At 39.1% G+C, this 42,927-nt stretch carries 34 protein-coding genes, 2 pseudogenes and 1 other annotated feature (1 of these 37 cut by a window edge); of the genes and pseudogenes, 4 read left to right on the top strand and 32 right to left on the bottom strand.

What is annotated here, in order from left to right; genetic code table 11:
- The 18 genes and pseudogenes from MOZ64_RS07205 to MOZ64_RS07120 form a co-directional block, all read right to left on the bottom strand.
- Positions 1 to 3,148, bottom strand: a pseudogene (locus MOZ64_RS07205) (accessory Sec-dependent LPXTG-anchored adhesin); the annotation flags it as partial.
- A 358-nt stretch (positions 3,149 to 3,506) separates the two neighbouring features.
- Positions 3,507 to 5,507, bottom strand: a complete 2,001-nt coding sequence (locus tag MOZ64_RS07200) for an EAL domain-containing protein (RefSeq protein ID WP_320325909.1) — start codon at positions 5,505 to 5,507, stop codon at positions 3,507 to 3,509.
- Between the two features lie 2 nt (positions 5,508 to 5,509).
- The gene (locus MOZ64_RS07195; protein WP_320325908.1) at positions 5,510 to 6,967 is read right to left on the bottom strand and encodes a diguanylate cyclase domain-containing protein; all 1,458 of its coding nucleotides are present in this window, start codon (positions 6,965 to 6,967) and stop codon (positions 5,510 to 5,512) included.
- A 103-nt stretch (positions 6,968 to 7,070) separates the two neighbouring features.
- Entirely contained in the window at positions 7,071 to 11,648 is a 4,578-nt protein-coding gene (locus MOZ64_RS07190) for a bifunctional diguanylate cyclase/phosphodiesterase (protein WP_320325907.1), read from the bottom strand.
- 46 nt (positions 11,649 to 11,694) lie between these two features.
- Positions 11,695 to 14,565 carry an EAL domain-containing protein gene (locus MOZ64_RS07185; protein WP_320325906.1) on the bottom strand — a complete coding sequence of 957 codons (2,871 nt, stop codon included), beginning with the start codon at positions 14,563 to 14,565 and terminating at the stop codon, positions 11,695 to 11,697.
- Positions 14,566 to 14,575: 10 nt separating this feature from the next.
- A complete protein-coding gene (locus MOZ64_RS07180; protein WP_320325905.1) occupies positions 14,576 to 19,612 on the bottom strand; it encodes a diguanylate cyclase domain-containing protein in 5,037 nt (1,678 codons plus the stop codon).
- A gap of 100 nt (positions 19,613 to 19,712) precedes the next feature.
- The gene (gtfB, locus tag MOZ64_RS07175; protein WP_320325904.1) at positions 19,713 to 21,077 is read right to left on the bottom strand and encodes an accessory Sec system glycosylation chaperone GtfB; all 1,365 of its coding nucleotides are present in this window, start codon (positions 21,075 to 21,077) and stop codon (positions 19,713 to 19,715) included.
- Entirely contained in the window at positions 21,056 to 22,543 is a 1,488-nt protein-coding gene (gene gtfA / locus MOZ64_RS07170; protein WP_320325903.1) for an accessory Sec system glycosyltransferase GtfA, read from the bottom strand. The genes gtfB and gtfA overlap by 22 nt, the downstream gene beginning before the upstream one ends.
- Positions 22,540 to 23,295, bottom strand: coding sequence for a GntR family transcriptional regulator (locus tag MOZ64_RS07165; protein WP_320325902.1), 756 nt, complete (start codon positions 23,293 to 23,295; stop codon positions 22,540 to 22,542). The genes gtfA and MOZ64_RS07165 overlap by 4 nt, the downstream gene beginning before the upstream one ends.
- A gap of 14 nt (positions 23,296 to 23,309) precedes the next feature.
- Complete coding sequence (locus tag MOZ64_RS07160) at positions 23,310 to 23,945, bottom strand: metallophosphoesterase (RefSeq protein WP_320325901.1); 636 nt, start codon at positions 23,943 to 23,945, stop codon at positions 23,310 to 23,312.
- Positions 23,946 to 23,976: 31 nt separating this feature from the next.
- Positions 23,977 to 24,492, bottom strand: a complete 516-nt coding sequence (locus MOZ64_RS07155; RefSeq protein ID WP_320325900.1) for a DUF1307 domain-containing protein — start codon at positions 24,490 to 24,492, stop codon at positions 23,977 to 23,979.
- 45 nt (positions 24,493 to 24,537) lie between these two features.
- Positions 24,538 to 25,626, bottom strand: a complete 1,089-nt coding sequence (locus tag MOZ64_RS07150; protein WP_320325899.1) for an aminotransferase class I/II-fold pyridoxal phosphate-dependent enzyme — start codon at positions 25,624 to 25,626, stop codon at positions 24,538 to 24,540.
- The gene (locus MOZ64_RS07145; RefSeq protein WP_320325898.1) at positions 25,623 to 26,354 is read right to left on the bottom strand and encodes an amino acid ABC transporter ATP-binding protein; all 732 of its coding nucleotides are present in this window, start codon (positions 26,352 to 26,354) and stop codon (positions 25,623 to 25,625) included. The genes MOZ64_RS07150 and MOZ64_RS07145 overlap by 4 nt, the downstream gene beginning before the upstream one ends.
- Positions 26,347 to 27,030 (bottom strand): amino acid ABC transporter permease, encoded by a 684-nt coding sequence (locus tag MOZ64_RS07140; protein ID WP_320325897.1) that lies wholly within the window; start codon positions 27,028 to 27,030, stop codon positions 26,347 to 26,349. The genes MOZ64_RS07145 and MOZ64_RS07140 overlap by 8 nt, the downstream gene beginning before the upstream one ends.
- Positions 27,031 to 27,054: 24 nt before the next feature.
- Positions 27,055 to 27,825 carry a substrate-binding periplasmic protein gene (locus MOZ64_RS07135; RefSeq protein WP_320325896.1) on the bottom strand — a complete coding sequence of 257 codons (771 nt, stop codon included), beginning with the start codon at positions 27,823 to 27,825 and terminating at the stop codon, positions 27,055 to 27,057.
- Between the two features lie 41 nt (positions 27,826 to 27,866).
- Positions 27,867 to 28,076, bottom strand: a binding site (T-box leader).
- Between the two features lie 42 nt (positions 28,077 to 28,118).
- On the bottom strand, positions 28,119 to 29,474 hold the full coding sequence (locus tag MOZ64_RS07130) for a PFL family protein (RefSeq protein WP_320325895.1): 1,356 nt from the start codon (positions 29,472 to 29,474) through the stop codon (positions 28,119 to 28,121).
- A gap of 10 nt (positions 29,475 to 29,484) precedes the next feature.
- Positions 29,485 to 29,754 (bottom strand): ACT domain-containing protein, encoded by a 270-nt coding sequence (locus MOZ64_RS07125; RefSeq protein ID WP_320325894.1) that lies wholly within the window; start codon positions 29,752 to 29,754, stop codon positions 29,485 to 29,487.
- A gap of 9 nt (positions 29,755 to 29,763) precedes the next feature.
- The gene (locus MOZ64_RS07120) at positions 29,764 to 30,240 is read right to left on the bottom strand and encodes a hypothetical protein (protein WP_320325893.1); all 477 of its coding nucleotides are present in this window, start codon (positions 30,238 to 30,240) and stop codon (positions 29,764 to 29,766) included.
- 110 nt (positions 30,241 to 30,350) lie between these two features.
- On the opposite strand from MOZ64_RS07120, the gene MOZ64_RS07115 reads away from it, so the two are divergent.
- Positions 30,351 to 30,782: a MarR family winged helix-turn-helix transcriptional regulator gene (locus MOZ64_RS07115; protein ID WP_320325892.1), complete on the top strand. Its 432-nt coding sequence runs from the start codon at positions 30,351 to 30,353 to the stop codon at positions 30,780 to 30,782.
- Between the two features lie 3 nt (positions 30,783 to 30,785).
- The gene (locus MOZ64_RS07110) at positions 30,786 to 32,114 is read left to right on the top strand and encodes an MATE family efflux transporter (protein ID WP_320325891.1); all 1,329 of its coding nucleotides are present in this window, start codon (positions 30,786 to 30,788) and stop codon (positions 32,112 to 32,114) included.
- Here the strand turns inward: MOZ64_RS07110 and MOZ64_RS07105 are convergent.
- From MOZ64_RS07105 to MOZ64_RS07040, 14 genes and pseudogenes are all read right to left on the bottom strand, one after another.
- Positions 32,089 to 32,976: a DUF368 domain-containing protein gene (locus MOZ64_RS07105; protein ID WP_320325890.1), complete on the bottom strand. Its 888-nt coding sequence runs from the start codon at positions 32,974 to 32,976 to the stop codon at positions 32,089 to 32,091. The two genes, MOZ64_RS07110 and MOZ64_RS07105, sit on opposite strands and share 26 nt — an antisense overlap.
- A 78-nt stretch (positions 32,977 to 33,054) precedes the next feature.
- Positions 33,055 to 33,756, bottom strand: coding sequence for a winged helix-turn-helix domain-containing protein (locus tag MOZ64_RS07100; RefSeq protein ID WP_320325889.1), 702 nt, complete (start codon positions 33,754 to 33,756; stop codon positions 33,055 to 33,057).
- A complete protein-coding gene (locus MOZ64_RS07095) occupies positions 33,728 to 34,912 on the bottom strand; it encodes an ATP-binding protein (RefSeq protein ID WP_320325888.1) in 1,185 nt (394 codons plus the stop codon). The genes MOZ64_RS07100 and MOZ64_RS07095 overlap by 29 nt, the downstream gene beginning before the upstream one ends.
- Positions 34,899 to 35,411 (bottom strand): phosphatase PAP2 family protein, encoded by a 513-nt coding sequence (locus tag MOZ64_RS07090; RefSeq protein ID WP_320325887.1) that lies wholly within the window; start codon positions 35,409 to 35,411, stop codon positions 34,899 to 34,901. The genes MOZ64_RS07095 and MOZ64_RS07090 overlap by 14 nt, the downstream gene beginning before the upstream one ends.
- 132 nt (positions 35,412 to 35,543) lie before the next feature.
- Entirely contained in the window at positions 35,544 to 35,966 is a 423-nt protein-coding gene (locus MOZ64_RS07085; protein WP_320325886.1) for an EamA family transporter, read from the bottom strand.
- A 1-nt stretch (position 35,967) separates the two neighbouring features.
- Positions 35,968 to 36,387 carry a GNAT family N-acetyltransferase gene (locus tag MOZ64_RS07080; protein WP_320325885.1) on the bottom strand — a complete coding sequence of 140 codons (420 nt, stop codon included), beginning with the start codon at positions 36,385 to 36,387 and terminating at the stop codon, positions 35,968 to 35,970.
- A 201-nt stretch (positions 36,388 to 36,588) separates the two neighbouring features.
- Positions 36,589 to 37,443: a MerR family transcriptional regulator gene (locus MOZ64_RS07075; protein WP_320325884.1), complete on the bottom strand. Its 855-nt coding sequence runs from the start codon at positions 37,441 to 37,443 to the stop codon at positions 36,589 to 36,591.
- A 71-nt stretch (positions 37,444 to 37,514) separates the two neighbouring features.
- Complete coding sequence (locus MOZ64_RS07070; RefSeq protein WP_320325883.1) at positions 37,515 to 38,183, bottom strand: helix-turn-helix domain-containing protein; 669 nt, start codon at positions 38,181 to 38,183, stop codon at positions 37,515 to 37,517.
- A 258-nt stretch (positions 38,184 to 38,441) separates the two neighbouring features.
- Positions 38,442 to 39,218 (bottom strand): HD domain-containing protein, encoded by a 777-nt coding sequence (locus tag MOZ64_RS07065; protein ID WP_320325882.1) that lies wholly within the window; start codon positions 39,216 to 39,218, stop codon positions 38,442 to 38,444.
- A gap of 73 nt (positions 39,219 to 39,291) precedes the next feature.
- Positions 39,292 to 39,501 (bottom strand): hypothetical protein, encoded by a 210-nt coding sequence (locus MOZ64_RS07060; protein ID WP_320325881.1) that lies wholly within the window; start codon positions 39,499 to 39,501, stop codon positions 39,292 to 39,294.
- Positions 39,498 to 39,665, bottom strand: coding sequence for a hypothetical protein (locus tag MOZ64_RS07055; protein ID WP_320325880.1), 168 nt, complete (start codon positions 39,663 to 39,665; stop codon positions 39,498 to 39,500). Before MOZ64_RS07055 ends, MOZ64_RS07060 begins: the two co-directional genes overlap by 4 nt.
- Positions 39,634 to 40,214: pseudogene (locus MOZ64_RS07050) on the bottom strand (virulence RhuM family protein). Before MOZ64_RS07050 ends, MOZ64_RS07055 begins: the two are co-directional and overlap by 32 nt.
- Positions 40,215 to 40,320: 106 nt before the next feature.
- A complete protein-coding gene (locus MOZ64_RS07045) occupies positions 40,321 to 40,635 on the bottom strand; it encodes an HIRAN domain-containing protein (protein WP_320325879.1) in 315 nt (104 codons plus the stop codon).
- 74 nt (positions 40,636 to 40,709) lie between these two features.
- A complete protein-coding gene (locus MOZ64_RS07040) occupies positions 40,710 to 41,546 on the bottom strand; it encodes a class I SAM-dependent methyltransferase (RefSeq protein ID WP_320325878.1) in 837 nt (278 codons plus the stop codon).
- 237 nt (positions 41,547 to 41,783) lie between these two features.
- On the opposite strand from MOZ64_RS07040, the gene MOZ64_RS07035 reads away from it, so the two are divergent.
- Both MOZ64_RS07035 and MOZ64_RS07030 read left to right on the top strand, forming a co-directional pair.
- On the top strand, positions 41,784 to 42,698 hold the full coding sequence (locus MOZ64_RS07035; protein ID WP_320325877.1) for an MATE family efflux transporter: 915 nt from the start codon (positions 41,784 to 41,786) through the stop codon (positions 42,696 to 42,698).
- Positions 42,631 to 42,927, top strand: the 5' portion of a protein-coding gene (locus MOZ64_RS07030) for an MATE family efflux transporter (RefSeq protein ID WP_320325876.1). Its footprint extends 198 nt past the window's final position; only the first 297 of its 495 coding nucleotides appear in the window; it begins with the start codon at positions 42,631 to 42,633; the stop codon falls past the right edge of the window. The genes MOZ64_RS07035 and MOZ64_RS07030 overlap by 68 nt, the downstream gene beginning before the upstream one ends.

The raw sequence follows: 42,927 nt of genomic DNA, 5'->3' as shown, positions 1-42,927 counted from the left end.
CGCTAACGGATTCAGATTCTGATTCACTAATGCTTTCTGATTCACTTTCGCTAGTCGATACACTTTCGGATTCTGAAATACTTGTGGACTCGGATTCGCTTGTAGATTCACTCTCAGATTCACTGATCGATGTGCTTTCGGATTCCGAAGCACTTGTGGACTCAGACTCAGATTCGCTGGCACTTTCAGAGTTGCTAATTGATGTACTTTCCGATTCACTTTCGCTTACGCTTGTAGATTCTGATTCACTCTCACTCGTGGATTCAGATTCACTGATCGATGTGCTTTCGGACTCGGACTCGCTTGTACTTTCAGAATCACTAACTGATGTACTTTCCGATTCACTTTCGCTAACGGATTCAGATTCTGATTCACTAATGCTTTCCGATTCGCTCTCACTTGTGGACTCAGATTCGCTAGCTGATACACTTTCTGATTCTGACTCACTTGCAGATTCGGATTCACTTACTGATGTGCTTTCCGAATTTGAAATTCTTTCACTCTCACTATTTGATAATGATATGGATCGACTTTCACTTTCCGATTGTGAAATAGAAGTACTTACACTAGCACTTTCGGATTCACTATTTCTATCACTATTACTAATATCCGTACTATCACTTGCACTATGGCTTGTTGACTCTCTATCTGAATGGCTTAATGATGTTGATTTTGAGGCACTGTTGCTCGTAGATTCAATTTCTGAATTTCGTTCAGACACACTTGTACTAATACTATTTGATTGATCACTTGTCGATGTACTTTCTGAGTGGATGCTATTACTTAAACTTTCTGAAACCGAAAGACTAATAGACTTACTATCACTTGCACTTTCGAATTCACTTTGGACACTATCGCTTTGTGATGCAGATTCCGATGCAGCACTTTCGGATTGAGAAATCACATTGGATAAACTTTCAGATGCCGAAGTACTTGCACTTGTCGATTGTGATCCTTCTTCGGACTGACTGGTCGATGCACTTTCATTACTCGCAATACTTCGTGATTCACTTTCACTTGCTGATCTTGAAGTGCTTTCTTGTTCCGATTGATCCATCGATTGGGATTCACTGACGGAAGTCGAACGCGAAATTTGATCAGAAACACTTTGCGACATCGATCGACTCGTACTTTCTGAAGCACGGCTAGTACTCTGACTTTGTGAAGTAGAAGTACTGGTACTACGACTTGTCGATTGGCTTTCTTTTTGTGAAAGGGATTGGCTTGTTTTGGTTGAAGCCGATTCACTCTTCTTATTCGAGACCGATTCGGATGTCGACTGTGACATAGAGGATAACTCACTGACACTTTGTGCATCATCGGTATAATTTTTTTCTGGTGTGATGATAACAACACCATTATTGTATTGTTCGCTATTGCTCCATTCGGATCTTGTCGAATGGATCGTATAATCTCCTAACTGGTTACTGTAGTGTTCCGCTGTAGTACTAGAGGTTGCTTGGACACTGACAACAACATTGGCAATGGCTTTTCCCCATTCTTCATATTCACCTAGAGAGGTATCAAATGCAACGCTCACTCTGCCATTTACGTTAATTTTCTTATTGGTTGAATAACTATCTCCCCAAAATCTACCTGAGTAATCTAAGGTCGTAATGTTGGAACCCAGTGCTCTTTTTTTCCATTCCCCATTTGGAGCTTGTTGATTTTTGTCATATGAATCATTATTATTGAAAATATCTTGATTTAAATAATAAGTCTGTCCGGCTGCATCTGTTACAACGATGTTTGTCGGTGCTTCAGCTCCACCAACTACATTTAGATAGAAGCCAAAATATTGTTCTTGATTTGGATATTCGTAGCCATACCATGGATACCATACTCTTCTGCTACCATCTTTTGCCTGATATTCAAATTCCCAATGAATGACACCGGTTTCCAAATCGAGTACACCAGTCATATGTTTGATGGTGTAACCCCAATCATTTGAGTTTGTCGTACCATTATATTCAAATACTTTGACTTTTGTGACCTTTTCAATGCCTGCAACTTCACTGGCAGAAGCCGATGCACTGGCACTAGCTGCCACCGATTCCGAGGTCGATGCCGAAGCTATTTGACTTTGTGAAGCAGAAATACTTCGAGATGTACTTTGACTATTGGATACCACAACAGAAGCTTGAACAGACGTGCTAGCACTTGCGCTGTTTTCCATCGATTCCGAAATGCTTTCGGAAATTTGTTGGCTTTGTTTTTCGGAACCAGCCACCGATTCGGAAACCACCGCACTGGTTTGTTCGGAAGCGACTAACGAAGCAGAAGTAGAACGACTTGCCGATTCAGAGACTGCACTATTCATCATACGTTTGCTCGTAGAAGTTGAAGTCGATTCACTCGCCTGTTCACTCGCTGATGTAGATTGTTCTTGTGAAGCTTTTGTACTTGCACGTACCGAATTCTCTAAGCTGCGACTTTCTTGTTGACTAGCAGCCACAGAAAGAGAATCACTTGCAGAAGCGGATTGGCTCTTTTGCTCATTCGCAACACTGGTCGAAGCCAATTGACTCGTGGCTTCTGATAAACTTTTGGTATCTTTTTCATCTTGTTCTGAATTAACCGTAGAGACAGACTGACTCACAACTTGGGATAAAGAAGTTGAATCTTTGGCTGACTGACTGGAAAAAGCGCTTGTCGATGTAGAAGCATGTGTAGAGGCACTAGCACGTAAAGACTCCGCCTGGGAATTGGCCTGGGAAGTACTGGTGCTATTCGATGCTAAGATTGAAGCTTCCTGATCCTGTGTACTATTTGAAACACTTGTAGAGAGTGCTTCACTATTGGACTGATTGGCCGAAATTTGAGCAGAATCCTGCTGTGTATCCACATTCGCAAAACTAGTTGCTTTTTGGGCCTGCCCCATTGTTTCTAGATCGAATGTTTCAGATCCTGTGGTGGATGCCGATACCGACTCGATCTTTGATTCCGAAGCACTTGGTTGTTCTAAAACACTTTCACTATCCGATTCAGATTCGGATACACCTGTGGCTTCTGCGGCATAGACTTGATTGCCTTGACCAAACATGGCCGTTCCACCGAAGACAGCTCCTGTAGCTGCTGCTCCTTTCAAAAGAGCCTGTTTTCTATTATGTTTTTTTCTTTTCAGGATTTTTCTGCTTTTTCTACTCATGATTCTCACCTCTAAGATAATGTTCTTATACTCGACTGCTTTTATTCATTCATCATTATAATGACAAAAATTTTTTTGTTAAGGTAAATACTTTTAATATATAAAAAATTATATCACTGATTAACTATATTTAGATATTTTTAAATTTCATTATATAAGTTTATTTAACCATTTGATTCACAATACAAATGATCTTTTCTTGTTTCCATCCGCCAATTGTTAATACAAACTGTACCACTTGTTTGGTAGATGCCAAGTCTCTTTTCAAAGGAATCAAGAATATTTGATGTTTTCTTCACAACCATTTTTACCAAGAAAAAAAGTTGCTTCCAGATGATTCAACTTGAAGCAACTCCTCTTATATATCTTCTAATCGTTGTGGTTTGCCTAAATAAAAGCCTTGTGCTTTTTCACAACCTGCTTCTTTCAATAGTTCCAATTGTGCTTGGGTTTCAACGCCTTCACAAAGCGTATGCAAACCCAATGCTTTGAGCAATTGGATCGTTGATTGCAGTAAATGAATGGCTCGATGTCCTTCCTTTTCTTCTTCACAACCACGTAAGAAACGAATATCCAATTTAACAAGATCCACATCCATGGTTTGTAGTGTTCCCAATGAAGAATATTCACTACCAAAATCATCCATCCATACATGAAAACCAGCATTTCTAAATCGCTTGACTTGTTGACCGATAAATTCCGGATCATCGGAAAAGGCACTTTCGGTAATTTCAACATGGATCAAATGATGATCCATACCATATTTCGCTGTTGTTTCACATACTTCCTCAAAGACATCGGTATAATTAAAATCATCACGACTGACATTATACGAAACCGGAATGTCACCAAATCCTCTTTGCTTTCGCAACAGAGCTTGTTGGCAAATCTTCTCTAAGATATAACGATCCAATAGGCCTACCAAATGATATTGTTCCAAAACAGGAACAAACTTCGATGGTCTCAACAAGCCACGAATGGGATCGTTCCAACGAGCCAAACACTCAAAGCTGGTTAATGTTTGATTGTGTACCTGGTAAATAGGTTGATAATAGACTTCGATCCATCCTTTATCCATGGCTTCTTGGAAATGATCCAATATATACAATCGATTTTCATACTCTTCCGATACTTTTCCATTAAAATAGGCCCAAGATCTTCGTGCATTTTCTTTGATGGTGCTACAAGCCAATCGAGCCATATCAAACGCTTCTGAAACGGAAATTTCTCGATGTTCTTTTCCTTGATCATCCGCTACATAGATGCCCAATTTTAATTTCAAAAAATTACCTAGTGAAGCTTTTTGTACACAACCACAAAGCACATCCAATTTCTCATCAAGCCCCTGTGCCGAAGTCAATACCATAAAGTGATCTTCCGATGATCGACACAACCATTCATCACCAAAAATTTCTTTTAGGGCATAGGCCAAGGCCTTTAAGATTCGATCGCCTTGCGCAAAACCAAATTGATTGTTGTAGCCCTTCATACCATACAGATTCGTATAGATAAAAGCTGGAACTTGTCCTTGCACCCGCAGTTGTTGAATGCGTTTGTTGGCATGATTCACTAGCCAAGACATATTTGGTAGACCCGTCAATGCATCATGGGAGAGACGATCCCAAGGAGCAGATTCGATCAAGTATACATCTTCATGTTCCCATTCCATGGTCGTGACATGCATGACTACCTCTTCAGTGGTATTGTCGATACGAACCAATTGATTGTTTTTTCCTTCCATCTGTGCAAGATGTGCCATGATCGTAGGATCTTCTCTACCTTTGATAAATTCCGAAAGGGTCATGCCTGTATCAAAATTATGGACGGGTTTGACCAACTTATACATGGGTTGGTTACAATATAATAATTCTCCATTTCCTTTTTTGACCACGGCAATGGCTAGATTGCTAAAGTCTAGAAAACTTTGAAAAGAGGCATCATTTTCTAAGATGGTCTGCAAATGTTGATCTACCGCACTATCCAAATTCGTATAAAAAATGATCGCAATGCGCCGGCCATCTTTCAGATAATAATGATAGCCGATGGAATGGGTCATTGTATAAACATCTTGTTGATAAACTTTTTCGCGATAGAATACCTCATATTTTCCGCCTTCTTTCGCAAAGCGCTTGGCTTCATAGGCCACTCTTGCTGCATCTTCTGGAACTGTATTGCGATACATATTTGTCGCATATCGTTGGATCAGTGCGGCTTTATCCGGTTCATCAGGACTATGCATCATCGCATATAAACCATCGGAAACACAAATTGTCTTGACTTTTCCTTCCACATATTGATAAACCGCGATCGCATGTGGGGCATGCTCGATCCATTGACATATCATTTCAAGTTCATCCATGTCTATCCTCTACTTTCTTCGATTTCCATCAAAGTCACAAACATTAGATTCCTATACCGTTGCGTGTGGAATCTCCGACGCTGCACCAACACTAATTTTTGTTGCCCATTTTTCGTCAAAATATGATACTTTTTTCCATTCACTTTCTTGTTCGCAAGAATTTGTTCGTAATCAATTTGAAATACTGCCCGTTGCGAAGGAAGAATCATATTTTGTACAGAACTCTGGGTCATTTGTAAGAAATCATCCACACCGCTACATTCAAACACTTCGATCCATGCCATATTGACATACAAGATTTTCTGATCTCGATCCAAAGTATGGATCATGCTCGCAATGGGCATATTCTGTATCAGTTCCCGATCACTAAAACCAATTTGAGAACGAAACTGCTGATCCATTGGATAATCATAATAAGCAATTCCATTTTTGCCATGTAACTTGACGTTATACAATGCCGTATCGGCTTTTTTCAATAACTCCGAAATATCATTGGCTTGCTTCGGATAATCCGCATATCCAGCCGATAATGTACAACGATGTTTTTGACCATTGGCTTCAAAATACTGCTTCACTTTATGGAGGGAATGAATCTCTTTCTCATTTTCCTTGGCTGTTCCCGGTAATACAATACATAATTCGTCGCCACCCGAACGACCAATGATCGCATCGCTTTTAAAATGATGACGAATGTTGTTGGCTACTGAAGTTAAGGCCACATCACCTATATTATGTCCATACAGATCATTGATCTGCTTGAAATCATCAATATCGATAAAGACCAGGGGCATGGCTTTTTCGGGATTCGTTTCCAATTGTTTCTGTACACGGGTAACAAACCCATTCCGTGAATACAATTGGGTCAATGCATCGGTTTCTGCCATTTTCTTAAAAGCATGCATGCTCCGATCCAACTGATTACTTAAGCGTTGTTGCTCCTGTGCCCATTTCATATGTTCCACACTTCGCCTAGCCACCTCGGTCATGGCCCAATAACGAACCAAGGAAATAAAGACGATCACTAAGAAAATATTCACACTGGTTCGTATACTGCCAAAATCCATGCCATAGGTATAAAGGGTATGATCAATATACAACAAAGCAACTCCACTTAAGATGGCATTGATCCAAGCAGGAACGATAAAAAACATAAAACAAATCAGAAACATCAGTACAAAATCCAATACCGATCCGTGATCAAAGGCCCGCATGACGGAATGAATGATTTCAAAAACCAATAAGGAGATCTGATAGGTATACAAGACAACTCCCATGGGGATCTTTGTAGCGATGGATCTATTTTTCCAACGTGACCATGCATAAAGAAGAAACAGTATGCTTGTGATTTGTATTAAAACCAACCCAATGATTTCAATGGCATCTTTTTGTTCGGTCATGACCGACCAAACCGGTATATATAAAGATACAAGCAACGTTAAGGAGGCCAAGCAGATTCCCATGCCAAGATTGTTCGATCAATCACTGCTTTTTCCTCGCAGGTTGGCTTGGGAAACAAAAAATGATCAAGCATCGATAAAAGTTGTTTTATTGTTTTCATCGCATTTAGTCCTTTGGATCCGTCGCACGACGACGATAGGAATGACCTTTATCCAGATACATGGCGGCATCTGCATCGCGCAACAAACGATCCACATCATCGATGCGTCCAGTATGTACGACATAACCTAATGAAATGCCAAAACCGTGTGCATGGGCAGCCATCTTGATATCTTGTACCAATTGTCTTGCACCACTTTCATCTGCCCCTTCACGAATGACCAAAAATTCATCACCACCCATGCGGAATACATGATTCTTATCGGCATTATCGACTAAAATATCGGTGGCACGCTTGATCAATTTATCGCCCGCTTCATGTCCTTGCGTATCATTGATATTCTTTAAACCATTGATGTCACAAGAAAGAAAAATACGCGGTCCAACATAGGGACTTTGGGCCACATAACGACTAAAGCCCCGACGATTCAAGACCCCCGTCATAGGATCCCGATGTCCTTGTTCTTTTGCTGCCTGTAAACTATCTCGATTTCGTAACATGACAGCCACAAAATCCGTCAATGTATCCAACATATATCCCGCTGGATTTAAACTATCTTCGGTCAAATTGATGACCATCGTAAAACCAACCGGAACATTTCCTACAACCAATCGTCCCGCCACATAATTTTGCACTCCCATGACAGGTAAAGAAAAATCGGGATGCACTTTTCGAAACGCTTCATAGTCATGTACAATGGTAACTTTTTTCGTTTCAAATTCAGTATATAAAGCATCAAAATGGCTTCTTGACAGACTGCGCAAATCTGCTTTCAAAGGTAATAAACCCTTCTCTGTCCATTCATACGTGCAAGTTAATTCAGAATGTCCTCGTTCTTCAAAAATAAAGAATCGTTGAGCATGTAGATTTTGAGCCACAAATGTAATACACTTCTGAATTCCAATATCTGCTTCTGGTTCACTAAGACCAATCGTAATGGCTTCATTCGCCCAACGCTCGGCCTTTAGAATTTCATTTTTCCCTTGTTTTTCACCCAGCACTGTATCCGTTGGCTCCATAATGACCATTTGCGCATGTTGTCCTTGCCAAAGCACCTTCACATGATTGACATAGAATCTTTCTTTGTTGGCATCGCCCCACACTTTCTTATAGGCCCTCTCACTCGTTTGAGAGGTATTCCATAATTGACAGCCGGAACATGGCTGTTTCCTACCCTCTAATTCGTAACATGTATGATTCAAATAGTCCTCATGGTCCGGCATATTCACGATTTGTTTCATTTTTTGATTCACAAATAATAACTTTTTCGTATAGGGATCAACAAGATAGACTGGATATGGTATTTTATCGATCGTTTTTGCACTAATCGCTACCATTTTCCACCATTCTTGGGACAATAAATTTTCGGGTTCATGGCCATATGTTGCTCTATGTACGACCATTTCCATCAAATCAAAAAAACTTTTTGCTTCGATGCCTAAAGCCATGGCCCGATTTAATACAATATCGCAAGCCATTCCATTGATTTGTTTTTGGGCCTGAATTCGTTGAATCATATCAATCGTTTGTTTTTCCAATTGTGACATGATGTCATTGGACCCTAAAAACAAGAAATATCCATTGCGAATACGAGCAACTACCGCGCCATTTGGTAAATCATAAGTTAAAATTGTTTGTGCGATCCTCTTTTGTACATCTTGCCCAAAGGATGAGTCAAATGTATCACAAAGATCCTCATAATTTTGGATCGTGATGAGTATAGCTCCATATCCTTTTCCTTTTTGATGCAAAGCATCATCAAACGCAAGTCCTACAGAAAAGATACCGGCGGCATTCATCAAACCTGTCCATTTATCGACAAAAGCAGTAGTCGTTGCTTCATCCAAATACAACCATCCAGCCACACCAGCAACTCTATTGTTGTCATCATAATAAGGAAACTCCGTCACTTGATAGACCTTTTCTTGACCGTTCAACAGCATATATCGTTGATTGGTCACGATGGCTTCTTTCTGATCCATTACTTGTTGATCAATCGTTTCTATCGCTTGGCTCTTGAGATTTTCTACACGCTGGCCAAAGATTGCATCCTCTCCCACTAAGTGAATAAAGGACTGGCTCGCGCCTTTGTATCTCAATTCTTTATCTTTCCAATAAAAGGGCAAGTTACTAAAACGCAAAAAAGCACTCCATAACATCTGATCCTGTGACTTTTCATCGGACTTGTCATTTGTTCGATCCTCATCGACAGCCGGCCAAGTACAAAGCATCCAATCTTTTTCGCCGGATACCATTTGACAAACGATCCAACGATAACTTCCATCCAATTGACGAATGCGAAAACTCTCACTCATCGTATTGACCATTTTATTTTGGTCATGGATGGGTAAAAAGCGCAAAAAGCGTTCTTGATCGTCTTCGTGCACATAACATTGACAAAAATGAACCAAAGTCGTATCCATGTTTGCATATACTTCCTCTGCTGGAAAGCGTGGATCCATGCTTGCGATCACTTCTATCTGATCTTGTTGGGTATTCCCATAAAAGATTCCTTCAAATAAGACGGTGATATGGTGAAAGAAATAGTCCAGCTTATCATTTTCTGGTCTTTTTTGTTCAAACTGCACATTGATAAATCTGGATTGACCAATCCAAAAATGGCGCACGCCCGCGATTCGATGCGTGTACATCTTCATATACCGATCTTTGGTCGCAAAATAAGCAGCTTCCTGATCCTCATCGTAAGCTTTATTGATATATCGCTCAAACCGTTTTGGGAATACTTCTGCTTGTTTTCTTACTAACTCATTGGCCGTCTTTAGATCCACAATGCCAGTTCCTTTTACTTGGGCCCAATAGGCATCATTCATCGCCAACATATGAACCTTTCCATGATCAACAAGAAAAAGACAGCGAGACTCTTCGGTATCCATGTTCACAAGTCCAGCTGCTTGATAGACTCGCCATTCCAACTCATTTTCAAAACACACCCCTTTTTGGGCGAGTTCTTCCATCATATTGGCATATATTTTTGATTGTCCAATGTAGGAACCACGTACATTCTCTAACCCAATCGATTGAAGAACGTCTAATTGTTCTTGGCCATCTACCCCATTGGCCATCGTATGAATACCTAACTGTTTGGCAATCTTCACAAAACCTTTGAGGATGGTTCGATTCTTTGTATCCAAATGATCACAGAAATATCGATCCATTTCCACATATTCCAACGGAATATCATATACGTCGTGATTGGAAAAGCTTTCCATGCCAAAATGGTTCAAACAAAGCGAATAACCTGCCTCATGAAAACGATAAATCTCGCGTAAACTATTTCCAGTACTATCATTGAGCATTTCGGCTACAAAGCCAATGCGAACACATTCACGTGATAAGGGATATTTCTTTAAAGCTTTTTCTAAATGTTCCAATGGATGCATCAAATCAAAACCCAATCGAGAAATATCAGACTGAATGGGTAAGACTGGCAAACGATTTTTCTTTCGTTCATATTGAAGATGAACGACACGATCGATCATAAAAATATCCAATCGTCCCGCTAAACGAGCTTCTTCCAAAACATGCCAAAACACATCCGGATCGATGATTCCTACGACTGGATCTTCCCAATGAACCGTAGCCTTAAAGCCACAGATTTTCCCTGATAAAGGACGAATCATCGGTTGATAAAAAACTTTGATGCGCCCATCTTCTAAGGCTTGATTGAATGTTTTTAGGATATACTCCCGCTTTTCGATCCAATCTTGAATTTCTTGACGAAAAATGACATGTGAACGATGGGGACTGTTTTTTGCCACATCACAAGCCATTTTGGCCATGTCAAAACTATGTTGGACTTCCGCCATCGTGACATTGTGATCATAAATCACGATACCCGCTTTTAATGCATATCTTGCATCCCCCAAATAGCGATTCACCCGTGCACATACTTCATCGATCTTGGTAAAAATACCATTTCTTGGTAATATGGCATAAAAAGTATCCGCATTCGCATGGCACAAAAGACCATCTGGAAAAACTTCACGCAACGTTTCCGAAACATAGTGCAACGTTTTATCGCCTTCCGCTATCGTATTATCTCGATTGAAGAAATAGAAATTGACAATATCAAAACACACCGGACAATACGCGGTGAACGTTCCCTGACTCATACGAACTTTGGCCAGATCACTTGCTTTTTGGAAAAAAATTTTAGGTGCTAAAAAACCCGATAATTGATCCGATATCGTATCCACGATCAAACTTTGCCGACTCACCATCTGCAAAATATAAATGGGCCGTCCTTGTTGTATGGTTTGCGTAATGATAGTATCCGCTTCTCGTACATGTCGTTGTAACGTTTGATACGAAAGATGCATCGTAAAATTGGTTTGGTTACCCGCCATTTCAGCAAGTCGCTCGGTGGCTTCCAATCGCATGCCCGCAAAACGACCCCCTGTTAATTGGAAAAATGCCTCTTGATTCGGACAATTATATAAATCAAGAATGCCTTTATTGACAAAAAGAATGGTTTCGTCTTCATCCTGAGCAATCATACAAATCCCCAGTTCCAGCATATCGTATAGTTTGTGATATTCATCGGTTTGAAAGATTGTTTTCATTATAAAAAATCGACCCCTTTCTATCCATGGTTGATTCCCGTTTTATCTATCTATTATTTTCGTTATACATGTTCACAAACACTTCAGCAATGGTCGCTGCAATGTTTTGGGAATCTTCCGCATAATACAAATCAATGATCGGATGTAACGTTGCTGGATATCCAGCCAATTCATGAATATTTCGAAAATAATCCAATAACTGCAGTTTCATTGTTTCAATTTCCTGTTTCCGGTCGTATTTCATGAATGCTAAGAAACGTTCACTATAGACGCGTCCAATCAAAGCTCGATTCCCTAAAAAATCAAATAAAAGAGAAGTCATTGCAGTCAACATGCGATCGGTAACGGTCTGTCCATAACTTTTTTTAGCCCAAGAAAAATTGGAAAAATCAATGGAAATCATCGCAAACTTTTCATTTTGATCCAACCAACCCTTCATAAAATGTAAGGCAATTTCAAATATGCTCCAATCGGATCTATTTTTTGTCGGATCATCGGCCAATAGAAATATGCCGATCAAACCAACAATCTTATCCGCTTGATAAACCGGTTCTTCCCATATCACGACATCTTGCATTCGTCCATGGATGATGCGTTTTCCCTTATTCTGACGAATGAGTGTACCTTTTTGAAGCAGTTGTATTTCGTCTTCTATTTGACGATCATCCACATACCATTGCATCTGTTCATCGGTTTTTCCAATGATGGTTGAAAAATCTTGGATACCACACGTTTCCATAAATTGATCATTTACACCAAGATAACGACGTTGATCATCTTTCCAAAATATATTCATTGTTTGCGAATGGACAAACGTTTGCCAAATCGCTGTCTTCAAAGGATCAGGCATTTCTTTATTTCTTTCGATCCATTGCTTTTGAAGATAAGACACATATTGAGAACTATATATGACCATATCCGTTCCTGGCATCATTTGAATGATATGCAGTTTATTGACATACGCTCCCTTTGCACCTTTGCTCAAAAAAATCTGACTCAAAATATGGCTATGACTTTTTTCCATGCGTTCTTGTAACGTATCAAAGTCCGCAAATTTGATAAAATCCATTTGCTCATCCATAGAAATAAACATTTTAGCCGCTTTGTTTACATTTACTTTCCAACCCCGTTTATCCCATTCTCTGACCACTTCCGAATAATTTTTTCCTGGTTTTATGGATTGAAAATCATGGGTCTTTAAATTGATCAAATAAACTTCATCAAACAAGGTATACAACACCCGTAAAATATAGTCTTCATTGATGTCATTATTGGTTTTTGTTGATTCGATTGGCATTGCTTCCGTAGTCACAAGATAATGATTTCCTTCTCTTGCCAATAACGTAATTTCCAAACTGACAACCGAAGCATGAACTCCATATTTTTGACGAATGGTCTTATGAATATGTAATCGTTTCAATGTATCTCTTGATTCATTAAAATACGGGGACAAAGGTACATTGAGCAACTCGAAAACTTTATCCATCGATGCAAAATGCATTTTTTGCCATGTTTCCCTGGCTAGCTCATTGCTATAAAGCAAACGAAACTTTTGTCCATCAAAATCAATGATTTCTAATGGCTTATCGATAAGAAAATTGACCGTATTGGTTTGATCATAATATTGTTTAAAGCGACGCGACTCAATATGCTGCTCCTGCGCATACAGTTTTTTAAATGATTTCAATGGTACAGGTGGACTAAAATAATAGCCCTGCACCTTATCACACCCAATACTTTTTAGAAATTCATATTGTTCTTTCGTTTCGACGCCTTCTACCAAGATCTGATTGTTCAACATTTTCACCATCGAAACCGCTGAGCGGATCATCCGCTTCGATCGATTATCAAAATGTTGTAAAAAGATCATATCCAATTTGATATCATCAAATTCATAATTTCTCAGAACATTAAGAGATGAATAGCCACTGCCAAAATCATCCATATAGATCTTATAGCCTGCATTTTGGAATCGCTTCATTTCTTGTTGTAAGATATCTGGATATTCGATCAACATGGATTCTGTCACTTCAAAACACAAAAGATCACGAGCAATGCCATATTTCTGTACTCGATCTTCTACTTCCTGAAAAATATCACAATTTAAAAAATCCATTTGCGATAAGTTAATGGAAACCGGTACGATTCGTGGAGTTGGAAACATGATCTGTTGCATTTCCTGACAAACTTGATCTAAGACAAACAGTGTCAACCGCGTGATCAATTGATTTTCTTCTAAGACCAGAATAAAATCGGCCGGTGAGATCATACCATGTTTGGGATCGATCCAACGTGATAAAGCCTCAATACCACATAAACGATCCGTAAGGGTGCGAATGATGGGTTGATAATAGATCTGGATCCAACCTTCGTTTAAGGCCCGTTCAAAGTTTGAGATGATATATGTCGTATTTTGGGCTTTTCGCTCAATTTGATCATTGTAGTAACAAAAGTTCACCGATTTATTCCGAATCGAATCGCAAGCCAATTTGGCTAATTCACAAGCTCGAGCCGCCGTGAAATCGGCCTGTAAAGGAAGAATACCCACCTTCATTTTCAAACCATTTGATCCATATTTTTTTATAAATTCCCGATTGATCATCTGGATCCAATCATTGATATGCGATTGTTTGGACACAACCACCAAACGATCACTCACAAATCGGCCTTGCAAGCCTTCCGGATTTTCATGATAGATTCGTTGACTCAATTGATATAAGACCTGATCCCCCTTTTCGTGTCCATATTTTAAATTATAAAATTTAAAATTGCGAATATTCAAGCATACTAATACATGCTCTTCTAAAGATCCTTTGGCATTTTCTTCAAGAATAAACGCATCCAGCTCTTTTAAAAACGTTTTTATATTTAAAGAACCTGTCACAGGATCCAACTCATAGGTTTGATATTTCTTCATGATTCACCAATTATTCCGCATTCTGATCGGTAACGATCTTTACTTCCTTTTGTTTTTTGGCTTGATACATATAGGAATCCGCCCGGGCAATGATCGATTGAACGGTATCATTTTCACGTACGACCGTAATCCCAATGGCCGTTTGACAAGATAGCGTTTGGCCATTTTCACTCACTTCACACTTCTTGGCCAACCGCATAAAACGATGAGCGGCACCTTCACAATCACCAGGCTCTTGCAAACGCAATAAACCAACAAACTCATCGCCACCCCATCGACAGAAGATATCGGCTTTTCGGCCATTCTTTTTCAGACTTAAGCCAAATTGACGCAACAAAGCATCCCCCATACTATGTCCATAGGTATTATTGACTTCATGAAATTCATTGACATCCGCATAGAGAACGGCAAAAGGCTGTTTCGTACGACGGAAAATTTCTACGGCTTCATCCAAACAATATTCCATATATTTTCGACCAGGTAGACAACTCAATGGATCCCGTGTAGCGATTTCATAGATATTTTGGATCACCTTTTGATCATAATCATTATTGACCAGTGGAATAAAGAAAGAAACCAATTCAACGACCTTATCTTCCTGATCTTTGATCGGAATCAACGTATTATAAATCAAGAGATCATGACCATCTTTATGACGCATGAACATCTGCAACGATTGTGGTTTTCCAGTAATGAAGGCCATCGTTGCTGGACAATGGGCATTAGAAACATGTTTGCCATCGGTAAAGGCACAGCCCAAAGGCATATCCACACATTTTCTGCCTTGCATTTCTTCGGCTGAGAATCCCAATACTTTCTCAGCTTCGGCATTCCAATACACAACCATATGATCTGGGCGTAATACATAACAGCCAATAGGTGCATCATACATCAATGTCTGCAAAAAGGTATTGGTTGTAGCTACTTTGTCAACGGTATCGTAGGTATCATCGATTTCTTCATTTTGCTGAACCACTTGCATCAATTGCTGATTGATCTTCTTGACTTGGTTGGCATAAATGATCCGGATCTTGGCATACAAGGAACACGGAATATCCTCCACTTGTCGAATTGCATCAATATGCTCCTTGATGGCAGGTGCATATTTTGTCAATTCATCTTTCGATGTATATGGGATCAAGACGACAAATTTACCCACGCCAATATAGGTGATGGAAACTTTATGATCAACAACTTGGACGATTGCATCTTTGCATGCATGCATGACTCTATACATCGTATGATGATCATAATTTTCCGCAATACGAAGCAATTCGGGAATATAAATATATAACACACCAAAGTCACGTTTATTCAATTGATAGTCCATCTCATATGAAATCAATTCGTCAAAAAATTGCTCCATGGTTAAAAATTCATGGGAAGATTCCAGCCGTTCAGAAACCTTTGTATTTTCACACACCAATGTTTCTTCCACAAAGAAGCCCATGGATCCAGTGATCTTTCCATTTTGATACGTTGGCCATTCACTCATTAAGACATCATGACATACACCATTCGCAATGCATCGACCAGGCACATTGGTATACACATTCCCCGACTTCAGGATCTGTTCTTCCATATCTTTATAGAATTCATCATTGGGATGCCATCCCATCACTGCATCGGTCTTTCCTAAGATATCTTTTTTTGAATCCAAGCCAAAATAATGCATATAATACGGATTCACATCTAAAAATTTATGTTTTGTATCTTTCCAGAAGACAGGCAACGGAATATGATCGATCAAAGTCTTGGTATTCAAATTGGTCATTCGTTTGGATGTATTTGATCGTACATAGAAATCCATAGTACGAATCACATATAAAATTTTCGGACTATTCGCATTGGGCGTTAATAGAAGTTGATGCACCATCCATACAAATTGCCCTTTTCCATCCTCTGTACGGAATACCCCTTTGAGCATTTGGGCCTTTGCTTTTTCTAATCGCTCCATCAATGTGATTGGATCGATAAATGCATCATATCGCGATTGATCTTCAATAAAGATCTTTGGCAAAAGAATATTATATCTGCCATCAGAATCTTTGATTGGATATACATGACTATGAATGGTCGAATTCGCCGTAAACCGCGTATTCTGAATGGTCAGATCTTTCCCATCGATCGTGAAAATATACGGATAAAAATAGGTCAAATTCATCAACATCTGATTCTTGGTCGACAATTCATCACTTGAAGAAGCATGATCAAAGATATGGATCGCATACAAATGCGTATCATTATAGGTACCTAATAAGCGATATTTTAATAACCGCTCTTTGCCATGAAATACAGTTTTCACTTCCCCAATATTTCCCGATAGAACAGTGTATTTTCCCGCTTCAAATAATGCCTGCATGGTCACATTATTGCGATCATTCAAGTAATTTTGCCATTCTTTCAAATCGGTAAAACCATCCTGATGCAGAAGAATCAATCCAGGATCATTCATGAACAGCACTTGATACGTATTGTTTTGTTCTTCCACTATGGTCAATGCGATATCGGTCATAAAATCAATCGTACCAAGAGCGTCATAACAGATTTTTTGTTGCGCATCTTCAATACTTAATCCTTTGGCGACACTTTTCTGCAACATCTCATCAAATGGCAATGGTTTCCCAAAGAAATAGCCTTGCATCTTTTCGCAACCAGCTTTTTTCAAGAAGTCTACTTGTTCTTGGGTCTCCACGCCTTCTGCAAGAGTACGGATACCAATCTTCTTATCCATTTCAATCACCGAAGCAATGATTTCATAAGAACGCTTTGATCGACTGTGCAAAAAGATCATATCCAGCTTCAATAAATCAAAGGAATAATCTTTCAATAAATTCAGGGTGGAATAGCCACTACCAAAATCATCCATCCAGATTTCATACCCCACATCCCTAAACGACTGCAGAGCATCTAAAACTTCTTTTTCCGTTGAAGTCATAAGACTTTCCGTGACTTCAATATGTAACATCCGTCTTGGAATATTATAGGTTTTGACAATGGTTTCGATTTCATGGAAAATATCGCAATACAAAAAATCCAAACGAGACAAATTAATAGATACGGGAATTTCCGGAATTCCTCGTTGATAGCGATTGGCAATCCCTCGAACCACTTGCGTAACCACATGAAGATCGAGTTTCCAGATCAAACGGACATCTTCCAAAGCACCAATAAAATCACTCGGTGCTAACATCCCATATTGGGGATCTTGCCAACGAGCCAATGCTTCAACACCACAGATCTTATTGGTCAAACTACGAACGATGGGTTGGTAATAGACGACGATCCAGCCTTCCTGAATGGCCTCATCCAGATGAGCGACCACATATTCTGATATCGCTAAATGATGGCCAAGCTCTTTGGTGTAGTAAGTGATATTCGTCTTCAAATATTTGCGATTTTCATCCGCAGCCACCTCTGCACGAGAGCAAATCGTTTCGGGATCCAATGTGTGATCGTCCCATACACAAGCGCCGACACTGCATTCCACACTGTTTGGGAATATATTCCGTATTTTTTCAAATACATTGGCCGTTCTTTCTTCCATATGAAGGGTATCGGTGAGGACTGCAAAATGATCACCACCCAAATTGGAAACAACATCATGAGGAAAGCATTCTGCCAAACAAAAATCCATGGCTCGCAAAATTTCATCGCCATTGGCAATGCCATACTGCAAGTTGATCAAGCGAAAATTCACTAAATTAAAATACAGGACGACCAATTCACCTTCTTTTTCAATATTTCGTTCTTTGTTGCGCCATTCCTGCATGATGATAAAGAACGTATTCATCCGATTTCGCCCGGTTTGTGAATCTCGTCTTGATTTTGCGTCTAGATTCAGACCCTTTAAATTTTGTAACATCGTGTTCTCATCCGACAAAAGTTGCGCATCTTTGGTTTTTTGATCAATGCGGCTCCCTTCAATTTTTCCGGTACCTTCACTCTTGGCTCGATATAAATAGCGATCGGCCACGCGAATCAAAGAACGCAATTCACTGGTTGAATGAGGCATTCCTTCACAATATCCAATGCTGCAATTGATCTCGATTTCATCGGGTCTTGTTTCCAAACGCTTTTCAAAGTTCTTCAATTTATCATAGAATAAATCGGCATCGCTTTCTTCGGCAATGACCATAAATTCATCGCCACCATAGCGATAGCAATGTTCTCCCTTACGATCAAAAATGGTTTTTAAATATTTTCCTGTTAATGTCAAAACTGTATCCCCATAAGCATGACCATAGGCATCGTTATATTTTTTAAAGAAATCCAAATCGATCATCGCAATACAAATGGGTTTCCCAATAAAATAAGGAAAGTCATCGCGTAAAGCTGTTCGATTCAAAAGTTCTGTCAATTCATCGGTGCGACTGTTATGATACAATTCGTCTTGTTTTTGTTCAATCGTAAATTTATGGGTTTCGATGGAGAAAAAATTCTGCAAGCGGATCCAATTGACAAAACAACAAATCAAATGCAACGAAATGATATCAAACATATCTTGGGTAGCGATGATATGATGCGTTGATCCTAAAACGATCGCTACCGAAATCAAGTTGATGATCATATTGCGTATCTGTGTTGTCATCAATACATTGGGGAGCAAATAAATGATCATGGTGATCAGAATGTATTCAAAGAAAAAACTGCTGCCTTGTTCCGTCGTATAGAAGGTCAAACTGGCTAGCACCATATTGATGCCCATGAACCAATACAGCAAATGGCGAATTTGCTTCAATTGGCTAGCTTGAAAGTGAATGCGCCGACGTGCCAACAAAAATAAAAAAATGATATCGGTCAATATCACCAAAATATAGACTTGTGTCGCATTCACAAAGCGTAAAACACTTCCTTGGGAATAAGGTGCAAATGTACTAATCAAACCAAACAAGGAAAGAATACAAATCAAAGTGGCTGAAATGATGCCATAATACAAATCGTCATAATAAAGATCCGCTTTGACACGCGGATCTTCAAACGAAATATCCGAGTCGGATTTGGTGGTGTATAAATCATGGATCCTATGGAATAATTTATATTTCATACATATGCTCCTCATATAGATAGTTTTTAATTTAGCTTCTTTAATTATACGCGTTTTTTTAAAAAACATGAAAAAAAGCAGACAAGATAGGCTTATCTGCTTATATATGGTCAAATAAGGCTCGATAGGCTTCGACATCTTCACTCATTGCGGCTTTTTTTTGTCGGTCTAATGCCGCAGGCAATTTTTCGGTATCGGAGGCCAAGGCACACAATTCTTTTGCATCCGAAAAGATATGTTCTTTTGCGATATAACGACGACGATGGATCGTATTGGTAAAGCCTAAGATCAATTGATCATTGAGAAACGCTCTTTTTACACTGGAAAGGATCTCATCCCCATGATTGATATCAAAATAATAATCGCAGATTTGAAACAAGTCATCCACAACTTCTGTTTTTACGGTTGGATAGAGCTTGACATGGGGATATTTTCCAAATGCTAAAAGCCGACTGGACATTTCCGTAATGGCCGCAATATGAAATACCATTTGCGATAAGTGTGTCACCAAGAATTCCAATTCTTCAATTTGATCGGAATTGGTACAAATCAAAATATGAGGGCGTCGTTGATTTTTTCTGACAAAAGGATAGATAAAACCAAATGGTTGTAACCATTCTTTGGAAGCCCCCAATTCTACAAGCTTTTGCCAACTGGCTTGATCTTGTACATAAATCTTGGATGTATACGATTGCCCCTTCAAGATCATCTGCATATTTCCCGGAATATCATTTCGTGCACCTTCTTGCCAAAAGAGCAGATTCTTCGATGAGAAAGACTCACTAATAAACAGAGGCGTCGATAAAGAATTATAGAAGATGCATTGTCCATCTGCTTTTAATTCATGGAGCATTTCAATGGCGAATGCCGTTCGATTTTTATATACAAAAGTCTTGTGATGCCGATTCACGATGATATCACCCGTTACATAGTTTTCGACCACGCATTCATGCCCTGCGCCATCAAACCAAGAACGACAAAATCGTTTGCCGGTGCGATTAAAGATAGTTCGGGCATATAAAATACCATGATCATCATAGTGATCCGTGCATCGAACAATGCCGTCTTCGTTCAGCCAATCCACTTCACTCACCAATCGACGATGTCTGGGTGGTGCATAAAAGATGCGACCTCGCAAATGATGGAGATCATGGATCTCAGCACCATTGTTGTTGCCACTGATTTCCCAATAATCCGGCAATTCGATCTGGTTAAAATAGCGTGGGTTCCCCACTTGCCATCCGGCATGCATCCAACGATAGGTTTTTGTTGGTTTCGAGCTCACATCTTGGCAAAACCATCGAAACACAGATAAAACATCCGATGGTAAAAAGCCTTTGTCTTCTAATACCAAGACAGGTCCAGTAAACCCCGCAAGGCGGAAGGATTGTTTCAACAGATCGGCCATTTCATCATAATGATCCAACAATAATATACCCATTTCTACTGGATGATTTTTTTCCATTTCTGCATCACCTTTTCTGTTACATACGATCGTGCGATCGCGTAGGAATGTTTTTGAAACGAAAGCCGATCCGCCGTTTTAAAAAATTGGACCACAGCGGTATACAACCCATTCACATGATCTTGTATGGATGTATGTTCATCCACCGGGATCAAATACCCATTTTTACCATCTTCAATAAAGGTTGGATTACCATAGGGAACGTCAAACCCAATCATAGGCAGGCCGCCACCAATGGCTTCCATCAAGCTTAAACCAAATCCTTCACTGGTAGATCCTGATAGATAGAGCTCATAGTTTTGATACACATCGGTCATATCTTGTTGTCCCATCAAGTGGATATAGCTATCTGCTTGGTTTTCTTGGATCAGTTGCGACAATCGTTGTTGTTCGTTGCCTGCTCCATAAATATCCAAAGTTAAGGCAGGAATTTCTTGTTTGGCTTGTACACAAGCTTGGATGATCCAATCCACATGTTTTTCAGAAGCCAAACGACTCGCCGTAACGATGGAATACGGTTTTCGTTGAGCGGTTGGATAGCGAAGCTTATCCAAACTACCGACCGGAATGGTAACGATATGTGGAACTTTGCCTACATATTGTTTGAATTGTGCACGCATACGATCCCGTTGCGCATGGGTCGAGGTAATAAAAAAATCGATATGACGGGCCCTATCAAAAGAATATTCATAATAGTTGTTCCAAAGGATATTCGTTTCATTGGTACTGCCCGCACTATAATGATCGGCATGAACGACAATGCCGACCTTGGCGGATGCACAATTTTGGAGGATGGCCTGTCCAATCCCGGTCGTTCGATCAATGATCACTACGTCTTTGGATTTCAAATGTAAGCACTTCACCATATAACCAACCAATTCCTCTTTTGAATAAAAAATTTGGTCGGAAAAGCGATACATTACATCCCCATCATCGATGATTTCTTCATAGGCAATCGTGCCATCGGTATTAAAAAAACGACGAAGATACAAATGCGCTTTGTTGTCTAATGGCGCATAGTATTCGGTATAGATGCGTCCATAGGTAAAATAGTCCTTGCGAATCAAAAGGCCATTGGATACATATTCCACCCGATGCAAGTAGTCTTCTTTTTCATTGACGAAATAGAAGGTACAAAAATCATGATCATTTAGATAAAGACGGCCAATCTTACCAGTTCGATGCATCGTATGTTCGGTATGCGTTAGGGTTTGTAGAAAACGATCCAACGTATAGGTGACTGGGGCAATTTGAAAATCCGTAAAAAAAGTATAGAGCCATAAAATTTCTTTATCTTTAAACCCCATCTTTTTGGTGTAATGTTCGATATTTTCTTGGGGAAACATATCGGTAAAGATAAAGCGGGCGGGCGCATCGATACCACGCAACATTCGTGCTCGATACAATTGGGCATACTCCACCCCACTGGATGCCCAGCCAATGCCTAAATTAAAATTATAAATCATTTCATGGCCTCTTCGTCTTCATTGGAAGTAGTGATGCAGTAGGAATATAAATCACCACGAAAATAGCACTTCGACAATTCCACCAATTTATGTTCCTCACTATAGCCAATTCGTGAACGATACAAGATGGGTTGAGTCTTGGAAATATTCAATGCCTCAACTGTTTCTTCATTGGGCAGTTCCGCACGGATCTTCTCCACGATATGGGTTGGTACTCCAGATCCAGTATAATCGAGGATCTCATAAATGGAGTTGCGAATACGTTCGGGATCCATGGGTAAATGCGTTTCCAATGGATAATAACTCACCATATAAACGATCTTGATGTCATCGGCTGTTCGTACGCGTCGTACACAATACATCAATTCATCCGTCGAAGCTTGGAATTCTTGAGCAGTTGCTTGGTCCAAATATTCCTTGGTGATGCTGACTGAACTGGTGCCAGGAACGCGGCCAGCGGCTTCCATTTCTTGCGTAAAGCTGGATACATGCATCAAATCTTCTTCAATGCCAGGTCGCCAGATCACAAAGGTTCCTTTTCCTCGTCCTCGTTTGACCATTCCTTCTTTTTCTAGATCCAGAATGGCTTGTCGAGCCGTGATTCTCGAGACATTATATTTTTGTTGGATCTCTAATTCACTTTCAATGCGATCACCTAATTTTAGATCGCCATTCAATATTTTATGCCGATAAATATCTTTAATTTGAATATATAGCGCTTTGGCTCCTTTTTCCGTATTTAAATGTTCCATATGACCCACCTTTGTCATATTGTATCATTTATTTTAGTACTTTGTCTTCTCTTTTTATCAATTTCGATCCATTCATCCAAAGTCATTGGTTGATAATCCGAATACATACAAAAACAATTAATGATCTGACATGGAATATGTTCTTTACCGCCACCAATCGCATCATGCCATTGGCGATGGACATAATCTTGATAGGCATCTAAGATCGGCTGGTCTTGGGTATTATGAATATGTCCATGCAACATATATGTCTTGGCTTGGCCATCTTCACTTTTTCGATATTGCCCATTGTAACAAGCAATCGGATAATGACACAAAACCACCTTTCGCTTATTATCCTTTAATTCCTTATAGGTTTCGATCCAGCCAAATTGACTTCGATCAAATTGTTTGTCATCTAAAAAATAGTCATGATTTCCCCGAATCATAAATAAGTGTCCTTGGAGCTGATCGAGGATCTGTTGGGTCTGGGCCAAATTTCCCCAAGATAAATCTCCTAAGATCACGACTTCGTCATTTTTTCGGACTTTTTTATTCCATTGTTCGATCATATATTCATTCATCGTTTCTACGCTATCAAAACCACGACGATCCATATGTTCCAATAGTGCTTTGTGATAAAAATGACAATCCGCTATATAATATCGCATACGTCCTCCACGAAAAAAGCGGTTGGACCGCTTAGCTACTTACCTTACATGCATAACCATCGGCTTTATACGCCTTCATGGTCTTCTTTAAAGAAACGACCTTATTGCCTTTGGTTCCCTTACTTAAAAGACCGGCATCTACCAATGCATCAAAATCCGCTTCATTAAAATTGATCGTTGTCGTGATCTCAACTTTGGAATCCATCAAAGTACCTGTTACGGATACGCCTTTTAGATCTTTATATTTATCTTGTAACGACTGATTGATCGAATCTTGTATTTTGGTCTTATCCATATCATCACTAATGGAAATGCCCATGTCTTTAAAGGTCAAAAAAGAAACTTGTTTCATGCTTTGAATGGCATCGCCTTTGACTTCCAATGTGATGCTTTCTTCGTTATCTCCTGTACATACGGCATTTTTTTTCGTTGTATCTTCTTCCGTTTTTGAAACCGGTGCCTTATCCGTATCATTATGGATGATATCGCTGATTCTTGCACATCCACTTAATAGGATCAACAGACATACTAATAGACATTTTTTCATACTGATTCCTCTAAATGTATCTCAATTTTAACACAAAAGGACGAATCAACCAAATTGGCGATTCGTCCATACAGATAACTTTTGGAGTCCCTTTTCTAACAGATGGGAATCTTGTCCCAAACCAAAGCGAACATGGTGATCAAAGCCAAAACAAGAACCGGGCACAAAGAAAATACCTTCTTCATCCAGTAATCGATTGGCTAGATCGGTACTGGAAATATCCATATCATACGATAAGAAACCAACCGTTCCTGCCTTTGGCATGATCAGATGATAATGCGATTGAGTTTGTTCCCATGTGGTAAAGATGTGTTTATTCTGTTCAATATAGGCTTTATTCTTTTGCAGGATCTCGTCTTTATGAGCGAGCACTTGGGCAGCTATCGTGTCCATCAATGGACCCGTTGAGATCATGGTATAGTCACGACGCACATTGATCTTCGAAATCAAAGATGGGCAGGCTTTGACCCATCCATATCGTAAGCCTGGCAACGCAAACACTTTACTTAATGAACTTGTGGCAATGCCTTTTTCATAGAGATCACTAATGCTTGGTTGATCATCAAACCCGCGATAAACTTCATCACATAAGATCCAAATCCCCTTTTCTTTACAAATCTGGATCAATGGTTCCATAAACGATCTTGGAAACATCGTGCCGGTTGGATTATTGGGATTATTTAAGATGATCATTTTGGTGTTGGATCGAATACTTTCTTTCAATTCATCGATATTTGGCATCCATCCCATTTCTTCTTTTAACGCTAACAAGGTTGCGTCTACCCCTAGAGATCGTGGATAATCCCAAAATTGTTGATAACCCGGCGTATAGGTAATGATATGATCTTTTGGTTCTAAAAGAGTGTCCATCACATGTTGATTGGCTTCTAAACATCCATGAAACATCGTTAAGGATTTTAGATCATGGGTGGTATACAAGCTCAATATGGCTTGTTTTACCGCTTCCGATCCCGTAATATCTCCATAATCCAGACCCAGATCTGGATCGATATCTACTCGTTCCATCAATTCTTGCCAGGTACAAGCTTTCACACATGTATCCGTCAAATTATAGATGGCTTTTTTTTCATGATCATTCATCCATTGTTCCACTTTGAAGTCGTTGATTTTCATTGATAGAATACCTTACTTAAGAAATCTTTTGCTCGATCCGATTGTGGATTCGTAAAGAATTGTTCACTTGGTGCATCTTCAATAATTTTACCACTATCCAAGAAAACCACGCGACTACCTACTTTCCGGGCAAATCCCATTTCATGGGTCACAACGATCATGGTCATTCCTTCTTTGGCAAGATCCGTCATAACTTCTAATACTTCTTTGATCATTTCTGGATCTAAGGCTGAAGTGGGTTCATCAAACAACATGATTTCAGGATGTAAACAGAGTGCACGAGCTATCGCTACACGCTGTTTTTGTCCACCAGATAATTTATTGGGATATTCATCACGTTTTTCGGCTAAGCCTACACGATCCAAATATCGCATCGCAATTTTTTCGGATTCTTCAGGCGAACGCTGTAAGACATTGATCTGCGCCAACGTACAATTTTCAATGACGGTCATATTGGGAAATAAATTGAAGTGTTGGAACACAAATCCCATCTTTGATCGTTGGGCACGAAATTTTGCTTCATTGGATGGGTCCATCCATTCCTCTTCCAAATAGATCTTGCCGCTTTCGGGATGTTCCAAACCATGAATACAACGAAGCAGTGTACTCTTACCGGAACCGGAAGGTCCAATCAAACTGACAATTTCTCCTTTTTGAATTTCCAAGCTAACATCAGACAGTGCTTGGGTATGTTCAAAATGTTTACTAATATGGTCAACTTTAATCACTGGCTGATAACCTCTTTTCTACATAACGTCCCACAAAGGAAATACTGATTGTCATGATCAAATAGAAAATGGCAGCCAATACATAAGGGGACATGACATCATAATATTCAGTACCTAAAACTTGTGCACCTTTTAATAATTCCACCGCACCAATGGTTGAGATCAAAGATGAATCTTTGATCAAGGTAATGAATTCACTGATAACTGGTGGTACGATGCGTTTAAAGGCTTGGGGCAAGATCACAAATCGCATCATTTGTTTATTGGTCAGACCCAAAGTCTCACAAGCTTCCCATTGACCACGATCGACACCATTGATGCCACTACGAATCAGTTCGGTCTGATAAGCACCACTATTGATTGACATCGCAATGATACCAATATAATAAACATTGATACGTAATACACCACCGGTCATCGCTGTATAGATTGATGGAATGACGGAAAAAATGATCAGGATCTGTAGCAATAAGGGTGTACCACGAATCACTTCCACATAAAAATTGGCAATGGCTCTGGGCACAGCGTGTTTGGATCGTTTGCCACTGGCTCCTAATATACCTAAAAGCAATCCTATCAATAAGGAAATCGCCGCTATCAATAATGATAGCAGCGCTCCCTTAAATAGATAGAATACGTTTTCGGCGGTAAAAATTTGATTAAATGCTGGAAACATTCTATCACTCTCTTTTCTGTTTTTTTATTCGTCTAATGGTAATACACCGTATTTGTCACACAATTTCTTATAATCATCGCTGGATTTAAATTCTTTGATGGCTTTGTTGATCTTCTTGATCATCTTCGTGTTTCCTTTTTTCGCAATGATATAGTTCTCTTCATCTTTCAAAGAACCATCCAATACTTTATATTCACCACTCGAAGCATATTCTTTCGCAACCGCACTATCAACGATAGCTGCATCGTATTGATTGGCTTTGATTGCGTTCATGATATCTTGGACATCTTTTAAACCGGTTGTGTCAGAGCTTGTTTCCTTGGCAGCTTCTTCACCAGTAGAACCTGTTTGAGCGACCAATTTCTTATCTTTTAGATCATCGACAGAACTCATATCGGAATCTTTGGCCACAACAGCAACTTGTCCTGTCTTCGTATATGGATCTGACCATTCTACTTTACGTTTTTTACTATATGTAAAGCCGGAAATACCCACATCGACCTGACCGCCATTGATTTGCGTAATGATATTGTCAAAATCCATCTTCTTGTATTTGAATTTTACGGTATGGCCTTCTTCTTTGCTCAAATATTTTTGGAAATGAGAAACCATATCAATATCAAAACCAACCATCTTGTTTTTCTTTGTCAAAGATTCATACGGTTTATAGTCGGGTGAGATCCCCACTGTGATTACTTCCGTTTCATCTTTTGCACAAACTTGTTGCGTTCCAAGACCAACTAACGATAATGTCATCGCAAATGCGAGCGCTACTTTTAGAATTTTTTTATTCATCTTGCTTCTCCCTTTCTCCACAAAAAAAGCCGTCCTTCAATAGAAAGGACGACAAGTTATCGCGGTACCACCTTAGTTCCATCCACTTTGTATGGATGACACCTCATTCTTAACGCGAATTCACGACGTTGCCTCCATTTTTCGACAACGTAACTCCAAGACACGTTCCAAATCTATCCTTCATGGCTTGCACCAACCGCCAATTCTCTAGCAAGTATTCGATTTGTACTCCTTCTCTTCTTTGTTTATAAAATTATTATACACATGCCAAAACAATTTGCAAGAAATTTTCACTAGTTTTTCAATGCTTGCAAAGGCGCTGGAATACGGCCACCACGCTGGATCATGATATCATTTTCGGTTTGGTTGACTGGCATCACAGGTCCTGCACCTAACAAGCCACCAAAATTCAATTCATCTCCGACATCTTTGCCAATGGCTGGAATCACACGTACCGCCGTTGTTTTGGTGTTGACCATACCAATGGCAGCTTCATCGGCAATAATACCGGAAATAACGGAAGCCGAGGTATCACCCGGAAGGATGATCATATCCAAGCCAACACTACATACAGCGGTCATCGCTTCTAATTTTTCCAGTTTCAATACGCCCGATCGAGCGGCATCGATCATACCAGCATCTTCACTAACTGGAATAAATGCACCGGATAAACCACCTACATGACCAGTTGCCATGACGCCACCTTTTTTAACGGCATCATTCAACATAGCTAAGGCGGCAGTGGTGCCATAGCCACCACAAGTGGATACACCAATTTCTTCCAAGATATGAGCCACACTATCGCCTACAGCTGGTGTTGGTGCTAAGGATAAGTCCACGATGCCAAAGGGTACACCCAAAGCTTTGGAGGCTACTGTTCCTACCAATTGGCCCATGCGGGTAATCTTAAAAGCAGTTCGTTTGATCAAATCGGCCACTTCATCCATCGGTAAGTTTTTGTCGGCTTTAGCCAAAGCGGCACGAACGACCCCCGGTCCGGATACGCCGACATGGATCTCACAATCGGGTTCACCAACGCCATGGAAAGCCCCTGCCATAAATGGATTATCTTCGACCGCATTACAGAAAATGACCAATTTGGCAGCACCTAAACAATTGTCATCTTTGGTCCATTCGGAACATTGTTTGACGATCGTTCCCATTTTTTTGACGGCATCCATGTTGATGCCCGCTTTGGTCGAACCAATATTGACACTGGAACATACATGTTGGGTCTTCGCTAAGGCTTCGGGAATCGAATCAATCAAGGCTTCATCCCCAGCAGCATAGCCTTTTTGTACCAAGGCGGAATAGCCCCCAATAAAATCAACGCCTAACTTTTGGGCACATTTTTCTAAGGTCAAAGCATATTCAACGGGATTGCCACCGGATACGCCCACTAACATAGAAATCGGTGTGACACTGATTCGTTTATTGACAATGGGAATACCATAGGTTTTTTCGATCGTATTGGCTGTTGAAACTAAGTCTTTGGCCAAACGACATATTTTCTCTTCCACTTTTTGACAAGACACATGAATGTCTGGATCCATGCAGTCAATCAATGAAATACCCATGGTGATCGTTCGAATGTCTAATGTTTCTTCATCGATCATTTTAATCGTTTGTAGAATTTCATTATCGTGCATACAATGCCCCCTAGATTCGATGCATCGAATTAAAAATATCCTGATGCATGACTCGAATCACTAAATTGGTTTCTTTTCCTTTGGCTTCCATATGATCAACAAAATCGGTAAATTCACCTTTCATGTCATCGATGGAAATACCCATGGTCATGGTAAACATACTATTGACGATCGTTTGTGATACGTCTTCGATATTCACATTGTAGTTTGCACATTCACTCGCTACCATCGCTAAGATACCTACTCTATCTTTGCCAATTACACTGATAATTGCGTTCATTGTTCCCTCCTAAAATTTGATTGATTCCACCGCGAATTTATTCAATTCATACGGTTGATACGCACTTTGGATGCCCATCACATTGATATCATATTCATCTGGCATAAATTGTACTTGTTCTTGCTTACGTAGACAAGCAAGAATTTTTTCACTTTGTTGTGCTGTCAACGTTTTTCGTTTGGACCAACAAATACGATTCTTTTTATCCAGTAAGAATAATTCAATATCCAATGTGGTTTGTTTCAACAATTCCTCTTTCCAATCGCATTCTTGAATATTGAAATAGAAATCGCTGGAATCAATATCGCCACCTTCTAAGACAAAGATGGCAATATCTTGGGTATAACAGAAATGTAAATCTAGTGGTTTCTTTAACATGGCTAATTCTTCTTCTGCCCAGGATTCATCTTTGATCACCAACATAAAGTGGTCTTCGACAAAATCCATGATAGAGCCCATGTCTACATCATAAGGAAATTTTTTCATAATCCTATTGTAACATGAAACATCGCATTCGTTGGATAATTATAGACGCACTTTGATTGACATAAGTCCGATATCGGACTATGGTAATGCATAGGCTATGGAGGTCTATTATGCAAACCATACAACGTTTCAATCGAATCAATGATGAAATCAATTATCTCTATCACACAGCCAGTCACAAAATGGGTCTGGCAGATAGTGAAATGATCATCTTATATCTTTTACATGATTATAAAAAACTGACGCAAAGTGACATCATCAATCGAACGGGCATGACCAAACAAACGGTCAATTCTGCCATTGCTCGGATGGAAAAAGAAGGTTGGGTCCAGTTGGGAAAGCGTACCCACCATCGAAAGATCATTTCGTTTACCGCATTGGGAACTCAAATCTTACAAGACGTTTTGGGGCCGTTCATCCAAGCGGAAGAAAAAATTTTTGATGATTGGTCCCAAGAAGAAATTGATTTGTTTTTAAAACTTAATTGTCGGTATCGTGATCAATTGCGTCATGTGGTCGACACGATCAAAGAAAGGAGATAAGGCATGAACATTCAATTATCCGATCATTTTACGTATCGTAAACTCATTCGCTTTACGCTTCCATCCATCACTATGATGATCTTTACTTCCATTTATGGTATGGTCGATGGCTTTTTTGTTTCGAACTATGTGGGAGCTGTTCCTTTTGCTTCCTTGAATCTAGTCATGCCTTTTATCATGATCTTATCGGCCATTGGCTTCATGTTTGGTACAGGTGGCACCGCTTTGGTATCTATGACATTGGGCATGAAAGATAACAAAAAGGCCAATGAGATCTTTTCTCTATTGGTCTATGTTCTATTTGGATGTGGTGTTTGTTTATCCTTGTTTGGCTTCATTGCCGCGCCCCAAGTTTCAAGAATATTGGGTGCGACTTCACAAATGATGCCCTATGCCATTTTATATATCCGTATTTGTATGATCAGCTTGCCTTTTTTTATGCTCCAAAATCTTTTTCAAAGCTTTTTAGTAACGGCAGAGCGTCCCAAACTAGGCTTAAAGATCACGATCTTGGCTGGTTGTACCAATATGATCTTAGACTACGTATTTGTTGGTCGTTTGGGCTGGGGATTGGCTGGGGCCGCTTCAGCCACTGTCATGAGTGAGATCATTGGCGGATCGGTTCCTTTGGTCTTTTTCTTTCTTCCCAATTCAACGACGTTACGATTGGGCAAGACCCATATGGATACGCAAGCCATCCTTAAAGCCAGTACCAATGGAGCATCCGAATTTCTATCGAATGCTGCCACTTCCTTGGTGGGAATGTTGTATAATCTGCAACTATTAAAGTATGCCGGTACCAATGGAGTAGCTGCCTATGGTGTCATTATGTATGTCAACTTTATCTTTGCGAGCATTTTCTTTGGTTATACCATGGGAGTATCCCCAATCGTTGGCTATCACTATGGTGCCCATCATACCGATGAATTGAAAGGCTTATTACGACGATCCACGATCATGATCCTGATCACATCGGTGGTCTTAACGATTTTTTCAGAGGTCGGTGCCACCTTTTTGGTTCGGATCTTTGTGGGCTATGACGCTATCCTTATGGCATTGACGGTTCATGGCTTTCATTTGTATTCCCTATCTTATCTGACCATGGGCTACAACACTTTTGGGTCCGGTTTCTTCACGGCTTTAAACAATGGTCGTGTCTCGGCTTTTTTATCGGTCATGCGAACCTTGGTCCTCCAACTGATTGCGATTTATGTATTGCCTTTATGGCTGGGCGCCGATGGTCTTTGGCTTGTCACCACCCTGGCAAACACCATTTGTTTCTTTTTGACCATTTGGACATTGATCATCAATCAAGAGGAGTATCAGTACTAAGCGCAACGGATCGAATATGCATACCTACCACAAGGGCAATACCAATCAAACAAGCAACGATATGAAAATTGGATCCAGTCAATGGGACTTGCGGTACCCGCAAAGTGGTGGGTCCCATCTTGACAGCGTATAATGATGCAGCCATCATACCTAAAATAAAATAAATCATTTGTGGGCGATGATTTTCAAGACCAGCTTGGATCAAGCGTACCACACTGGCGGCGCCAGCCAAAATACCGAAAATAAAGATGATGATAGCCGGAAGGTAAACCAAATGAAATTGCATGAGTTCTTTTAAAGCATTCATCATTGGCATATACACACCAAAGATCAATAGGATGGTCGATCCAGAAACGCCAGGCAAGAACATAGCACTAATGGCAACCATGCCAATGAGAAACAATTGAATACCTAGGCCAATGGAAAAATGAGAGAGGTCCATGGCAGTGGCTTGCATCTGTGTATTTAAGTATGTGATTCCAAAAATCAACGCAATGCCAAAAATCAAATAGGGGATGCCCTTTTTTAGATGGTGCAATGCTTCTCTTTCTTCCATACAAACGATGGGCAATGACCCTAAAATAAAGCCAATAAAGAGTGAACTCACGAAGTGAATATTTTGTTCAAACAAAGCATTTAAGACCAAAACAGCAAGACCCATGCCGACCAGCCATCCAATACCTAATCGAAACAAATAGGAGAAGGCTTTTTTCTTATGGGGCAAATCCCCGAAGATGAACTGATCGATGGAACCAATAAATTGATCATAAAACCCTAAAATAAAGGCAACAGTGCCTCCGGATACACCAGGTACACTGTCGGCCAATGCCATAAAAAAACCATTTACATTATCTTTCAACATTAAAAATATCCTCCTTGGTTGCGAACCTATGCTATCAAGCAAACTTAAACAACAAAAAGAGGATATATAAACAATTTCTTAATTATTCAAACGATACCCAGCACCCCATATGGTTTCTAAGATCTTTGGCTTTTTGGGATCCTCTTCGATCTTTTCACGAATCCGATTGATATGCACCATGACCGTAGAGGTATCGCCTACATACTCATATTTCCAAATTTTTTCCATCAATTGTTCTTTACTGAAGACAATATTGGGATTTTTGGCCATAAAGGTCAACAACTCAAACTCGCGATTGGTCAAATGAATTTCGGTATCTTTTTTAAATACGCGCCAACTATCGGGTAAAATGCGGATATCACCAATACGGATCTCCGCTTGGGGTTCGCTTGATTTGGATGTTTGTTTCAATCGTTGGTATTGTCTTAGATTGGCTTTGACACGTGCTGTCAATTCCATGGGATCAAATGGTTTGGCAATATAATCATCGGCACCAAAATTGAATCCTCGAATTTTATCCAACGATTCATTGCGCGCAGTGACCATCAAGACAGGAATATCATATTTTTTGCGAATCTGTTCACAGATCGCATACCCATCCATTCCTGGTAACATCAGATCCAATAGAACCAGATCACAAGGATTTTCTTCCATGAAGGCAAGAATATGGTCCCCATTTTCTCGAACAATAGTTTGAAATCCAGCAGATTGAAGATACGTTGATTCGATCATCAAAATATCCGTATCATCTTCAATGATCAGTATCGTTTGTTGCGGCATGCTTTTCTCCTTCTTTCCATTTCAATACGATAGCCAATCCATGAAAGTCGGCATGATGACTCTGCACATCCGCACTCACGCTTCCTTGCATGGCATCCATCAAATACTTCACGATATAAAGGCCAAGACCACTGCCTTCTTTTTGGCTTCGGGATGGATCGGCACGATAAAACTCATCAAAGATACGATCCATCGTCTTCTCAGGCACTCCCACGCCATTATCCTGTAAAATAAGGGTATGATCTTGGATACCTACATAAAAAGAAAGAGACGGTACATTGGCATATTTTTTGCTGTTGACCAAAACGTTATCTAGGATTCGTTGTAAGGCTTCAGGATCCGCCATGACTTCTACCGGATGAGCAGGTAAGTCACAAATAAAATGAATAGCAGGCATTTCTTCTTGCTTGGCGTGGAAATAATTTTGCATATAATCAACTAAGTCAAGCGACTGGATTTGTACAGGGATCCCTCCGGTTTCTAATTTTGAAAAATAGAACAATTCATTGAGTAATTGATCCATTTCACCACTGCGACGATATGCCGTTTGTAAGAAACGCGTTTGTTGATCGGGGTCTGCGACCACACCATCCAAAATGCCCTTAACCGACCCACGAATGGCCGTTAATGGGCTGCGTAGATCATGGGAAATGCCAGCAATCATTTCTTGTCGTGCTTTTTCATATTTGGCATTCTTTTCTTTTTCATCTAAAAGATGCTTCTGCATATGATTAAACGTTTCACATAGGGACTCGAATTCTGCATCTCCATGATAGACGATTGGGGTCGAATAGTCATTCTGACGAATGCGTTGAGCGCCGGCTTCCAATTGTTCCAATGGTTCCATGATCTTTTTCCGAAGTCGCATCGTAAAATAACGACATACGAGCACCAATGTGACAATGCTTAGGATCGTAAATACCAAAAGCATGCCATTAAAAAAGCCATTGTGAAGTGTGAGTTGTTCAATCCATTGTTCCGTTTCATTCGTAAAATGTTTACCTACTTGAGCATGGAGGATCTGTTCCACACTTTCCCAATAGATTTTCACACAGGCAGCACCAATCAATGCACATATGGTTATGATGACAAAGATCATAGCTGTATTGGTGTAGAAGATACGATTCTGTACCGTTTGTTTTTCATTCTTTTTCATGGATATACCTCATTTTTAATTGTAACGCTAACCAACCACAAAAAATACCGACAAATGCTCCTATCAACACATCACTTGGATAATGAACATATAAGTACAAACGTGAAAACGCAATCAAACAAGCAAAAATCAAAGTTGGGATCCGCCATTGTTTGTATACGTTAGAAAACCATAATCCACTTACGGCTGCAAAAGAAAAAGCAGTATGTCCAGATGGAAAAGAATAGTCTGTCGGACAACTCACCAATAATGGAATCATTGTATTGACATCACAGGGACGAATTCGATGGAACAATAGTTTCATGATCACATTGCATAGTAGCACATCGATGCCCATCACGATCAGGATGAAAAGTCCTGCTTTTCTTGTTTTCTTATGCATCATTAATAAAAGGGGCAATAATATCCACAATACAATTCCATTGGAGATCAGTGGCATGATTTGATCTAGTAAGGGTGTTCGTAATGTTTGAATGACATTTAAAATTTGAAGTTCCATAATAATATCCTTTCCCATGCACCCTACTCTAGAAAAGAGATATAAATTTTCACGTTGGAAATACCTAAACAATGTATAAACAATTCCTCTTTTTCATGAATATAGTCATTTCTTTTTGTCAAAATTTCTATGTTATTTGATCCACGCAATGCCGAGTAAACAAAATAGGATCCCAACGACTTTTTTCAAATCAACCGATTCATGAAACACAATGGCGCCCATGACCAACAACAAAATGGCTACTACGATATTTGCGATGACCGATGCTTTACTAATTTCCCAACCGGCCCGATACATCAACATGTAGCCTCCTTCGACACCGATGATGACAATTCCTAACAAAAGATTATATTTATTGATGTTCACTTTCTGATTGAAATATAGAGTATCTTTTGTCAGAAGAAATAAGAATAAACTGCCTACAAATGCCACTCCATACGTTGCTGCCAAACCGATAAACGGATTGATATTGGATGGAAGACTTTTACTGAATGTGTGATATCCAATATTACAAAAAATGACAATGACCAATGGTAAAAAATATGGAATGCTCATATTACCTCAGTTCCTTTCTCATCCATACATGGGGACATCCTTCATCCATATAGATATCTCCTAATGAAAAATATCTATTTTTCTCATAAAACGGCGTGGCCCTTACTTGTGCTAATAATTCAGCCCTATTCCCTTTTCGCTTTCTTATTTCTTTTTCAGCCGCCTTCAACAATTGACTACCCGCATTCCTTCCTCTATGATCCTTTAGAACGGCGATTCGACCAATCACATAACATTGTCTTTCTTCCGAATAATAGATCCTACATGTTCCCACGGGATTGGATACATCCAATAACACAACATGTAATGAGATCCGATCCGTTTCATCAAACTCATTTTGAAATCCTTGTTCTTCCATAAATACTTTTTTTCGTATTCTTTCTGCTTCTTTTGGTAGTGTTTTAAAAATTTTTGCTTCCATACTTTCATCCCTCCTATAAAAAGATAAAAGGCACCCAAAACATAATCTTATAGCTTCAAGCCGTACCTACGATTATGTTTTGAATGCCTTATGATCACTCACCCGGTGATGAGTGAAAGCCTTTATTCTGTTGTGCTTCTAATTATTCAGGATAGATCAACGATTGTCAATAATAAAATGATTTTCCATCCAAAAAACTACCTACTCTTTCAAGTAGATGTCTTGGATATATTGTTCATTGGCTTTCAACAATTTCTTATAATAGGAATCATAGCTCTTACTAAACTTTCTTATGAGTGGAATAGCGATTTCATAATACTTATTTTGTTCCATATATTCTTGTAGTTGATCTTGGATGGATTTCATTGGACTCTTTTGATAATCTTCACTGTTTTTATAGGATTCATATTGTGAAACAGATTCTTTATGTTCTTTGAACCATGTTTCCACATCTTTAATGGCTTCCTGTTTGTTTTGATGGATGGCTTTCAAAGCCTTCCTATCAAAACAGGAACTGATCTGTTCAATATATGCCTTTTCTTCTTGGCTTATCTGAAAAGCTGGAAGGGCATCTAGATATTCAATAAATTGTTGAAAGGCTTCTTTTCCTTCTTCATCTAAAGGCTCATCAAAAAAAGGTTGATAGGATGCAAACAATAAATCGCCAAAATATCCAGGAAAAGCTCTTTTCAATCGGACATAAATCGATTCTTCGGCTTCCAATCTATTTATTTTTTCATTGATCCTATTTTGACTTTCACCATGCAGCATCAATACTAGGATCTCCTTTCTTTTTTCTTCACTATCCAATTGATGCTCTTTTTCTCTAAGCAAAGAAGCTAACGATTCATTACTGGATAGATATTGTTGCATATCGGATAAGGATATACCTAATTTTCGAAAGATTGAAATTTGGCTAAGAATGGCAACATCCTTTTCACTATAGTCTCGATAGCCATTTTTTAATTTTGTAGGATGAATCAAGCCTTTTTCTTCATAATATGTGATGGCTTTGCGGGTTAATCCGGTTTTCTTTTGCACTTCATTTCGAAACATGATCGATCACTTCCTCTAATGAAACGATAGCATTGTCCCCAATGGGCAGGTCAAGACCTAAAATCGCTGATTTATTTCTGTATTTCAACCTTTTCGTTTCTGGTTCCTGGATTGGTTTGAATAGCTGTAAAGAACAAGGTCTTATATTTCCATTGATTGGGTTTTCGTGAATCATAACTGGTTTCATAACGAAATCTTGGTACTTGGTTAAATTGTGTAACAGCCACATAATCCGAAAGCGTAAAAAGAATAAATAACAGGAGCATACATCCTACCACTGTTTGTACTCGCCATCTTTTGTTCACCAAAATACACAAGCCAAACAAAACAATGAAACTGCCCAAGATTGCATAAATACTGCTCCAACTGCTTTCACTTGGAAAAATGATCAATGCCGATAGAATAATGAAAATCCCAAAGATTAAAATAAGAAATCCACCCATTTTTCGTCTTTCTGCTTTTATCTCATCGTGGCTATATGCCGCCATTACATGTGCTGTTTCATTCGATTCTTGGTTTCTCATTTTTTCCTTTCTTTCACCCGAAATAAGTTCTGGTATACTTATTGCATAAAAATCAGAAAGCATAACAAGCATATTGATATCTGGTAAGCTCGTACCGGTTTCCCATCGAGATATGGTTCGATTGGAAACATGAAGTTCTTCCGCCAAATCTTCCTGAGTCAGATGTTTTTCTTTTCGTAGTTCTTTGAGAAAAGCCCCCATCTTTATTTGATCCATATTCGTTTCTCCTTGATGTCATCCTAATCATACCTTCTCTTTCCCTCTTTTTACACGACAGAAAACAAGAATCATGACTAGACACCTTTGTCTAGTATGTATAACACGCATATTACAAATATAATCAAAAGGCGCCGATATTCTATTTTGAACGAATATCTGCACCTTTTATTTATTTTCAATCTATTTCACTTACTCTTTGAAATGCCTATTTTGCTGGAACAATATACAAAACTTCAGTGTTGTCACACCTACCATTTAATTATCTATTATGTCTTTCATATATTGTGTAACATGATCCTGAACTTGGCTCAAAACTTGCTTTGTATCTGGATTTTCACTTGGAAAACGGAACAATTGTTCTAAATATCCTTGTTGTTCCATGATACGGATACTTTCTGGATAAACCAATCCATACACAAAACAAATATGAGCTACATAATGATCCATGTGTGTTTGTGCATGAGAAAGATCCACCAATCGATGAGACAATGCATCCTGTATGATCGCATTAGAAATATCTTCTTGTTGTAATTCTTCTAATGATACATCATAAATATCTTCCAGTGGCGTTTCCAAATTCACTTTCAAAATATCAATTTTATCGGCATCCCTTAAGATTTGGGCAAACAATACTTCTCGGTTTGTTAAGTCTTTTGGTAAGGCATACACATTGTGATAAAAGACAGCTTTTTTAATCAATGGATCTTCGCTTGGATCCAATATGTATTCACTAATCTTATTTTGTGAAAATAAGTATCGACAACTTAATAAGGCATGGTTTTCTGATAAAGAATCGTAAAAAGTACCATATTGTTGCACTTGCACAAATCGCCCAAGATCATGAAAGATTCCTAATAACCAAGCAAGATCAATGTCTTCTTGATTCAAGTGTAGGCTATGAGCAATTCGTTCACACAAACTAGCAACACGATAGGTATGATCGATCTTCAATTTAATCTTGATGTCATTTTCATCAAATATGGATACATCTTTTAAAAAAGTTTCGTTCACACGTTTTCTATCTATTTGCATATCTACATTATATATTTAATTATTGAAGATTGCTTAGATATTTTACCTTTCGAACAATCTGCTTTTTACATACCTAATTTAGGAAATTCATCACCAGTTTGACCATTGTTTCTTTTTCTTCTGGTCGCGATTGGGCAATCATCAATGCAATCGCAACCAATGCACTATCCGAGATCATTTGCTTACCATCGACAATCAGATGCTTGTTTTTGTTCAGAAACTCTAAAAAAATCGATGCACCAATTCGTTTACAACCATCTACAAATGGATGATCTTTAATCAAGAAATACAGTAAATACTTGGATACAATTCGGTTCCAAATACATTTTGATAAACCGCTGCCAAGATACCATTGAGTTTACCCACTTCTTTTTCCACTCCAAATATATCGGAGAAATCTCCATATTTCATGGAATCAATCAAATGACGACATTCTGCATATGTCATACGATAAATCGTAGTGGCCCCCCTTTGGCTTAGGAATGGTCCCATGATCATAATCATCTAATAACGTGAGTGCATGAGAATAAGCTTCTATCACACTGAATACTTCTTTTTCTTCTATATTCAAAGTAGATGCTAACATTCTTGATTGGATCGAAATGGTTTTATTCAAGACATCTAATCGCTTTTGATTTAACGCATACCCTTTGATCATATAGTCTTTTAAGACCGATGTTGCCCATTTACGAAAAAAAATACCTTTTTTGATTTCACTCGATAGCCAACGGATATGATCATATCTAAATTGTAATACTCAATGTCACGTTTTATTTCCCTTGAACCTTCTTTTTGAACTGTCGCAAATTTTGCGACAGTTGAAGAATCAAGTTCTTCTTTCAATACATTATTGATATGTTTACCAATTGTTTTAATATCTCTATCAAATAATGTCGCAATTTGATTTCTGTTCAGCCAAACCGTATCTTTGTCAGGCGTTACTGTCACATCAATTTGTAGATCTCCATTCACGAATTGAATGATTTCATTACTCATTTTGCCCCCTATCTGCATGTTTCACTGATTTTCCATGACATACGTATGATCAAAACCAATTCCTAAACTTGTCCATCCGCTTCTTTGACTCCATGGGATATCTGTATTATCTGTATTTCTTTTTGGCAATATTATCGATTGAACACAAGATTCCATTATCCAATACATAAACGACTGTACCAATCGCCTTGTTTCCTATCTTGTCATATAGACGGCCTGCACTCATGCTTTCTCCTAAGACCGTGTATGGACTGTTGGCCACATAACCCACTTTTCCAAGACCTTTTACATTGACTTGGATGGCTTCACGATCATATTGATTTTCTTTGTCTTTGATCAATTGAACGCGCATACCTGGTTCAAAAAATTTACTTCCATAACAGTATTTCGTTCCCGTGATAGTAAAAAATGTTTTCTTCATAGCATGTGCCTCCATTTCTAGGTCTTTTCTTTCTACTATCACTCTAACAAATACCATGTCCTATTTTTTGGACTTTATATAATTTTCTTAAAAGTATTTGCATCATCAAATTCAATATGGACCATAAATAGCTTTTTACGCTTGGAACGAATATAAAGCTTGGTAAACCAATGATAATGGACACCCGAAATGGGATAGCCTTCTAAATAACTCTTTTGCGATACATGAACGATACGATCCGACCAAGTGGGTAATTCTTTTTCAGCATCATTCAAATAAAAAATGATCTTAGTATCATTCTTAGTTTGATTGACTTGGCCATTGCCATTTTTCACTTCTTTATGGCTAATGGTATCAAACACAAAAGTTGCACCCGGAAATCGATGGGCCATCTCTTTGATCAATGTTTGCACTTCTTTCTTGGAAAAATAGTGAAGGACACCCGCTGCGATAAAGATAGCCCCTTTTTGGGCATCAAACGGAATTTGATCCATCCAAACAGAATTCGTTAGATCACACGCTATATTTTGTTCATTCTTTCCACAAGAAATGTAGGTATTTCGACATGCGATCACATCGGGCAAATCCAAGTTGATCCATGGATTTTGTTCATTTTTCATTTGTCTTCGTAAACAAGAAAGTCCGGCTCCCATTTCAACAATGGTTGCGTTGGGATGGATTTGAAGATACCATGCAATCTCTTTAGAAAAGTCATATTGACGCATGGCACCGGCTAAACAAGCACATTCCATATGATAAAAAATAGTAGGTGGTTTGGTTTCTCCCATTTCCTGTAAGATACGGATGGCATCATGATCTGGTAAAATTTGGGGAAGCTTTTTAACCGCTAAAGCACGACACCAAAGCGGAATACAAAGGGTTCTTTCAACACTGTCTTTTTTTAGTTCCATATGTTATCATCATCTATATTTGTTAGTACCTTCTAATTATATCAACACATCGAATATATTTCATAGGACTATATAGATAAATAGAATCCATATTGACATCTTTTTTTAATGTTGCTAGAATCTAGTTGCTCATCGGAGGGCGTTATAAGACACAATTGTGGATCTTAATCGCTGGACAAGATGACAGGTTGAAATACCTGTATCTTGTTCAGCTTTTTTTATTTTAAGGAGGACATCATGGATACAACTGTAAAAAATTCTTTCACGACGGGTCCAATCGTGAAACCCTTATTGAAATTTATGTTACCCGTCATTCTTGCCCTATTCTTACAAGCCATGTATGGAGCGGTCGACTTGTTGGTGGTTGGTCGCTTTGCCACAGCCGACATTTCTGGTGTTTCAACTGGCTCTCAAGCCTTACAAACGATCACCAATGTCATAGTTAGTTTTGCTATGGGAATCACCGTTACAATTGGTCAACAATTGGGTGCGAAAGAACCCGAAACAGTCAGTCAAACCATCAGTACCGGAATTCTTCTATTTGGGGTCATTGGCGCCATCTTAACGATTGTCATGCTCATTTTTGCAGCCCCCATTGCTTCCTTATTGAATGCACCAAAACCGGCCTTCAACCAAACCGTTGGTTATTTACGCATTTGCAGCATGGGCTCTTTGATCATCATTGCCTATAATCTTATCAGTAGTATCTTTCGTGGTCTAGGCGATTCCAAGACCACATTATGGACCGTAATGATTGCTTGCATCTTTAATATTATTGGTGATCTGGTTTTAGTGGCCATCTTCCATATGGGCGCCCAAGGTGCAGCCATCGCAACCATTGTTTCCCAATTGATCAGTGTGATCTTATCCATCCAGATCATTCGTCATAAAAATCTTCCTTTTCATATTCATTTGAAAATGGATAAAGAATCTTTGCACCGCATCATCCGCGTGGGCTTTCCCATTGCCCTACAAAATTTTTTAGTAAGTCTGAGCTTCCTTGCCATTTTAATGTTCGTGAACGCTTTAGGCGTAACGGCTTCTGCAGGGGGTGGTATTGCTGAAAAAGGTTTGTGCCTTTATCATGCTGATTCCAAGTGCATTCATGCAATCCATGTCGGCTTTTGTTGCTCAAAATGTAGGTGCCCATAAAGTCGATCGAGCCAATAAAACTTTATTCTATGGTATTTTGATATCCTTGATATTTGGTATCACCATGAGCATTTTAACCTTTCATTTTCGCAGCAATATGGCCGGTATCTTTACAACCAATCCCATGGTCATAAAAGCCGGTGCCGACTACTTAGAAGCCTATGCGATCGATTGTTTATTGACTTGTTTCTTATTCTGTTTTGTTGGTTTCTACAACGGTGTAGGCCAA

The organism is Absicoccus intestinalis (assembly GCF_033971885.1).
GTDB classification, from domain to species: Bacteria; Bacillota_I; Bacilli_A; order Erysipelotrichales; family Erysipelotrichaceae; genus Absicoccus; species Absicoccus intestinalis.
The sequence above is the reverse complement of the archived record's forward strand: the minus strand, read 5'-3'. Positions and strand labels throughout refer to the sequence as shown.

Coding starts and splice junctions, on each gene's coding strand:
- MOZ64_RS07125 (WP_320325894.1), bottom strand. CDS start 29,754: ATGAACGCAATTATCAGTGTAATTGGCAAAGATAGAGTAGGTATCTTA.
- MOZ64_RS07185 (WP_320325906.1), bottom strand. CDS start 14,565: ATGAAGAAATATCAAACCTATGAGTTGGATCCTGTGACAGGTTCTTTA.
- MOZ64_RS07150 (WP_320325899.1), bottom strand. CDS start 25,626: ATGAAAATCAACGACTTCAAAGTGGAACAATGGATGAATGATCATGAA.
- MOZ64_RS07095 (WP_320325888.1), bottom strand. CDS start 34,912: ATGAAAAAGAATGAAAAACAAACGGTACAGAATCGTATCTTCTACACC.
- MOZ64_RS07115 (WP_320325892.1), top strand. CDS start 30,351: ATGCAAACCATACAACGTTTCAATCGAATCAATGATGAAATCAATTAT.
- MOZ64_RS07130 (WP_320325895.1), bottom strand. CDS start 29,474: ATGCACGATAATGAAATTCTACAAACGATTAAAATGATCGATGAAGAA.
- gtfB (WP_320325904.1), bottom strand. CDS start 21,077: ATGGAAAAAAATCATCCAGTAGAAATGGGTATATTATTGTTGGATCAT.
- MOZ64_RS07105 (WP_320325890.1), bottom strand. CDS start 32,976: ATGTTGAAAGATAATGTAAATGGTTTTTTTATGGCATTGGCCGACAGT.
- MOZ64_RS07055 (WP_320325880.1), bottom strand. CDS start 39,665: ATGACATATGCAGAATGTCGTCATTTGATTGATTCCATGAAATATGGA.
- MOZ64_RS07200 (WP_320325909.1), bottom strand. CDS start 5,507: ATGGATGAACTTGAAATGATATGTCAATGGATCGAGCATGCCCCACAT.
- MOZ64_RS07040 (WP_320325878.1), bottom strand. CDS start 41,546: ATGGAACTAAAAAAAGACAGTGTTGAAAGAACCCTTTGTATTCCGCTT.
- MOZ64_RS07180 (WP_320325905.1), bottom strand. CDS start 19,612: ATGAAATATAAATTATTCCATAGGATCCATGATTTATACACCACCAAA.
- MOZ64_RS07070 (WP_320325883.1), bottom strand. CDS start 38,183: ATGGATCAAATAAAGATGGGGGCTTTTCTCAAAGAACTACGAAAAGAA.
- MOZ64_RS07120 (WP_320325893.1), bottom strand. CDS start 30,240: ATGAAAAAATTTCCTTATGATGTAGACATGGGCTCTATCATGGATTTT.
- MOZ64_RS07045 (WP_320325879.1), bottom strand. CDS start 40,635: ATGAAGAAAACATTTTTTACTATCACGGGAACGAAATACTGTTATGGA.
- MOZ64_RS07190 (WP_320325907.1), bottom strand. CDS start 11,648: ATGAAAACAATCTTTCAAACCGATGAATATCACAAACTATACGATATG.
- MOZ64_RS07100 (WP_320325889.1), bottom strand. CDS start 33,756: ATGCCGCAACAAACGATACTGATCATTGAAGATGATACGGATATTTTG.
- MOZ64_RS07090 (WP_320325887.1), bottom strand. CDS start 35,411: ATGGAACTTCAAATTTTAAATGTCATTCAAACATTACGAACACCCTTA.
- MOZ64_RS07155 (WP_320325900.1), bottom strand. CDS start 24,492: ATGAAAAAATGTCTATTAGTATGTCTGTTGATCCTATTAAGTGGATGT.
- MOZ64_RS07035 (WP_320325877.1), top strand. CDS start 41,784: ATGGATACAACTGTAAAAAATTCTTTCACGACGGGTCCAATCGTGAAA.
- MOZ64_RS07165 (WP_320325902.1), bottom strand. CDS start 23,295: ATGGAACATTTAAATACGGAAAAAGGAGCCAAAGCGCTATATATTCAA.
- gtfA (WP_320325903.1), bottom strand. CDS start 22,543: ATGATTTATAATTTTAATTTAGGCATTGGCTGGGCATCCAGTGGGGTG.
- MOZ64_RS07085 (WP_320325886.1), bottom strand. CDS start 35,966: ATGAGCATTCCATATTTTTTACCATTGGTCATTGTCATTTTTTGTAAT.
- MOZ64_RS07075 (WP_320325884.1), bottom strand. CDS start 37,443: ATGTTTCGAAATGAAGTGCAAAAGAAAACCGGATTAACCCGCAAAGCC.
- MOZ64_RS07065 (WP_320325882.1), bottom strand. CDS start 39,218: ATGCAAATAGATAGAAAACGTGTGAACGAAACTTTTTTAAAAGATGTA.
- MOZ64_RS07110 (WP_320325891.1), top strand. CDS start 30,786: ATGAACATTCAATTATCCGATCATTTTACGTATCGTAAACTCATTCGC.
- MOZ64_RS07080 (WP_320325885.1), bottom strand. CDS start 36,387: ATGGAAGCAAAAATTTTTAAAACACTACCAAAAGAAGCAGAAAGAATA.
- MOZ64_RS07195 (WP_320325908.1), bottom strand. CDS start 6,967: ATGGGAATCTGCTTGGCCTCCTTAACGTTGCTTGTATCTTTATATATA.
- MOZ64_RS07135 (WP_320325896.1), bottom strand. CDS start 27,825: ATGAATAAAAAAATTCTAAAAGTAGCGCTCGCATTTGCGATGACATTA.
- MOZ64_RS07140 (WP_320325897.1), bottom strand. CDS start 27,030: ATGTTTCCAGCATTTAATCAAATTTTTACCGCCGAAAACGTATTCTAT.
- MOZ64_RS07160 (WP_320325901.1), bottom strand. CDS start 23,945: ATGCGATATTATATAGCGGATTGTCATTTTTATCACAAAGCACTATTG.